This is a genomic window from Parabacteroides sp. AM08-6, assembly GCF_003473295.1.
Classification (GTDB): Bacteria; Bacteroidota; Bacteroidia; order Bacteroidales; family Tannerellaceae; genus Parabacteroides.
This window is the reverse complement of sequence record NZ_QRMP01000012.1, coordinates 1-57,671: the sequence shown is the minus strand read 5'-3', so window position 1 is coordinate 57,671 and position 57,671 is coordinate 1. Positions and strand designations below refer to the sequence as shown.

At 43.6% G+C, this 57,671-nt stretch carries 41 protein-coding genes (1 of these 41 running past the window's edge); 28 read left to right on the top strand and 13 right to left on the bottom strand.

All coding sequences use genetic code 11. From position 1 onward, the window contains the following. From DW103_RS09860 to DW103_RS09845, 4 genes are all read left to right on the top strand, one after another. Nucleotides 1-328, top strand: the final stretch of a protein-coding gene (locus DW103_RS09860) for a RagB/SusD family nutrient uptake outer membrane protein (RefSeq protein WP_122275628.1). The gene continues 1,628 nt to the left of window position 1, outside the view; 328 of the gene's 1,956 nt are visible here — the last part of the coding sequence; the start codon falls outside the window, past its left edge; the stop codon is at nt 326-328. A gap of 27 nt (nt 329-355) precedes the next feature. Further along, on the top strand, nt 356-1,621 hold the full coding sequence (locus tag DW103_RS09855; RefSeq protein ID WP_122275627.1) for a DUF5000 domain-containing lipoprotein: 1,266 nt from the start codon (nt 356-358) through the stop codon (nt 1,619-1,621). A 28-nt stretch (nt 1,622-1,649) separates the two neighbouring features. Next, the gene (locus DW103_RS09850) at nt 1,650-2,780 is read left to right on the top strand and encodes a DUF4998 domain-containing protein (protein WP_158576684.1); all 1,131 of its coding nucleotides are present in this window, start codon (nt 1,650-1,652) and stop codon (nt 2,778-2,780) included. Between the two features lie 120 nt (nt 2,781-2,900). Beyond that, a complete protein-coding gene (locus DW103_RS09845; protein ID WP_122275623.1) occupies nt 2,901-5,120 on the top strand; it encodes a family 78 glycoside hydrolase catalytic domain in 2,220 nt (739 codons plus the stop codon). Between the two features lie 119 nt (nt 5,121-5,239). Here DW103_RS09845 and DW103_RS09840 read toward each other — a convergent pair whose 3' ends face one another. Beyond that, nucleotides 5,240-6,829, bottom strand: a complete 1,590-nt coding sequence (locus DW103_RS09840) for a beta-N-acetylhexosaminidase (protein WP_122275621.1) — start codon at nt 6,827-6,829, stop codon at nt 5,240-5,242. Nucleotides 6,830-7,030: 201 nt separating this feature from the next. Here DW103_RS09840 and frr point away from each other — a divergent pair, with 201 nt between their 5' ends. Continuing rightward, nucleotides 7,031-7,594, top strand: coding sequence for a ribosome recycling factor (frr, locus tag DW103_RS09835; RefSeq protein ID WP_122275619.1), 564 nt, complete (start codon nt 7,031-7,033; stop codon nt 7,592-7,594). Nucleotides 7,595-7,695: 101 nt separating this feature from the next. Further along, nucleotides 7,696-8,628, top strand: a complete 933-nt coding sequence (gene rsgA, locus DW103_RS09830) for a ribosome small subunit-dependent GTPase A (protein ID WP_122275617.1) — start codon at nt 7,696-7,698, stop codon at nt 8,626-8,628. Here rsgA and dgt read toward each other — a convergent pair whose 3' ends face one another. The 5 genes from dgt to DW103_RS09805 all read right to left on the bottom strand — a co-directional run bounded on the left by dgt (nt 8,629) and on the right by DW103_RS09805 (nt 15,030). Continuing rightward, nucleotides 8,629-9,954 carry a dGTP triphosphohydrolase gene (gene dgt / locus DW103_RS09825; protein ID WP_122275615.1) on the bottom strand — a complete coding sequence of 442 codons (1,326 nt, stop codon included), beginning with the start codon at nt 9,952-9,954 and terminating at the stop codon, nt 8,629-8,631. Nucleotides 9,955-9,978: 24 nt separating this feature from the next. Next, a complete protein-coding gene (locus tag DW103_RS09820) occupies nt 9,979-10,587 on the bottom strand; it encodes an L-threonylcarbamoyladenylate synthase (RefSeq protein WP_122275613.1) in 609 nt (202 codons plus the stop codon). Nucleotides 10,588-10,655: 68 nt separating this feature from the next. Beyond that, on the bottom strand, nt 10,656-11,513 hold the full coding sequence (locus tag DW103_RS09815) for an enoyl-ACP reductase (RefSeq protein ID WP_122275612.1): 858 nt from the start codon (nt 11,511-11,513) through the stop codon (nt 10,656-10,658). Nucleotides 11,514-11,568: 55 nt separating this feature from the next. Then, the gene (locus DW103_RS09810) at nt 11,569-14,034 is read right to left on the bottom strand and encodes a bifunctional UDP-N-acetylmuramoyl-tripeptide:D-alanyl-D-alanine ligase/alanine racemase (protein WP_122275610.1); all 2,466 of its coding nucleotides are present in this window, start codon (nt 14,032-14,034) and stop codon (nt 11,569-11,571) included. Nucleotides 14,035-14,046: 12 nt separating this feature from the next. Then, nucleotides 14,047-15,030, bottom strand: a complete 984-nt coding sequence (locus DW103_RS09805; RefSeq protein WP_122275608.1) for a GSCFA domain-containing protein — start codon at nt 15,028-15,030, stop codon at nt 14,047-14,049. 475 nt (nt 15,031-15,505) lie between these two features. Here DW103_RS09805 and DW103_RS09800 point away from each other — a divergent pair, with 475 nt between their 5' ends. The 18 genes from DW103_RS09800 (at nt 15,506) to DW103_RS09715 (ending at nt 44,424) form a co-directional block, all read left to right on the top strand. Continuing rightward, a complete protein-coding gene (locus DW103_RS09800) occupies nt 15,506-16,459 on the top strand; it encodes an Rpn family recombination-promoting nuclease/putative transposase (RefSeq protein ID WP_122275606.1) in 954 nt (317 codons plus the stop codon). A 184-nt stretch (nt 16,460-16,643) separates the two neighbouring features. Further along, nucleotides 16,644-16,829 (top strand): hypothetical protein, encoded by a 186-nt coding sequence (locus DW103_RS09795; protein ID WP_122275604.1) that lies wholly within the window; start codon nt 16,644-16,646, stop codon nt 16,827-16,829. Between the two features lie 344 nt (nt 16,830-17,173). After that, nucleotides 17,174-20,377 carry a DUF6383 domain-containing protein gene (locus DW103_RS09790; protein ID WP_122275602.1) on the top strand — a complete coding sequence of 1,068 codons (3,204 nt, stop codon included), beginning with the start codon at nt 17,174-17,176 and terminating at the stop codon, nt 20,375-20,377. 379 nt (nt 20,378-20,756) lie between these two features. Beyond that, the gene (gene rsmH / locus DW103_RS09785; RefSeq protein ID WP_122275600.1) at nt 20,757-21,689 is read left to right on the top strand and encodes a 16S rRNA (cytosine(1402)-N(4))-methyltransferase RsmH; all 933 of its coding nucleotides are present in this window, start codon (nt 20,757-20,759) and stop codon (nt 21,687-21,689) included. Nucleotides 21,690-21,713: 24 nt separating this feature from the next. Next, nucleotides 21,714-22,055: an FtsL-like putative cell division protein gene (locus DW103_RS09780; protein WP_122275598.1), complete on the top strand. Its 342-nt coding sequence runs from the start codon at nt 21,714-21,716 to the stop codon at nt 22,053-22,055. A 2-nt stretch (nt 22,056-22,057) separates the two neighbouring features. Continuing rightward, nucleotides 22,058-24,235, top strand: coding sequence for a penicillin-binding protein (locus DW103_RS09775; RefSeq protein ID WP_122275596.1), 2,178 nt, complete (start codon nt 22,058-22,060; stop codon nt 24,233-24,235). A 20-nt stretch (nt 24,236-24,255) separates the two neighbouring features. Then, nucleotides 24,256-25,737 carry a UDP-N-acetylmuramoyl-L-alanyl-D-glutamate--2,6-diaminopimelate ligase gene (locus tag DW103_RS09770; protein ID WP_122275594.1) on the top strand — a complete coding sequence of 494 codons (1,482 nt, stop codon included), beginning with the start codon at nt 24,256-24,258 and terminating at the stop codon, nt 25,735-25,737. A 6-nt stretch (nt 25,738-25,743) separates the two neighbouring features. Next, nucleotides 25,744-27,003, top strand: coding sequence for a phospho-N-acetylmuramoyl-pentapeptide-transferase (mraY, locus tag DW103_RS09765; RefSeq protein ID WP_122275592.1), 1,260 nt, complete (start codon nt 25,744-25,746; stop codon nt 27,001-27,003). 1 nt (nt 27,004) lies between these two features. Next, nucleotides 27,005-28,339, top strand: a complete 1,335-nt coding sequence (murD, locus tag DW103_RS09760) for a UDP-N-acetylmuramoyl-L-alanine--D-glutamate ligase (RefSeq protein WP_122275589.1) — start codon at nt 27,005-27,007, stop codon at nt 28,337-28,339. A 13-nt stretch (nt 28,340-28,352) separates the two neighbouring features. Further along, a complete protein-coding gene (locus tag DW103_RS09755) occupies nt 28,353-29,663 on the top strand; it encodes an FtsW/RodA/SpoVE family cell cycle protein (RefSeq protein WP_122275587.1) in 1,311 nt (436 codons plus the stop codon). A 41-nt stretch (nt 29,664-29,704) separates the two neighbouring features. Further along, nucleotides 29,705-30,817, top strand: a complete 1,113-nt coding sequence (gene murG / locus DW103_RS09750; protein WP_122275585.1) for an undecaprenyldiphospho-muramoylpentapeptide beta-N-acetylglucosaminyltransferase — start codon at nt 29,705-29,707, stop codon at nt 30,815-30,817. A gap of 152 nt (nt 30,818-30,969) precedes the next feature. Further along, nucleotides 30,970-32,355 (top strand): UDP-N-acetylmuramate--L-alanine ligase, encoded by a 1,386-nt coding sequence (gene murC / locus DW103_RS09745; protein ID WP_122275583.1) that lies wholly within the window; start codon nt 30,970-30,972, stop codon nt 32,353-32,355. Then, nucleotides 32,355-33,083 carry a cell division protein FtsQ/DivIB gene (locus DW103_RS09740; RefSeq protein ID WP_122275581.1) on the top strand — a complete coding sequence of 243 codons (729 nt, stop codon included), beginning with the start codon at nt 32,355-32,357 and terminating at the stop codon, nt 33,081-33,083. Before murC ends, DW103_RS09740 begins: the two co-directional genes overlap by 1 nt. A gap of 5 nt (nt 33,084-33,088) precedes the next feature. Beyond that, entirely contained in the window at nt 33,089-34,438 is a 1,350-nt protein-coding gene (ftsA, locus tag DW103_RS09735) for a cell division protein FtsA (protein WP_122275579.1), read from the top strand. Between the two features lie 27 nt (nt 34,439-34,465). Beyond that, nucleotides 34,466-35,833, top strand: a complete 1,368-nt coding sequence (gene ftsZ, locus DW103_RS09730; protein ID WP_122275577.1) for a cell division protein FtsZ — start codon at nt 34,466-34,468, stop codon at nt 35,831-35,833. 21 nt (nt 35,834-35,854) lie between these two features. Further along, the gene (locus DW103_RS09725; RefSeq protein WP_122275575.1) at nt 35,855-36,307 is read left to right on the top strand and encodes a GatB/YqeY domain-containing protein; all 453 of its coding nucleotides are present in this window, start codon (nt 35,855-35,857) and stop codon (nt 36,305-36,307) included. Next, nucleotides 36,308-37,726 (top strand): carbon starvation protein A, encoded by a 1,419-nt coding sequence (locus DW103_RS09720; RefSeq protein WP_122275573.1) that lies wholly within the window; start codon nt 36,308-36,310, stop codon nt 37,724-37,726. It begins immediately after the preceding gene. Between the two features lie 971 nt (nt 37,727-38,697). Further along, on the top strand, nt 38,698-44,424 hold the full coding sequence (locus tag DW103_RS09715; protein WP_147381198.1) for a YDG domain-containing protein: 5,727 nt from the start codon (nt 38,698-38,700) through the stop codon (nt 44,422-44,424). Between the two features lie 238 nt (nt 44,425-44,662). Here the strand turns inward: DW103_RS09715 and DW103_RS09710 are convergent, their stop codons facing one another. Next, nucleotides 44,663-45,394, bottom strand: coding sequence for a response regulator transcription factor (locus tag DW103_RS09710; RefSeq protein WP_122275569.1), 732 nt, complete (start codon nt 45,392-45,394; stop codon nt 44,663-44,665). A 2-nt stretch (nt 45,395-45,396) separates the two neighbouring features. After that, the gene (locus DW103_RS09705) at nt 45,397-46,947 is read right to left on the bottom strand and encodes a sensor histidine kinase KdpD (protein ID WP_122275567.1); all 1,551 of its coding nucleotides are present in this window, start codon (nt 46,945-46,947) and stop codon (nt 45,397-45,399) included. Nucleotides 46,948-47,260: 313 nt separating this feature from the next. Here DW103_RS09705 and DW103_RS09700 point away from each other — a divergent pair, with 313 nt between their 5' ends. Next, nucleotides 47,261-48,088 carry a 1-acyl-sn-glycerol-3-phosphate acyltransferase gene (locus DW103_RS09700; RefSeq protein WP_122275565.1) on the top strand — a complete coding sequence of 276 codons (828 nt, stop codon included), beginning with the start codon at nt 47,261-47,263 and terminating at the stop codon, nt 48,086-48,088. A 9-nt stretch (nt 48,089-48,097) separates the two neighbouring features. Then, complete coding sequence (locus DW103_RS09695) at nt 48,098-49,066, top strand: GNAT family N-acetyltransferase (RefSeq protein ID WP_122275563.1); 969 nt, start codon at nt 48,098-48,100, stop codon at nt 49,064-49,066. On the opposite strand, the gene DW103_RS09690 is transcribed toward DW103_RS09695, so the two are convergent. Together DW103_RS09690 and gpmI are read right to left on the bottom strand one after the other, a co-directional pair. Continuing rightward, nucleotides 49,063-49,656, bottom strand: coding sequence for a DUF3109 family protein (locus tag DW103_RS09690; protein ID WP_122275561.1), 594 nt, complete (start codon nt 49,654-49,656; stop codon nt 49,063-49,065). The genes DW103_RS09695 and DW103_RS09690 overlap by 4 nt on opposite strands. Nucleotides 49,657-49,721: 65 nt before the next feature. After that, nucleotides 49,722-51,245 carry a 2,3-bisphosphoglycerate-independent phosphoglycerate mutase gene (gpmI, locus tag DW103_RS09685; protein WP_122275559.1) on the bottom strand — a complete coding sequence of 508 codons (1,524 nt, stop codon included), beginning with the start codon at nt 51,243-51,245 and terminating at the stop codon, nt 49,722-49,724. Between the two features lie 100 nt (nt 51,246-51,345). On the opposite strand from gpmI, the gene DW103_RS09680 reads away from it, so the two are divergent. Next, on the top strand, nt 51,346-52,044 hold the full coding sequence (locus DW103_RS09680; RefSeq protein WP_122275557.1) for a M48 family metallopeptidase: 699 nt from the start codon (nt 51,346-51,348) through the stop codon (nt 52,042-52,044). A 35-nt stretch (nt 52,045-52,079) separates the two neighbouring features. Here DW103_RS09680 and DW103_RS09675 read toward each other — a convergent pair whose 3' ends face one another. The 3 genes from DW103_RS09675 to dxs form a co-directional block, all read right to left on the bottom strand. Further along, a complete protein-coding gene (locus DW103_RS09675; protein WP_122275555.1) occupies nt 52,080-53,534 on the bottom strand; it encodes a TrkH family potassium uptake protein in 1,455 nt (484 codons plus the stop codon). Between the two features lie 4 nt (nt 53,535-53,538). Next, a complete protein-coding gene (gene trkA, locus DW103_RS09670; protein ID WP_122275553.1) occupies nt 53,539-54,876 on the bottom strand; it encodes a Trk system potassium transporter TrkA in 1,338 nt (445 codons plus the stop codon). Nucleotides 54,877-54,948: 72 nt separating this feature from the next. Then, entirely contained in the window at nt 54,949-56,913 is a 1,965-nt protein-coding gene (gene dxs, locus DW103_RS09665) for a 1-deoxy-D-xylulose-5-phosphate synthase (protein ID WP_122275551.1), read from the bottom strand. 153 nt (nt 56,914-57,066) lie between these two features. Between dxs and DW103_RS09660 the strand changes: the two genes are divergently transcribed. Then, nucleotides 57,067-57,282 carry a hypothetical protein gene (locus tag DW103_RS09660; RefSeq protein ID WP_122275549.1) on the top strand — a complete coding sequence of 72 codons (216 nt, stop codon included), beginning with the start codon at nt 57,067-57,069 and terminating at the stop codon, nt 57,280-57,282. Nucleotides 57,283-57,671: the final 389 nt, after the last annotated feature.

The following is a 57,671-nucleotide window of genomic DNA, read 5'->3' as shown; positions in this document are numbered from 1 at the left end:
TGATATAAAAACCGCTTGGGATAAATATAGTAATACACCGGGTAAATATGAAACGCAGCTCGGTATGCGGGAAATCATTCATCGCGAACGTTTAATTGAATTGTCATTTGAAGGACAACGTTTTTGGGATTTGCGTCGCTGGAAAGAAGCTCCTTCTGAATATAGTAAAGGTATCTATGGATATAAGGTAACGGCAAGTAAGCCGGCTGATTATTATCAGTTGATTAAGCTTGCTGACCAGACTTTTGGATTGAAAGATTATTTTTGGCCTATTCAGACTAGCCTAATAGAGCAGAATCCGAATTTGGTGCAAAATTTAGGCTGGTAATGTATAATCTTATAAATGTGATAAATTATGAAAAAGATAATATTGTTTTTAATGGTTGCCGTCTCCACATTTATCTATTTTGGATGTAGCGAGCTTGGCCGAATAGACCAGATAGACGAATCGGCTCCTGCTCCTGCCGCATTGAAGGTTGTCGGTATTACAAATACTCCGGGAGGGGCGGTTATAAAAGTCAAGGTTCCTAATGATAAAAATCTAATGGGAGCAATGGCTGTATATACTCGTAACGGTGAAGAATGTAAAACTAAGATTTCTAAATATGTGGACACTTTGGCGGTGGAAGGATTTGGAAATACGGAACCCCGGGATATTAAAGTATATAGCCTCGGTGTGAATGAAAAGCTTTCTGAACCGGTAGTTGTAACGGTTAATCCTTTAACACCTCCTGTCCAGGCTGTAAAATTCGATATTGCAGAAACTTTCGGCGGAGTAGTCGTAAAACTGGAAGATAATCATTCCGGTGCTGATTTGGCAGTAGGAGTTTTGGTTGATACAATCCTTTCCGATATCAATTTAAAACCTTCGGAGATTAAATGGGCTGATGTCACTACTTTCCATACTTCTGCAAAGTCGATTAGCTTAACAAGACGTAATCTGGCTGCAGAAACCCGTATTTACGGAGCTTTTCTAAGAGACCGTTGGGATAATCATTCCGATACAATATTTAAAGAGTTGACTCCTATTGAGGAGATTGAACTATCAAAAGATACTTATACGAATGGTAATCTTCCAACCGACTATTTTACAGTTGCGGAAGGTAATGAAAGTGGATATGGTATTCATCGTCTGTGGGATGGAGACTTGAGAGGTGGTTTTTATGCGACCTCACATTCCGGTCCGATGCCTCAATGGTTTACGATTAGTTTGGGCTATAAAGCTTCAATTAGCCGTATCCAAAAATGGCCGCGAAATGATTATGAATTATATTCGGGAACAGCTCCGCGTACAATCGAAGTATATGGCAGTACGAATCCTAACCCGGATGGCAGTTTTGATGAAAGCTGGCATTTGATTGGGAAATTTGAACAATTTAAGCCTTCCGGTTATGGTGAAGGCCGGGAAGTCGGGACTATTACGGACGAAGACAAGGATTATTGGTATAATAAAACGGAATTTGAGTTAGCTCCTTCGGAAGAAACTCCAGACCCACATCAGCCGGTATCTTACCTCCGTTTCAAGGTGACGTCGACGTTTGCTACTTATGGAACTGATGCATCGATAGGGCAAATCATTATCGGAGAGTTTACTTTCTGGGGTCAAAAGGTAGAAAATTAGTCAAATGGATAATTAAATATTTATGAAAATGAAGAAATCTATATACATCCTATTGGCGATATTTATTGTAGTCAATATGTTTTCTTGTAAAGATCAAGATTCGATATATAAAGAGTTTGTGCAATTGAATGGACATAAGTATCCTCAAAAAGCCGATTCTCTGAAGGTCTTTTCCGGATATAACCGCTTGAAGCTTACTTGGCTAAAAGCGATGGATCCGAGTGTTGTCCGTGCAAAGGTTTATTGGAATAATTATACAGATTCCCTGTCGGTTGATTTGACGGAAGCACCCGATATCGTGGAGATTAGCATTCCCGATTTGGTTGAAGGAACCTATACTTTCAATGTACAAACATTTGATGAAGATGGAAATGCTTCTATTGTCAGTGAGGCTACAGGTACATCGTATGGTGATAATTATTTCATAACATTGACGGAACGTGCCGTTGAAGAAGCCACACGTGATGGAAATTATACGGGAACCATTAATTGGGGGGCTCTCTCGACAGATTTAGTTTATACGGAAGTTCGTTATAAGAATAATTCGGGTAGCTATAGCATTGTGAAAGTTCCGTCTACGGAGAAAACTTTGAAATGTCCGGATGCAAAACCGGGTGAACTGTTTGAATATCGTTCACATTTTTTGCCGGTTAACGGCATAGATACCGTTTCGCTCGATTGGACAACCTATGGTAAACCGTTCTTGTACCAGTTCCCAAGAGATACATGGACGGCCAGTGCACGTAATGGCAATCATGATTGGGGTGACGGTGGTGGCGGATTCCCATATCTGGTATTCGACGGGAATACTTTAACCGGTTGGCATTCAAGAGTCGGTGCTGGGTTTCCTCAAGTATTTGTCGTTGATATGAAGGAATCTCAGGCTCCTACTGCGTTAAAAATTATTCCTTCATCAAATACCGGTTGGCGTTATATTGTAGATGTTGAAGTTTATGTGAGTGACAAAGAATTGCCGGCTGATGCTCCGGATGCGTCGTGGGGAACTCCTGCAGTTACTACGACTTATGATGGTAGTGATGAGTTTATGATTGAATTGCCGGCAGTAACGAAAGGACGTTATATTGCTCTTGTATTCCCCAATTCAAAAGCAGGTTCTCCGTATATTAGTTTTATGGAATTCTATGCTTATGGCTATTAAGTAGGAATATGGCCTGATAAATAGTTTAATAGTTACCAATGGCTATCTTTGTAGTTGTTGGTAACTATTTTCTTCTTAATCATTAAAGTTCCAGATTTTGTGTAATTAAATTTTACGATTATGAATTTAAAGACATTTGTAATAACCATATTATCACTATTGATAACAGTGAGTGTAAAAGGTAATGATTTCCTTTTTAATGAAGTGAGTTCGTTTGTAAAAGCAAAACCAATATGGCCGGAAGGGAATGAAAAGAAGCAGAATATGACCGTTTCGTTTCGTAGAGTCTTCCATGTGAAAAGTATTGAAAGTGCAAATTTAAAGATTGCGGCTTCTACTGATTATCGTGCGTATGTCAATGGGAAATTTCTTGCGCATGGTCCTTGTGTCGCTGCTCATGATTATTATCGTATAGATTCGTATGAAATAACAAACTTATTGAAGCCGGGAGATAATATTGTTTCCATAGAAGTGAGCGGATATAATACACCCAGTTATTATTTGTTGGACCAACCTTCTTTTTTGCAGGCAGAAGTAGTAGCCGGAAATAAAGTGATTACTGCATCAGGAACATCGGATGACTTCTCGGCGTATATACTGAATCAGAGAAAACCGGATGTCCCTCGCTTTAGTTTTCAGCGTCCTTTTACAGAGTATTATATTTTGTCATCTGATTATAATCAGTGGATGACGGATGCCTCATGGAATAAAGGCCAGCCGGTTTCTTGCGCGATACAGCCGGAGAAGAAACTTTTACCGAGAGGGGTTCCATATCCGGATTATTCAATTCTTCGTTCCTCGCAAATATCGGATAGTCTTTATGTGTTTACCTCCAATAGTACCGGTTTTATCGGCCTTTCGGTAAAGGTGAAAAAGCCATCTAAGATTACTCTCTTTTTTGATGAATTGTTGTCAAATAATGACGTGAATTATAAACGCTTAGGTACAGAAAGCTATATTGTCTATGATTTACAGCCCGGAGATTACACTCTCGAAACATTCGAGCCTTATACATTGAAGTATTTAAAAACGAAGATAGAAGGGGAAGGAGATATCCTTATGACTTATATGCGTAGTTATGTAAATAGCGATGTGCATCGTGCCGAGTTTGAATCGAATGATGTTGGTTTAAACTTCCTTTTCGAAACAGCTCGTGAAACATTTCGGCAGAACGCCCTTGATATATTTATGGATTGCCCTTCGCGAGAACGGGCAGGGTGGCTTTGCGATAGTTATTTTAGTGCTCGGGTTGCTTTTGATTTATCCGGTTATACATGGATAGAACATAACTTTTTACAAAATTTCTTATTACCTGATACATTCAAGGATATTCCGCATGGAATGTTGCCAATGTGCTATCCGAGCGATCATCCGAATAATAATTTTATTCCAAATTGGGCGATGTGGTTTGTTCTTGAATTGGAAGAATATGCAAAACGGAGTACAGATAAGGTGATGATTGAAGCTCTTAAGCCGAAAGTCTATGATTTGATTGAATATTTCAAACCGTTTAAAAATAAAGATGGATTGTTGGAGAAACTAGATAAGTGGGTTTTTGTGGAATGGTCTGCTGCCAATAGTTTTGTTCAGGATGTAAATTATCCCTCCAATATGCTTTATGCCGGTATGTTGGATGCAGCCGGTAATATATATAATGATTCATCATTGAAGAAAGAGGCTGAAAAAGTGCGTAAGGTAATACGTAAGCAATCGTTCGATGGTCAATTTTTCTCCGATAATGCTGTTCGGAAGAATGGCAAACTAGAGGTTCAGAGAAATAATCAAACAGAAGTTTGTCAATACTATGCCTTCTATTTTAATGTGGCGACTCCTGAATTGTATCCTGAGTTATGGCAACGTCTATTAAATGAATTCGGTCCAAAACGTAAAATAAATAATCCGTATCCCTCAATTCATTTTGCGAACGCATTTATAGGAAACTATTTACGTCTGGAGATACTGTCGAGATATGGTCATATTCGTCAGCTGATGAATGAATCGCTCGATGAATATCTGATTATGGCGAAGACAACCGGTACATTGTGGGAAAACATGACTACTGTGGCAAGCTGTAATCATGGCTTTGCTTCTCATATTGCACATGTTTTTTATCGCGATATATTAGGGGTAAAAAATATTTTACCTAATATCAAAAAGATTGAAATTAAATTTACGGATACAGATTTGAAGTCTTGTAAAGGCAAGATACCTGTAGGTCCTGAATATGTAACGCTTGAGTGGGTCAAGAAAGATAATGTAATCTCTTATTCTTTGAATATTCCTGAAGGATATGAGGTTACAATAGAAAATGCATCTAATTGTAGTTTGCATAAGCAATAAAAGCAGGACCATTTATTGACAAATAAACGAAAGTCTTTTCTCCCGAATGCTCTCACATTCTAAAGAGAAAAGACTTTACTTATAAATGAAATGTTATGAATGAGCGTACGGACATTTGTTTATTTATATAACGGCTGTGTATTTATATAGCCTTTCTTATCCCATATCTGTTGTATTTTTTGCATTCTCTTGCAAAAGTCTTTATAATCTTTCTTGGAATTTTCAGTCCATCCACACTCTGCATAGGCAGCTATGCGAGGGAATGTCTGGAAATAAATCCGTTCCGGCGTAGGTGTGAACTCTCCCCACATCTGGCATCCTGTACCTAATATTTTATTGGAAACATTAGCCGGTAAATTCTCCGGTATCGGATTGAAAGAGTAAGCCTTGTCCAAAGGTATAGCATCATATGGGTAGTCCAGATAAGTAAAGAGACGGTTTGAATTAACAACGTCATATCCTTTTTGTATTGCTTTGTTAACCAAACTAACCTCTCCATCCCAAAATTGAACAATCGTTCCTGCTGCCAATTTTTCGGATTTACTGGCTTCAACATGCTGTTCATTACGAATGTTATCGCCTGTAATTTCATTCCATCCAATCATTTTACATCCTTTGGAAGCAAGGAACGCCGAAGCCCTGTTGATAGCCCACAATTGTAAATCGGAACAGGTAGGTAGATTATTGGCTTTCATAAAGGCTGTTATGTCTTTGTCATTCTGCCAGTGTACGAATCCGGCCTCATCGCCCCCAATATGTACGATTTTGGAGGGAAAGAGTGCTACGACTTCACTGAGTACATCCTGTAGAAATTGTTCAACCTTAGGGTCTGTGACCTGGTATAAATCTCCCCATACCGGTTTATCTTCTTTACGGCTGGATGTTCCAAGCCAAGGATAAGCAGCAATGGAGGCGGACGCATGCCCCGGAACTTCTATTTCCGGAATAATCCGGATACCTCTGATAGCGGCGTATTGTATGATTTCCCGTATTTCATCTTGTGTGTAATAGGTGCGTTCCGAATGAATACTATCCCATCCGGCTGGTGTTATCTCCCGGTGGGAGAAGTCTCTTTTGGAACCGATTTTTGTCAAAAGCGGATATTTTTTGATTTCGATACGCCAGCCTGGGTCATCTACCAAATGCCAATGAAAAGTGTTCATCTTCAACCGTGCCATTTCATCCAACAGATTTTTTACGATAGCCATACCATGGAAATGGCGGCTTTCATCCAACATAAATGCCCGCCACGAAAAGGCTGGAATGTCTTTTATTTTACATCCGGGGAAACAGACTGCTCCATTTTGTTCATATACCAATTGGCGTAATGTTTGCATGGCGTAGCGTAAACCGGCTTCTGTTTCGGCTTGGATATGAATCGGATTTTTTTCTTTAGGGCCAATGTTCAGGAGATACTCTTCCGGATTACCTGTTACTCCCGGTTTCATTTCCAATACAAGCTGCGCTTTTTTATTTTTGGAAACATAGACGGGCGACAATCTCATCTCTTGCAATAAATCTGAAATATAGGCCTTTTCCAATTGTGCTTCAGGTGTGATATAAACCTTAATCTCTTTTCCGTTTTTTAAAATGACCGGAGCGGATGTACTGGTTATTTCCGAAGGTTGGGGAACAACTGCAATGGATTGGGCTTGCATACAGCAACAAGCAAGCCATAGAACCAAAATTGATAGAATTTCTTTTTTCATATAGTAAACTTAAGATATGTTTATGATTATACAAATAAAGTGATTGCTGTGCTTTCTGCAAGTATAAAAATGATAGAATGACTTATATTTTTGACATTAATGTAATAATTTCTTTTCTTCTTCGACATACAGTTTGTTAAATACGAAAACTTTACTACTTTTGTTTAGTAAAAAACAGAAAACAAAAATATTCAATTAGTTATGGCAGATACTAAGCAATATGTAAAAGCGGCAGAAGAGAAAATGGCATTCGCTATTGATTATCTTGACGAACAATTGGCCCACATCCGTGCCGGTAAAGCCAATCCGAAAATCCTTGACGGCGTTAAGGTGATGTATTACGGAGGTCTTGTCCCTCTTTCGAATGTTGCATCAATAAACACACCGGATGCTAAGACCATTATTATAACTCCTTGGGAAAAGCCATTAATCAAAGAAATAGAAAAGGCTATCCTTAATTCGGAAGTGGGTATTACGCCGGAGAACAATGGTGAAGTGATTCGTCTCGGCATTCCTCCTTTAACCGAAGAACGTCGTAAACAGCTGGCAAAACAGTCCAAGCAGGAAGCTGAAACAGCTAAAGTGAGTATCCGGAATGCCCGTCGCGATGCTATCGAAGCATTGAAAAAAAGTATTAAGACTGATAATGTCCCTGAAGATGTGGAAAAAGATGCCGAAGCGGAAGTTCAGAAGATACACGATAAGTTTATTAAGAAAATAGACGAACTGTATGCAGCAAAAGAAAAAGAAATAATGACAGTTTAAAATGATTGAAAGTTGAAAACTAAGAATTGGAATGAACAATCCTTTCTTCTCAGGCGTTCTTCTTTCAATTCTTAGTTTTCAATTTTTAGTTTATAATTTATATGAAGGGATTGGTTATTAAAAATACCGGAAGTTGGTACACGGTCCGCACGGATGACGGACGTGATATAGAGAGTAAGATAAAAGGTAATTTCCGGTTGAAAGATATTCGTACAACCAATCCAGTTGCGGTCGGAGACCAGGTTGAAATTGATATTAACGCAGAAGGTACCGCATTCATAACCAAAATAGAAGAAAGGAAAAACTACATCATCCGTCGTGCCTCCAATCTGTCCAAACAATCCCATATTATCGCAGCCAATCTAGACCAGGCAATGCTGATTGTTACGGTTAATTATCCGATAACTACCACTATTTTTATCGACCGTTTTCTGGCAACAGCCGAAGCTTACCGGGTACCTGTGAAGCTTGTTTTTAATAAGATAGACCGGTATCGTGGCGAAGACCAGGCGATGTTGGACGCGCTTATCCATCTGTATACGACTATCGGTTATCCTTGTTCCAAACTTTGTGCCCGCGAAGAGGTCGGTTTGGATGAATTGAAAGCGGAACTGAAAGATAAAATAACCTTGTTGTCCGGACATTCCGGGGTCGGTAAATCGACGATTATCAACAAACTGATTCCCGGCGTTAATTTACGGACCGGAGATATATCCGAATATCATAATAAGGGAATGCATACCACTACCTTCTCTGAAATGATTCCACTTCCGGAAGGAGGGTATCTGATTGATACTCCGGGTATAAAAGGTTTCGGGACGATAGAAATGGAAGGTGCGGAAATCGCTCATTATTTCCCGGAAATCTTCCATTTTTCCCATGATTGCAAGTTTAATAACTGCTCCCATCGACATGAACCCGGCTGTGCAGTTTTGAAAGCACTAGAAGAACAATTTATCAGCGAATCGCGCTATAAAAGTTATCTAAGCATTCTGGAAGACAAGCAGGAAAGCAAGTACCGGGAAGAATATTAATCATACTGCAGGCAGGCTCATTCCGGTTATCTTCCTGTATAAATCGAGGGCATATACGTCCGTCATGCCTGAAATATAATCCAGTACACATTGTACTTTCCCGTAAATAGTAGGCTCGTTCGTATCGTATTGTTCAGGAATACGTTGCAGTAATAGTTTGCTGTAGGCATGTCCTTGGTTCATAACGGCTTCCGTCAATGTATCTATCAGATTGCTGAAGATATGGTAACCGGCCAGTTCTATATCCAATACTTCTTTAGCCCTGTATATTTTTTTGTAAGCTGTCTGGGAGCAGGTAGCATACGCATCTTTTGCTTGTCCGCAAATATTTTCTATCAACGGGGTATTATAGGTACCGTTAAGGATACCCTCTTCATTTTCCAAGAAAATACGGGAACATTCGTCCACCAACAGGCCGATAATGCAGGAACGGAGATAGGCAATCTGTTCGTTTGTATCGTCTACCATTTTCATGACGCGGGTGATATGGTCGAGACGTTCTTTTTCAAAAAAGTTAAGGAGAAGATGAATCGCTTCTTCCGTTGTCAGGATATGTAGTTTACAGGCATCTTCAATATCCATAATCTGATAGCAGATATCATCGGCCGCTTCCACTAAGTAAACCAGCGGATAGCGGACAAATTTATTCTCGTCTTCCGGATTACGGCGGATACCCAATTCATGCGCAATGCGCAAATACGTCTCCTCTTCGGACTGGAAGAAGCCGAATTTCCCTTTTTTGCCGGCATAAACAGATGAATACGGATATTTGACAATAGACGCAAGTGTACTGTAGGTCATGGCAAAACCACCTTTACGGCGACCGATGAACTGATGGGTAAGCAGGCGTATCGCATTTGCATTTCCTTCAAAATGCAAGAAATCGTCATAACGTCCTCCTTCTTCCAGAATACGTTCTTTCAGTTCTTTCCCGTTTCCTTCCGAGAAATAAGCGGAGATGGCCCGTTCGCCGGAATGCCCGAAAGGAGGATTCCCCATATCGTGTGCCAGACAGGCCGCAGAAACAATCGAGCCGATTTCAGGAAAGTTGATGCTGCCTTCCGGATACTTTTTGATGAGTTCTTTTGCCACATTATTACCGAGCGAACGACCTACGCAAGAAACTTCCAGACTATGTGTCAGACGGTTGTGTACGAAGATGCTTCCCGGTAGAGGGAATACCTGTGTTTTATTCTGCAAGCGGCGAAAAGGAGAAGAGAATATCAACCGGTCGTAATCCCGCTGAAAGTCCGTACGTTCGTGTTTACGTTCGTGGTATTCTTCCATACCGAAACGTTTGCCTGAAAGAAGCTGGCTCCAATTCATCGTATTTGTTTTTATAAATCCGGATTAATAAAGAAGTTCGCCTTTTCCCTGGCGGACAATTTCAAATTCGTCGGTTGTACAATCCACTACGGTAGACGCTTCGGTGCCTCCGTAACCACCGTCAATGACAATGTCGACCAGGTTTTCATATTTTTCCTCAATCAGTTCGGGGTCGGTCGAATATTCTATCACATCGTCGTCATCGTGTATAGACATCGTTAGGATTGGATTACCCAATTCTTTTACCAGTGTCCGGATGATATTGTTGTCCGGGACACGGATACCGACCTCTTTTTTATTTTTGTATAGCTTGGGTAGTTCACTACTGGTTGGCAGGATGAAAGTAAACGGGCCGGGCAGGTTCTTTTTCATCAGCTTAAAGGCTGTATTGCTAACTTTGGCGTATTCACTCAGATTGGAGAGGTCGTAACAGATGATAGACAAATTACTTTTCTGGGGATTAATCCCCTTTATCTGGCATATTTTCTCCACAGCACGGACGTTCAGGGCGTCACACCCGATGGCATAGACTGTGTCTGTCGGGTAAATAACAAGACCGCCGTCGCGCAAAATGTCGATTACTTTGTCTACTTCTTTGGGATTGGGGTTCTCCGGATAAATTTTTGTTAACATGTTGCCTGTCCTGATTTCTATTATATGAATAAGGGCAGGTAGCTCCTGCCCTTATAAGGGGTTACCGATTACCCGTATATAATATGTCCGTTTTCGTCGGTAAATTCTTCTAAACCTTTGCTATACTGGTTCATGGCACGAAGGCTCATGCCCATACTCGAGAAGCCGCCGTCGTGGTAGAGGTTCTGCATTGTCACTTTGCGGGTGAAGTCGGAGAACATCATCACGCAATAATCTGCACATTCGTCGGCTGAGGCATTTCCCAGCGGACTCATCTTTTCTGAAAAATCCATCAGGTGGTCCATTCCTTTCACACCGCTACCGGCTGTTGTCAATGTTGGTGACTGGGAGATTGTGTTAATACGCACCCCTTTTTCGCGTCCATAGATATATCCGAAGCTACGGGCGATGGATTCCAATAAACTTTTGGCATCTGCCATATCGTTATATCCGAAAAATGTACGTTGTGCAGCTACATACGAAAGAGCTACGACCGAACCATTATCGGCAATTGCATCTTGTTTTTTGGCAACTTGCAGCATCTTATGGAAAGACAATGCAGATATGTCCAATGTTTTATTCAACATATCGTAATCCAAGTCATCGTATGTCCGCTTCTTACGTACGTTCGGACTCATGCCGATGGAATGTAAAACGAAATCTATTTTACCACCTAATATTTCGACTGATTTAGAGAAAACTGCCTCAAGGTCTTCCACGCTGGTTGCGTCAGCGGGAATAACTGTTGCGTTCAATTTTTCAGCTAAGGCATCTACTTGTCCCATCCGGACGGCAATAGGCGTATTGCTCAATGTGATAACCGCGCCTTCTTCAACGGCTTTCTCTGCCACTTTCCAGGCGATGGACATGTCGTTCAGTGCACCGAATATAATGCCTCGCTTGCCTTTCAATAAATTATGACTCATACCTTTTATTTTTACTAAACGGCACAAATATACGGAAAATGTGCACGATATGCAATTATTCCCTGTAATATACCCTTTTGACCCTCGGAGAAATAGAGGTTAAGATTTCATACGGAATCGTATTTAGCTTGTCCGAAAGTTCGTTGACGGGCAATTCCTCTCCGAAAATGATAACCGAATCTCCTTCGTGCGCATCAATATCCGTAACATCAATCATGCATGCATCCATGCAGATATTCCCGATAATCGGGCAACGGTGTCCGTTGATAGAGACTTCGCCTCCTCCGTTGCTGAAATGGCGATCCAAGCCGTCGGCATATCCAATGGGGATAATAGCTATGCGTGAGTCGCGTTTCACATAACTCATACGGCTGTATCCGATGGAATCGCCTGCCGGTACGTTTTGTATTTGCAGGATTGTCGTTTTCAGGGTACTGACATTACGCAAACCTTTTTGTCCGGAAGCGCTGATACCATACAGGCCAATTCCTAAGCGAACCATATCCATCTGATAATCAGTAAAGCGTTCAATACCCGCCGAATTCAGGATATGCTTGATGACTTTATATTCCAGTCCGATTTCCAGTTCGGTAGCCGCTTGTGCGAAGGTGTCCAATTGCTTTTTAGTAAAGTCGTCGAATTGTGAAGAGTCGCTCCCCACTAAATGGGAGAAGATAGAACGGACTATGACACCGCTTTGCCCTTTGAGTCTTTCACAAATAGCTGGTATGTCGGAAGGTTGGAATCCCAGCCTGTGCATTCCCGTGTCGATTTTGATATGGATAGGATAAGAGGTGATACCTCTCCGTTCTGTTTCCTTAATCATGGCATCGAGCAGGCGGAAACTGTAAACTTCCGGTTCCAGTTGATTTTCAAACAAGACGTTGAAACAGCTGAATTCCGGATTCATGACGATAAGTGGGATGGAAATACCTTCTTTGCGCAGTTCAGCCCCTTCGTCGGCAACGGCAACGGCCAGATAATCGCAGCGGTGTTCCTGCAATGTCTTGGCCAGTTCATAAGAACCTGCACCGTATCCGAATGCTTTCACCATACAAACCATTTTCGTTTCCGGTTTCAGTTTCGAACGGTAATAGTTGAAGTTGTGAACAACTGCGTCCAGATTGACTTCCAGAATTGTCTCGTGTACTTTCTTTTCCAACAGTTCCGAAATCCGTTCAAAATGGAAGTGACGGGAGCCTTTAATCAATATCAGTTCGTTCTTGAATTTCTTGAATGACGGCGATTTGATAAAATCTTCGGTTGTCAGGTAAAACTCTTTTTTCATCTCGAATACGTTACCGTATTCTTTCAAATCGCGACCGATACCGATAACGCGGTCAATCTTTTTCCGTCGTGCCAAATCTGCAACCCTCTTGTAAAGCGACTTGGGTAAAGTTCCGGATTGCAGGATATCGGATAGTATTAATGTACATTTCAAATCTTTTCCAACTTGGCGACTTTGTTGGAAGTCGAGTGCGATATCTAATGAATTTATATCCGAATTATATGTATCGTTAATCAACAGGCAGTTATTGATGCCCTGTTTCACATCCAGACGCATGGCCACAGGTTCCAGCCGTTTGAATTTTCCCGCATCGTTAACACTTGTAGGTTTCAGGTACAGCATAAGAGCCATGCAGTGGATGACATTTTCAATAGAGGCATCATCTGTGAACGGGATAGTATAAGTCTGTTCAAGTCCCAACAGGGTACAATGTATGACTGTGTAGGATTCTTTCTTTTCAATCGATGCGATATAGAGTGGAGCTTCCGAGTCCGTCCGGCTCCAAGTAATAGCTTTGTGGGACAGGCAGGCTGATTCGATGCAATTGGAAATAAAAGCATCGTCACCGTCGTATATGATAGCTTCGCAGTCGTTGAATAATGTCAGTTTCTCAAGGCATTTCTGTGTGGATGAAACGAAATTTTCCTGATGAGCCTCACCGATATTCGTGATAATACCGATGGTCGGTGCAATAATCGGTTGCAAACGTTCCATCTCGTCCGGAAGGGAAATACCTGCTTCGAAAATGCCTAATGTGTTCTTCTCGCTCATCTGCCATACAGATAACGGCACACCGATTTGCGAGTTGTAACTGCGTGGTGAACGAACAATATTGAATTCGTTGTGCAGCAGCTGGTAAAGAAATTCTTTTACAATCGTTTTCCCATTGCTGCCGGTGATGCCGATAACCGGGATGTTGAAGCGTTTACGATGTGCAGCCGCTAATTTCTGTAAAGCTTTCAGTGTGTCTTTCACGACCAGGAAGTTTGCATCCGGCATGGACGAAAATTCCGGTAATACTTTGTTTACCACGAAATTCCGTACGCGGAGTTTATATAATTCCTGTATATAATTGTGCCCGTCGTTCATTTTAGTCTGAAGAGCAAAGAATAGACTTTGCTCCGGGAAAGAAAGACGACGGCTATCGGTAAGCAGAATGCTTATCTTGGCGTCATGCAACTTACTCGCGTTAGCCCCGATAATTCCGGCGATAGATTTAATTGCGTATTCCATTCTTTATTTTGTTTAGAACTTCTTTTTCAGTATTTCTGTTTCGTTTGTATTATCAAAGTAAGGGAATTTCTCGTTAAGTCGCTCTATCTTTAACAAAGTTTGCGAGATGAATTGCTTATAAGCCTCACTTTCCGGTTGAAATGGTTTATGATTAAGAGCCTTTTGTATCTCTCCCCATTCTTTAAGAATTCCTTTTGATTCGTCCGATAACATGCTTTCCGTAAAGCGTTGCCAGATATATTCCACTGCCAAAGCGGAAGGATGTAGCATGTCGTCCGCGTAAAAACGGTAGTCTCTGAGTTCGTCCATCATAATCTCATAAGCGGGGAAATAGAATATTTGTTTTGGGAATTCCTTTTGCAGCTCTTCGATGGCGAGCAGCAAGGTCGCTTTACTCAGCTGGTTTCCGTGTGCACCATCTTTCCAATGGCGGATGGGGCTTACGGTGAACAGTAGTTTGAGCTCCGGATTTTGTTCCCATAACGAGCGTAATACCTGTTTCCAGTCTTCTGTTATATCCTGAACGGAGAGCATTTCCCTCTCGAACATTTTTTCCGGAAGTTTATGGCAGTTCGCTACAATTTGTCCATTACTTTTCAGTTTATACACCCAAGCTGTCCCGAATGTCACAATCATTCTTCCGGCTTCCCTGACGGTTGATGCCGAATAGAATAACCGGTTGTTGATATTGTTCAAACATTCGGTTTCCGAAAGAGACGAAAAACGGCTGTGATGCGAAAAGCTATGATACATCTCCTTATGACGGAACAAATCTTCTCCGGTAAATCCTTTCGGAGACAACAGTACCCGGATTGCTTGGGCTATGGATGCCGGGTTGTAGAGTGTCCCGAAAGGATTGATATCTATCTTGAATTTATTTTCCTCCAGTTTTTTCCCGATATTTTCCGCAAAGCAGGAACCTAAGAGCAATGTCTGTTCCCGGTAAGAAAAGGGAAACGGTACTTTTGGAATGGAGATATGTGTATGTAGTTCCATATTGTTTGTTTCCGGATAAAATTTGTTTCACTGTCCGAAATGCAATATTATGCAAATCCTTCAAATAATACAAATGAAACATTCCTTTAGTGATAATATCGGTCAATGAAGCGTATTGAGTATCTGACAGGATGCTCTCCATTTGGGTATTTCACTGTCGTATTGATATGTTAAAAAGGGTTACATGCGCGGGTAATTTATTTTACCCGCCATACTAATCCCATTTAGTTGCCTTACTAATGACATTTTGATAATCGTGCGAATTTGACTGCCGGAGCTTTTTGTTTACGTCTTTACAGAGTTTAGATAATATCAGGAAGAACAAAGAGAATAAATGCTTGAATTTTAATTAAAACAGGCACAAAAGAACGCATACTGAAAATAAAAAGTAAAAAGAGCTTGAAATACAAAATAGATGTTTACTTTTGGGGCATCATCCGCTGTTGGATGAACAACCAACTAAAACCATAAAACTATGGCAACATTTATCAATCCCTTTGTGGACCGTGGCTTTAAAATCATCTTCGGTCGTGAAGACAGTAAAGAACTCCTAATCGATTTGCTGAATGACCTGTTCGAAGGTGAACATATCATCACAGAGTTATCGTATCTGAATGTCGAGATGCCCGGCGAATGTCCGGATAGCCGTATGGCCGTCTTCGATTTGAGATGTAAAGACCAGGACGGCAGTTATTTTATCGTAGAAGTTCAAAATGCCTCCCAATCTCATTTTTATGAACGTGGTTTATATTATCTTTGTCGTATGATTTGTGACCAGGATAAAAAAGGCGAGGAATGGAAGTTCCGTTTTTGTCCTGTGTACGGTATATTTTTCCTGAATTTCAAATCAGGCAAAACGGATAAGGTCCGAACCGACATCGTCTTTTCGGACCGTGAAACGGGGTGTCAGGTTAGTAACCTGATGCGTCAAATCTATATAGAGATGCCCTACTTTGAAAAGGAGGAGTCAGCATGTGTTAATGGATTGGATTATTGGCTTTATACATTAAAGTATATGGAAAATTTGGAAACATTGCCCTTTAAAGGGCAGAAAGCCTTGTTCGAGAGGTTGGAGAAGCTCGCTAAGATAGTCAATCTCAACAAGAAAGAGCGTCAGGAATACGAGGAATGCTTGAAGGTTTATCGTGATAATAAGAACACTTGGGATTATGCCATCGAGAAAGGTTATAAGGATGGAGTTGCCGAGGGGAAAGCCGAAGGATTGGCCGAAGGGAAAGCTGAAGGATTGGCCGAAGGTAAAGCTGAAGGATTGGCCGAAGGTAAAGCTGAAGGATTAGCCGAAGGTAAAACGGAAGCGATACGTGAGATAGTTCGTAATATGACGAAGAATGGACTGGATATCGCCACCATTATGAATTGTACGAAACTGGATGCGGATACAATTGCGGCTATACAAAAGGATTTATGAATTGTCAGGGTTTAAGTGACGATGTAATCACAGTTTTGTAGATTCCTTTTTATAATATATCGAATAGCAGTGGTAGTTTTATGACCGCTGCTATTTTGTTTATATATTTTTGTAAAGAGTGGTTTTCCGTTTCACGTTCGCTGAACGCAAAAAATTCGAACGCTGAACGCAAAAAATACGTTCGATGAACGTAAAAACAACGAACGTGAAACGAATAGGAGATAACGACTTTTTTTTGGGAACTGAAGGAGTAAAGGTAGCTATGAGAGCGGACGGCTTCATTTATGCAAGAACCTTCTTCGGAGTCGATAAGAAGGAGTATTTATTAGGATGTATATTAATGTACGCGTACATTAAAAATTGTCTTTAAGGGGAAACGATGTAGACTTCTTAAGGGATGTTTGTTGAAATAAAAATATGGGATAACCGATTATCCGAAAGGATGAGCTGCCGGTTTTGTTGATTTTTGTTTTATCGTTCCGGATAGTTCGTCTATGAAAAGGGGTTTTTCGTACATGACAAGCTATTCAATTGATAAGAAAGCATATAGAAGAATGAAAAAATTAAGAAAAAAGGATTGCGGGTTTAAAACTAATGCTTACTTTTGTTGACGAGAAAAAACGTACGTATAATTTTGTGATTTTATGTAGAGAAACGTACGGATATTAGAATAGAACTTATTACACTTTAGTATTAATATTAAATTTTTAGATTATGAACAAAAAGTTTTCTACGCTTTTGGCTAGCGCCCTGCTGGCCGTTAGTTCATTCTCAGCTAATGCTGCTAATGTTACTGCGGATGCAGTACCTTCATTGAGTCTGACAGAAGACAATGGTCTTGTGCAGATAGCTGTTGGTGATCCTACATCTGACATTACTGACTATTTGGCTATTGAGAATGACAGTTTGAAATTAGTTCCGGCTGCAAATGCACAAGGAGATTTGTTTTTGAACACTTTGTGGTGTGTTACAGTTGAGAAATACAACCAGGGACAGGCTGTAAAGTATAAATTTACAAACAAAGCTACTTCTCAGGAATTGAACATTTCTTCTGATTATTTGAAAGATGTAGTTGCCGGCGGAAAAACTGACAATCTGGAAGTCGCTGTTGATGGTGATATTACAGGTTGGGCGTTCTCAAATAACTTGGGTACACTTGCAACTGAAAAACCTATGTATTATTATTTTGATACTGATTCTGTGGTTGCTTTTGTTAAAGGTGATCAGGCTTTGGATGGTGTAAATTATGCTGTTAAATTGCAAAAGTATGAATCTACTTATGATAATGATTATTCGGGCGCATTAGCATTTTCTTTGGTTTATGCCAACGAAATGACATTATCTGCAAAACAGATTAATTCAATGTTGGGAATGTTGGAAGATGATACAGACGGCGTTAAGTTGGCATTCACTCCTAATAAGAATAAGATATCACAGACGAACTACTTTACGGATGATTATTTCTTGGCTGATACGGTAGCGCAGACTGGTGATGAAAAGTTTGTTCGTATCTTGACAAAAGATAGCTCTTATGTATATGTAGATACAGCTTATCTTAATACAAATGGAGAAAAGTTCCTGCGATTTAATACAATCAAAGCTACTGCTGATAAGATGGGTGGTAAGAGTATCGCTGACTCTTTGAAAGCTGCTTTGAATGATCAATCTAAGTTCCTGTTCAGATACTGGCCGTCAAAAGACAGTTTGGTTATCCAAGTAAAACAGAGTACTATGGGTAATGCTGATGGTGTATTTAATACGAATACTCCTGCTCCGGTTGTAATTGATAATACGGGTAAAGTCGGTAGCGAATATAAAAACTACGTAACAGTTCAGGATTTGTATGCTGCTGATGACATTCGTGTTGTAACAATCTACGATAAGAAAGAAGTTGAAATCAACTTCGGTATCGGTTCTTGTACAGCTCTTCCTCCTTCACACAAAACAGCAATTGCTGAAGGTTTGTATTTAATCCGTAATACTGAAGGCCAGTATTTGGCTGTTCCTATCCATGGTGATTCTACAATGGTTTGGGTTTCTCGTGAAGATAACGTTGAACCTTGGGATATGCCTGCATTCCAGTGGGTAGTTGAAAAGAACGGTACTGCTAATAAAATTACTAACCGTGAATTTGCAAAAGAAACATTGAATATTCAGTTCTTAGATAATGCTGATGCTACTATTTTAGGTGCTACTGTAAAAGTAGAAGTTGGTGCAGGTAAAGCATTTGAAGCTGCTTCTGCTGCAATTATGAAAGACAAATATCTGGGCTATAGATTATTGGATAAGGATTCAATGAGAGTTCAGACTTATAAGCTGAAATATTGGACTTCTTTTGCTGATAAAGACCTGTATATGGGTGCTTCAAAGACAAATGACTCGATTATTTACATTGGCGCTAAAGATAATTATGTAATCGCTGCTGTTGGAGATATTGCTGAATATGGTTATACCGGTAATGTTTCCGGTTTGACAAAACTTTATCGTCAGGCTTATACAATGAAATCTAAAGCCGCTAATAAATATGTGGTTGAAGCTGCTGAAAACAGATATGCTATTTCTGAAAATGTTGAGGATATGGCTAAGTTCTTCTATAAAGCTAATAATAATGTAGAAGGCGTTAAATACTATGCTTTGATTGATACAGCTTATGCTGTTGAACCGGATTTGTTGCGTAAGGTTGGTGTAGATGAAAACAATAAGTATCTGAAAGCTCAGGTTATGACTGAAAGCCGTACTTCTGCATTTACAGTGGAAATTGATGATGCTCCTTTGTATCGTCGTTTCAATAACCCGGCTTTGGAAGAAAATGTATCCGACGGACCTGATAGCTTACGTTTCTATGAATCAAGACGTGGTGAGTATCTGATGGACGAAAACAACCAGAAATGGCAGAATGATGGCGTTGATTACTTAGGTATCTGGTCGGAAAACAAAGCTACAGGCTTGGCATTCCGTATTGATACTGCTTGGGTAAAACGTGGTCTGGGTTACATTAAACCGCAATATTTGATTTCTGTTGACCGTCATGAAGTGGCTGCTGTTGATACAATTCCTTGTGATGCTAAAAATGAAAATCACAAGCACATGACACCGGATGGCAAAGAGACAACTGATGCCAAAGAATGTATCCACGCTACCCCGGGTAAAGCTGGATATACAGTAGCTAAATATTTGGTAAGCTTTGCAGACTCAGTAACTAAGTATGCTGGTAAGGACGAAGTTCTTCCGTATGTGGATGTTGCTAATGGTTATACTCGCGTAGGTTTTGTTAAAGCTATCCGTCAGAATGATGACATGATATTCTTGACAAATGGTTATGAAAAGATGGATGTTGAAAAACTGAATGTCGACGAAATCATTAAAGCTTACAAAGATGCAGGTATCGATGGTACATACATTAAGAGCTTGAAGGGTGATGACCACAAGAATTATACTTGGTCATTCCGTTACACGGATCCGGACGCTGCTGCAACTGTAGCAAAAGAAGGTGAAGCTAATCAGTTCCTGATTGAGTCTAATACTTATGATGGTGGTAAGGATATTCAACCGGAACACGCTGCTTGGATTAAGATGCAGAATGGTTGCATTGTATTGACAAATAAAAATTCTGAATTCAACAATGCTAAGACTGGTGGTGACGGTGCTCTTATCTTCAACGTAGAAAATAAACTTGACGATGAATTGGCTACAGATAACGAAGAAATTGCAACTTCTGAAGTTTCTGTTCTTGCCGGTGAAGGTCAGGTAACAATTGCAAACGCGGCAGGTAAGAAAGTTGTTGTAAGCGATATGTTAGGCCGTGTTGTTGTTAACACAGTTATCTCTTCCGACAATGCTACAATTGCTGTACCTGTAACAGGTGTTGTTGCTGTAGCTGTTGAAGGCGAAGCTGCTGTAAAAGCTATGGTTAAATAAATAGACATTGATAATTAAATAATCAACTGCACTTCCTTTCGCGAGAAAGGAAGGCGGTAAACAAATAGGCCTTTCCGGTAATCTATTTTACCGGGAGGGCTTTTTGTGTTTATAAAGGAGCACCTAATTATCTCCTGAAGAATACGATATTTGAAACAGAAGTCGGGATTTGCCCGAATATGCGAATAATATGAGGCGGATAGGACTAAAATAAAGCTAAAATCCGGACCTGTTGAAAACTTTTTGTTACTTTTCTCTTATATTTCTTGGCGGTTAAATTAGGAAATGTGTACTTTTACCATCGGATAGGGCGATGTGTGTGCTAATCAGTCAACTACAATGCCTTATTTTAAGGAAAAGTTTAACATAATAGCGAGGAATGGAAGAGAAAGAAATCTGCTATCATGTGCCGGTAATGCTTCGTGAAAGTTTGGAAGGTATGAACATTCAGCCCTCAGGTGTGTATGTCGACGTTACCTTCGGCGGTGGAGGGCATTCCCGGGAAATACTGAGCCGGTTGGATAGCGAGGGAGAGCTTTATGGATTTGATCAGGACGCCGATGCAGAGAATAATATCCCGGCTGACCCCCGTTTTGTCTTTGTCCGTAGTAATTTCCGTTATCTTTATAATTTCATGCGTTATCATGGAGTTGCCGGTGAGGTCGATGGCCTGTTGGCGGACTTAGGCGTATCTTCCCATCATTTTGATGATAAGGAGCGCGGCTTTTCATTTCGTTTTGACGGTGCGCTGGATATGCGTATGAATACCCGGGCGGGACAGACGGCTGCGGATGTTCTTAACACATACACGGAAGAGCAGTTGGCCGATTTGTTCTATCTTTATGGCGAACTGAAGGTTTCGCGAAAGCTTGCTTCCATGTTGGTACGTAGCCGGGAGGCGAAAAGGATAGAAACGATTGGCGACTTTTTGGAAATATTGAAACCCTTTACGGGTAAAGATAAGGAGAAGAAATTTCTGGCCCAGGTATTCCAGGCCCTTCGTATCGAGGTGAATGACGAGATGCGTGCCCTGAAGGAAATGCTGCAACAGACTTTGCAGGTGCTTAAGCCCGGTGGACGTCTGGTTGTGATTACGTATCATTCACTGGAGGACCGTTTGGTGAAGAACTTTCTGAAGACCGGAAACTTCGAGGGTAAAATGGAGCAGGATTTTTATGGAAATGTGAAATCACCGTTCCGCTTGGTCAATAATAAGGTCATTACACCCTCGGAAGATGAAATCGAACGTAACCCGCGTTCGCGGAGTGCAAAGTTGCGTATTGCGGAGAAACTGACAATGGAAAACGAATAATTTGTATAGGCGGAGGTTTTGAATATGGAACAACGAAAGAAAAAGAAAAAGGAGAGACGTCTTTCTCTTTTGTACATTCTTGGAGGTGGTATCCTGAAAGAGGATTTCATCGTCCGGCATACCAAGATGATTGTACTCGTCGTGGTGTTGGTGTTTTTCTTTATCGGGAACCGTTATACCTGTATGCAAAAACTGCGTGAAATCGATCGTTTACAACAAAGATTGCGTGATGTTCGTTTCGAAGCGTTGTCCATATCGTCGGAACTGACGGGAAACAGCCGCCAGTCGCAAATCGAGTTATTGATTGAGGAACAAGGTATCGAACTTGAAGCGGCCAAAAATCCGCCGTATGAATTATATAAATAAATATGGCTGAAGAAATCGAACAGAATGAGCTTACCCCCAAAAGTAACAGAGTACTTCTCTGCTACTTTCTTGTTGTCCTGTTGCTGGGATTGGTGGCAATAGGCATCGTGCTGCGGGCTTTCGATACGGCTTTTGTGGAAAAGGACAAATGGGAAAAGGTCGCCGAAAGTCAGAAGCGTCCCAATCATTTGGTTTTGCCCGGGCGGGGGAATATCTATTCGTCCGACGGGAAATTGATGGCTACCAGCGTGCCACGCTATTATACTTATATCGATTTTCAGGCACAGGGGTTAAATCGTGACTCTTTCCTCTATTCCAAACAGAATGGGGTGGATTCCTTGGCCTTTTACCTGTCTCGTAAATTTAGGAACCGGACAACGGCAGGCTATAAAGCTTATTTGCTGCGCGGTCTGAACATGAAAAAGAGCAACCGCCAGTATCCTTTGTATGAGGGTCGCATCTCCTATTCGGACCTGAAAGAAATAAGAAAGTATCCTTTTCTGCGCTTGAACCGCAATAAGAGCGGATTCTACACACGTGAAATGGTACAGCGCCAGAAACCCTTCGGTTCGCTGGCTTCCCGTACAATCGGTGATATTTATGGTGAAATAGACCTGACAACCGGTCTGACCAAAGGGAAGAACGGACTGGAGTTGCAATACGATAGCTTACTGCGTGGCGAGGCCGGTCTTAGTTCCGTTCGCCGGGTAGGTGGCGGCTGGACGAATGTGGTGGAAGTTGAGCCGGTGGACGGTATGGACGTCCGTACTACAATCGACATCAATATGCAGGATATTACGGAGAAGTCTTTGGTCGATATGCTGAAGAAGATTGATGCCAATTCCGGAACAGCTGTAGTAATGGAGGTCGCAACCGGTGAAGTGAAAGCGATAACCAATATGGCACGTATCCGTGAAGGTGTATATGCCGAAACCAAAAACCATGCAGTTGCCGATGAGACGGAACCGGGTTCGACCTTTAAGGTCGCTTCCATCATGGTTGCCCTCGAGGATGGCCTTTGCCAGCCCGGCGATACCGTAGATGTTGGGAATGGTATTTACATGTATAAAGGAGCCCGTATGACGGACCACAACAATAACAAAGGCGGCTACGGACGCATTTCCGTGGAACAGGCTATCTGGTATTCTTCCAATATCGGAGTGGCCAAGACTATCCTGAAAGGATACGAAAAGAACCCGACTAAATTTGTCGAAGGCTTGTACCGTATCGGAATGAATGCCGATTTGCGTTTGGAAATACCCGGAGCCGGTCGTGCTAAGATACGTATGCCGAATGATACGGTTCATTATTGGTCGAAGACGGCCTTGCCTTGGATGTCTTTCGGCTATGAAACGCAGATACCGCCTATCTATACGCTTGCATTCTTCAATGCGATAGCCAACAACGGAAAGATGGTTCGCCCTATGTTCACCAAGGAGATTATGCGCAATGGGAAGACGGTGCAGAGCTTTTCGACGGAAGTGATAAAGCCTTCTATCTGTTCGGAGAAAACATTGGCCATCATTAAAGATATGTTACTCGGCGTTGTGGAGAAGGGGACGGGCAAAGCAGTCCATTCCGATATTATTTCTATCGCCGGAAAGACCGGTACGGCACAGATTGCTACGGGCGGTGTGTATCGCACCAGCGGTCACCAGGTCGCTTTCTGCGGTTATTTTCCTGCCGACGAACCGAAATACTCCTGTATTGTGGTTATCCGCCAGCCCCGTATCGGTTATCCTTCGGGGGGTACGATGTCCGGTGGCGTGGTAAAGGCCATAGCGGAAAAAATATATGCCAGTCATATGATATTCGATATTCGCAAGATGGAGCCTGACTCTTTGGCGGTGAAGTTCCCGCAGCCCAAATCGGGAGATTGGGAAGCACTCGAAAATGTACTGGACAAACTGGATATAAATGTAGTTACTGATAGCATCAGTACGAAATGGGTATCCGCAAAGCGAGAAGAAGAAAGTGACGAAATTAAACTGAAAGATATTACGATTCGCGAAGGGCTGGTTCCGAACGTTGTGGGCATGGGAGCAAAAGATGCCGTCTTCCTGCTGGAAAGTGCCGGATTGCGTGCCTCGTTGAATGGTATGGGGCGCGTGTCTTCGCAGTCTGTTTCGGCCGGTACACGCGTCTCGAAGGGACAAACCGTAGCGTTGACATTAAAATGATAAAGAAAGGTTGAGTAGATATGGAACTAAAGGAACTGATACGTTCGTTGGATGTGCTGGAGGTTGTGGGCGACACAACCATTGAGGTTGCGGCCATCCAATCCGACTCCCGCAAAGTGGAAGCGGGATGTTTGTTTGTCGCTGTCAGGGGAACAGTGGTAGACGGTCATGCTTATATCCCGGGAGCCATCGACAAAGGTGCTGTTGCTATTCTTTGCGAGGAACTTCCGTTCCCTTCGGATGGAACAGCCGTTTCTTCCGAAAGGAACATCTGTTTCATCCGGGTGAAAGACTCGGCGGAAGCATTAGGGAAAGTACTCTCAACCTGGTATGAAAATCCTTCCGATAATCTTATCCTTGTGGGGGTAACCGGTACGAACGGGAAGACAACTGTTGCCACCTTGCTTTACGATATGTTCCGTAAGATGGGCCATAAGGCAGGCTTGCTCTCCACTGTCTGCAATTATATAGACGGCGAAGCAATCCCGACCGACCATACCACTCCCGACCCGATTACACTCCATAGCCTGATGGCCCGTATGGTAGAAGCCGGATGCGAATATGCTTTTATGGAAGTAAGTTCCCATGCTATCGACCAGAAACGTATCAGCGGTCTCTCTTTTGCCGGTGGTATTTTTACGAATCTGACCCGCGACCATCTGGACTATCATAAAACAGTAGAGAACTATTTGAAGGCGAAGAAGAAATTCTTCGACGACCTGTCCGCATCCGCTTTTGCCTTGACGAATGCAGATGATAAATCAGGCTTGGTGATGTTGCAGAATACGGCGGCTAAAAAGTTGACCTATTCATTGCGCACATTAGCCGACTTCAAAGGAAAGATATTAGAATCCCATTTCGAGGGAACCGATATGATGATTAACGGACGGGAGGTCATGACACGCTTCGTCGGCCGTTTCAATGCCTACAATCTGCTTGCCGTCTACGGTGCAGCCGTTTCGTTGGGAAAGGAACCGGAAGAGGTTCTGGTGGCATTGAGCGACCTGCACTCTGTCTCCGGTCGTTTCCAAACCGTACAATCTCCCTTGGGCTATACGGCTATCGTGGATTATGCCCATACACCGGATGCCCTGATAAATGTGTTGAACAGTATCCATGAAGTGCTGGACGGCAATGGACGTGTCATTACAGTGGTGGGCTGTGGCGGAAACCGTGATAAAGGCAAACGTCCCATCATGGCGAAAGAGGCTTCCAAACTGAGCGACCAGTTGATATTGACCTCCGATAACCCCCGTTTTGAGGAACCGGACGAAATTATCAAAGATATGGTAGCCGGCCTGAACGCTTCCGATATGGAGCATACGCTTTGCATCACCGACCGTACACAGGCGATTAAGACTGCCACGATGCTGGCTAAGAAAGGCGATGTGATTTTGGTAGCCGGTAAAGGACACGAGGATTATCAGGACGTGAAAGGGGTGAAACATCATTTCGACGACCGGGAGAAGTTACAGGAAATATTTGCAACACAACAACCATAAAACGACATGCTGTATTATTTGTTTAATTATTTGGATCAGTTCGACTTTCCGGGTGCCGGTATGTTTAAGTACGTATCGTTCCGTTCCGCTCTTGCGCTGATTCTGTCTTTATTTATTTCCACCGCCATCGGCCGCCGCATCATCGATAAGCTGCAACTCCTGCAAATCGGTGAAACCGTGCGCAACCTGGGGCTGGAAGGACAAATGAGTAAGAAAGGAACTCCTACGATGGGAGGAATTATCATTATTATCGCTATATTGGTTCCGACCTTGCTTTGTGCCCGGCTGAACAACATTTATGTGATACTGATGATTATAACGACAGTTTGGCTAGGCGCTCTCGGATTTGCCGACGATTATATTAAAGTGTTCCGGAAGAATAAAGAGGGTATGCATGGCCGTTTCAAGATTGTCGGACAGCTTGGGCTTGGCTTGATTGTCGGTCTGGTACTGTTTATGAGTCCGGATGTTGTGATTAAAGAGAATATGGAAGTACGCCATGATAATGTGATAGAAGAAGTCCGTTTCCATACGGTCGAAAAGAAATCGACCAAGACGACTATCCCGTTTGTCAAGAACAACAACTTCGATTATGCGCAGTTGGTAAGTTGGGCCGGGAAGTACAAGGAAGAAGCTGCCTGGCTGGTCTTTGTACTGATGACTATCTTTGTCGTTACAGCCGTTTCCAACGGAGCAAACCTGACGGACGGACTGGACGGGCTGGCTGCGGGAAGTTCGGCTATTATCGGAGTCGCGTTGGGTATTCTGGCTTATATGTCGGCCCACTTCGAGTTTGCCTCGTTCCTGAACATCATGTTTATTCCGGGGGCGGAAGAGTTGGTGGTTTTTGCCGCCGCCTTTATCGGGGCAACGGTCGGTTTCCTTTGGTACAACTCTTATCCGGCACAAGTGTTTATGGGTGATACCGGAAGCCTGATGTTGGGAGGGGTGATAGCCGTTTTCGCCATTATTATCCGGAAGGAATTGTTAATCCCAATCCTTTGCGGTATCTTTTTGGTGGAAAATCTTTCCGTCATCATGCAGACTTTCTATTTTAAATATACGAAGAAGAAATATGGCGAAGGACGGCGTATCTTTAAGATGGCGCCACTTCATCACCATTTCCAGAAACAGGGCAATGCGGGAATACAGGCTTTGATACAGAAACCTTTCAACGTAGTTCCGGAGTCGAAGATTGTAGTCCGTTTCTGGTTGATAGGCATTATCCTGGCAGTAATAACGATTGTAACATTGAAGATGAGATAAAATGAAAAGAATTGTTGTATTAGGGGCAGGCGAGAGCGGGGCAGGTGCTGCCGTTCTGGCAAAGGCGAAAGGGTTCGACGTATTCGTCTCCGACTTTTCGTCTGTCAAACCTAAGTATAAGGCGATGCTGGATGCCCATGGTATTCCTTGGGAGGAGAACCGGCATACCGAAGCCGACATTCTGAATGCCGACGAAATCATCAAAAGCCCGGGTATCCCCGACAAGGCTCCGATTATAAAGAAACTGAAAGAGAAAGGGACGCATATCATCTCCGAAATTGAGTTTGCCGGACGTTATACCGACTCTAAAATGATATGTATCACCGGAAGCAACGGTAAAACGACCACTACGATGCTGACCTACCATATCCTCCGTCAAGCGGGTGTGGATGTAGGTTTGGCAGGGAATGTGGGGAACAGTCTGGCCCTTCAGGTGGCTGAAGACCCGCATGCTGTCTATGTCATCGAACTGAGTAGTTTTCAGCTCGACAATATGTATGATTTCAAAGCGGACATCGCGGTTTTATTGAATATAACGCCCGACCATCTGGACCGTTATAATTATGAAATGCAAAACTATGTGGATGCTAAATTCCGCATCATCCAAAATCAGACACCGGAAGATGCGTTCATCTTCTGGAATGATGACCCGATAATTGCCCGCGAGATAGCTAAACGCCATCCTGCGGCAACTCTTTATCCTTTCGCCGAAGCGTATGCTGAAGGTGTTAGAGGTTATACGAAAGATAAGATGATTATAATTGAAACTTCAAACGGAACGTTTACAATGGAACAAGATTTATTGGCTTTGACGGGAACTCATAATCTGTATAATTCCCTTGCTTCCGGTATCGCATCGAAAGTTGTCGATATCCAGGACGAGAAGATACGGGAATCGTTGAGCGACTTTACCGGCGTGGAACACCGGCTGGAAAAGGTTGCCCGGGTTAGAGGTGTGGATTATATCAACGATTCGAAGGCGACGAACGTAAACTCCTGCTGGTATGCCTTGCAGAGCATGACTACCAAATTGGTGTTGATTTTAGGCGGAACAGACAAAGGAAACGATTATTCCGAAATAGAAGAACTGGTGAAGAATAAAGTACGCGCCCTGATTTTCCTGGGAGTGGACAATGATAAGTTGCACGCATTTTTCGATGGGAAAGTGCCGGTAATAGAAGATGCCCGTTCCATGGAAGAATGTGTATCGAAAGCCTATAAACTGGCTCAAAAGGGAGATACCGTATTGTTGTCGCCCTGTTGTGCCAGCTTCGACTTGTTCAAGAGCTACGAGGACCGTGGCGACCAGTTCAAGGCTTGTGTTCGTAACTTGTAACAAAGAATAAAGGATGGATTTAGCGAGTAAACTCTTTAAAGGCGACCGGGTAATCTGGATTATATTTATGTTCCTGTGCCTGATTTCGGTGGTGGAGGTCTTTAGTGCAACCAGTACGATTGCTTATAAGAATGCCAACCACTGGGCTCCTATCGTCCGCCATGCCACCTTCCTGCTCGGAGGCTTCGTGCTGGTGTTGTTATTGCATAATATCCCGTGCCGGTTTTTCCCTGTATTCATACTTCTGCTCCCCGTTTCGGTGCTGATGTTGTTGGCGACCCCCTTCGTGGGAGTCAATGCCAATGATGCACATCGCTGGCTGGAGATATTCGGAATACAGTTTCAGCCCTCGGAGTTTGCGAAGCTTGCCTCGATTGTCTTTATCGCTTTTCTGCTCAGTAAGCGGGGAAAGTTCACGGAGAACCAGATTTTCAAATACATACTGATAGGAGTGGGTACGACCTGCGTGTTGATTTTGCCGGAGAATTTCTCCACAGCTTTCATGCTGTTCGGCGTCTGCTTCCTGATGATGTTTATCGGACAATTGCCGATAAAGAAGCTGGCCCGTCTGGCCGGAGTGCTGGTACTGGCAATGATACTCTTTCTTGCCTTGCTGAAGTTCATGCCGGCCGGTGTGACCCAGTATCTGCCGGACCGTTTCTCTACTTGGCAGGCCCGTCTGGAACGCTTTTCGGAATCGCATGAAGACGACTTGGACGAGAATGGCGTCTATAAGATAACAGACGATAATTACCAGGTATCTCATGCCAAGATAGCCATTGCCCGCGGTGGTATTTTCGGACGATTACCCGGTCACGGGCAACAACGCGACTTCTTGCCGCAAGCCTATTCCGACTTTATTTATGCAATTATTATCGAGGAACTGGGTATTGTAGGAGGTATATTTGTTCTCTTGCTTTATATTATGCTCCTTGTACGAGTCGGGATGATAGCCCGGAGGTGCGAAAAACCCTTCCCCAAGTTCCTCGTGTTGGGATGCGGCTTGTTGGTCGTAGTGCAGGCATTGGCGAATATGGCGGTTGCTGTCAACCTGATACCGGTCACCGGACAACCGATGCCTTTAGTCAGCCGTGGCGGTACATCGACCGTTATTTCCTGTATCTATTTCGGCATTATCTTGAGCGTAAGCCGTTTTGGTGCCGGAATGGGCAATGAGGAAGAGGAAGAAGAACAATCCACGGAAGATGAAGCCGTATCTTCCGGAGAAGCAACGGCCGCGAGTCCGGTCGAGATGGATAGCCGGACGGAAACTAATCCGTTGGAAGCTGTCGTGTCATTGGAAAAAGAAGAAACAACAACATAACATAGAGGCAAGGTTTATCCTTGTCTGCTAATAGAAAGATTATGAAACAGTATCGTATCATCATAAGCGGCGGAGGAACCGGAGGGCATATTTTCCCGGCTATCTCCATCGCCAACACATTCAGGAGCCGTTTCCCGGATGCGGAAATTCTGTTTGTCGGAGCGGAAGACCGCATGGAGATGGAAAAAGTGCCGGCAGCCGGTTACCGGATTGTGGGTTTGCCGGTGAGTGGTTTCGACCGTGCTCATTTGCTGAATAATATCCGCGTGCTTCGTCGTTTGATAAAAAGCCTGGGGCTTGCCAAAAAGACAATCCGCGAGTTCCGGCCGGATATAGCAGTCGGGGTAGGTGGTTATGCCAGCGGTCCCACTTTGTGGATGGCTGCTTCTTTGGGTATCCCCACGTTGATACAGGAGCAAAACTCCTATGCCGGTGTGACGAATAAACTCTTGGCAAAGAAAGCCTGTAAAATATGCGTAGCTTATGATGGAATGGAGAAATTCTTCCCTGCCGACCGCATCGTCGTAACCGGAAATCCGGTTCGGAAAGACTTGGAAGAAGCACAAGGCAAGCGTGAAGAGGCTTTGAAGTTTTTCGGCCTTTCACCTGAAAAGAAAACAATTCTCGTTGTAGGTGGAAGTTTGGGAGCACGAACCATCAACCGGAGTATTCAGGGCAGTTTGGATAAGCTGTTCGCATCGGATGTACAAGTTATCTGGCAGACTGGACGCTATTATCAGGAAGAAGCTTTGAAGCACCTGAAAGCTTACCGGGGCATCTCCGTCTGGTGTTCGGATTTTATCACCCGCATGGATTATGCTTATTCTGCAGCCGACCTGATTATTTCTCGTGCCGGTGCAAGCTCCATCTCGGAACTTTGTTTGCTGAAGAAACCGGTTATCCTGGTCCCTTCTCCCAATGTGGCTGAAGACCACCAGACCAAGAATGCCTTGGCTTTGGCGAATAAGGATGCTGCCATCATGGTAGCCGACAAAGAGGCCGAGCAGCAACTTGTCCCCGAAGCGTTGGAAGTGATACACGACGACGAACGCCTCCGCACGTTGAGTCGCAACATCGAAAAACTGGCTCAGCACCAAAGTGCCGAACGCATCGTCGACGAGATAGTAAAGATTATAAACAAGGAAACGCTGTAGGCGATGTTTTTTACCCAATAGGGTACGCGCATCCGCCTTATAGGGTAGTTGAATTTACTTTATAGGGTATAATTTTTACCCTATAGGGTACGGAAAGAGACACAATGCTATTATCTTTGTGGGAAATAGCGAAGAAAGAAAGAGAATAAGATATGGATATAAACAAAATAACGGCTGTATATTTCGTAGGCGCCGGCGGTATCGGGATGAGTGCCCTGATACGTTATTTCCTTTCAAAAGGGAAAAAAGTGGCCGGATACGATAAGACCCCGACCGGTTTGACCGAACAGTTGAACTATGAAGGAGCCGACATCCATTATGAAGATAATGTCGATTTAATCCCCGAAGATTTTACCGACCCGGCCAAGACATTGGTGGTATACACCCCGGCTGTCCCGGAGTCGCATTCGGAACTATCCTATTTCCGTGGAAACGGTTTCGAGGTGATGAAGCGTGCCCGTGTATTGGGAGAGATTACCAACTGTACACGCGGGCTTTGTGTGGCCGGAACACATGGCAAGACCACCACTTCCTCCATGATTGCCCATTTGCTGAAACAATCGCATGTGGATTGCAATGCCTTTCTGGGAGGTATCCTCAAGAATTACGACAGCAACCTGATGCTATCCGATACCAGTGATTTAACGGTGATAGAGGCCGACGAGTTCGACCGCTCCTTCCACTGGCTGACTCCGTATATGGCTGTGATTACAGCCGCCGACCCGGACCATCTGGATATTTACGGGACTCCGGAAGCCTACCGGGAGAGTTTCGAGCATTTCACCTCACTGATACGTCCGGACGGTTGCCTGATTATGAAAAAGGGTATCCGGGTTACGCCTCGTTTACAGCAGGGTGTGAAATTCTATACCTATTCGGCTGCCGACGGGGGAGATTTTCATGCGGAACATATTCGTGTAGGGAATGGAGAAATATACTTCGACTTCGTAGGACCGGGTATCCGTATCCCTGACATCCGGTTGGGAGTTCCTGTAAAAGTGAATATAGAGAATGGAGTGGCCGCTATCGCCCTTGCCTGGCTGAATGGGCTGACTCCGGAGGAAATCAAGCGGGGAATGGCTACTTTTGCCGGTCCGAAACGCCGTTTCGATTTCCATCTCAAGAAAGAGAATATCGTGTTGATAGACGATTATGCCCATCATCCGGCTGAAGTGAAGGCGAGCATTCTTTCCGTGAAAGAGTTGTATGCCGGACGTAAGGTGACGGGTATCTTCCAACCTCATCTTTACACGCGTACCCGTGACTTCGCCGCCGATTTTGCCGCCAGCCTCTCTTTGCTTGACGAGTTAATCCTGCTGGATATCTATCCTGCGCGGGAGGAACCTATTCCCGGTATCACCTCCGAAATCATCTTTAATGCCGCTACTCTTCCCGCAAAGAAGTTGATACGCAAAGAGGAATTGCTCGACCTGGTAGCTTCCGAAGCGGATAAACTGGAAGTCGTGCTGATGCTGGGGGCGGGAAATATCGAACTCTTGGTGGAACCTGTAAAACAAATATTAGAAAATAAGAAATAGTGCTTCGTATCGTATCCATAATAGTCGCAACACTGTTGTTTTGTTACATCGTGTTTGTCTCCTTTTTCTTCCGCGAAATGAGGGGAAGCGAACCTTGCCGTGACCTTCAGGTGGTGGTGGTAGACAGTCTGGATAAACATTTTGTCAGTGAATACGATTTAGTGTATATGCTCAAGAATGCCGGCCTCGACCCGCTTAAGAAGCCGATGGACGAGATAAACACAGACAAGATAGAGGCGGAACTGATAAAGAATGAGATGATTGCCCGGGTGGAAGCCTATAAAACTCCTTCCGGCATGATTAAGCTTGAAGTGGAACAAAAAATACCTATCTTGCGTATCATTAGTCCGAATGGCAATTATTATGTGGATAATCTCGGCAGTACGATGCCGGTCAGCCGGCGTTACGCAGCCTATGTCCCTGTCGTCAGCGGATATGTGGAAAAAGAGCTGGCGGTAACCGACTTATACAAATTTGCATTATTTTTGCAGGAGAATGATTTCTGGAACAACCAGATAGAACAAATATATGTTCATCCGGATAGCGAAGTGGAGCTTATCCCCCGGGTTGGAAATCATCGGATTGTGCTCGGTACTTTTGCCGATTTCGAGGAGAAACTGGATAATTTGCGGCTCTTCTACGAAAAGGCTATACCCAAAGTCGGATGGGAAAAGTACAGTATAATTAGTTTAAAATATAAGAATCAGATAGTTTGTACTAAAAGATAGAGAATATGGCATACACAGACTTTATAGCAGCCATCGACCTTGGCTCTTCTCACATGGTCGGCATGGTAGGGACGAAAGGGCCTTCGGGCGCTCTTTCCATTATCGCCTACGAAGTTGAGAACTCTGAAACTTGTATACGAAGAGGTTGTGTATATAACGTGGAAGGGACGGCTTTTAAGATTAAACGTCTGATACAAAAGCTGGAGACGAAGTTGCATGGGGCTAAAATAGGAAAAGTGTATGTCGGTATCGGTGGCCAGTCTCTTCGTACTATCGACCATACGGTGCCGAAGATATTGGGTGCCGAAGGGGTTGTGACGGAGGATATTATCCAGTCTCTCTATAAGGAATGTACCGAATACCATCCGGATATGCTGGATGTGCTGGGGGCTGTTTCTCCCGTTTATTTCCTGGACGATAAACCTGAACCGTCACCGGTCGGGATTCCTTGCAGCCGCATAGAGGCGCGTTATAAGCTGTTGGTGGGGCGGCCTTCCTTGAGACGGTATGTGACGAACAGCATTGCCGACCGCGCGAAGATTGAAATTGCCGATATTATCGTTTCACCGCTGGCGCTTGCCGATGTGGTGCTGACAGAGAATGAAAAGGACTTGGGATGTGCCCTGATAGGCTTCGGCGGTGGGGTTACGACCCTGACTGTTTATAAGGGGGGCAATCTGGTGAACCTTTCCGTCATTCCTTTCGGCGGCAATCTGATTACCCGCGATATTACCGATTTGCATCTGGTGGAAGCCGAGGCGGAACGGGTGAAGTTGACTTATGGCAGTGCCATGATGGACCGTGACAATGAAATGACTATCCAGGTCAGTTCCGCCGATGGTCTGGGGTTGCGTGAGATAAAGCTGGCCGACCTCAACAACGTAGTCGAAGCCCGTATCAAAGAAATCCTTGAAAACGTATATTCCCGCTTGGAAGCAACCGGACTGATGAATGCCTTAGGCGCCGGCATTGTGATAACAGGCGGTGGAGCTGCCCTGAAGAACTTGCCCGACGTGATACGCGACAGGTTGAAGATGGATGTGCGCTATTCTACTGTCCGGAAAGGAATTGTAGAGAATGGCGAGATGGTAGCGAATAATCCGCAGTATGCCGTGGCTGTAGGTCTTCTGATGAAGGGAACGGAAAACTGCGCATATATTCCTCCGAAATCACCCGAACCGAAGTTTGAGCAGAAGGTGGAGGAAGCTCCGAAGGAAGAACCTAAAAAGGCTCCCGAACCTCCGAAGAAGAAACCGGAAAAGAAAAAGGGACCGGGATTGTTTGACCGCCTGAGCAAAGGCATCGATAATTTCGGCAAGACGCTTTTCGACGATGAGGATAATACAGGTAAGTAAATCAGCGAATGTAAAAAACGGAACACTATGGACGATACAATATTAAGTTTCAATTATCCGACAGATACGCCGAAGATTATAAAAGTAATCGGTGTAGGAGGCGGTGGCGGTAACGCGGTTACCCACATGTATAAGGAAGGTATTCACGATGTTACATTCGTACTGTGTAATACAGATAATCAGGCATTGAACCGTTCCGATGTTCCTGTCAAGGTTCCGCTGGGACGAAACATAACCCAGGGGTTAGGCGCCGGAAACAAGCCTGAACGTGCGATGATGGCAGCCGAGGAAAGTGTGGAAGATATTCGCAAGATGCTGAGTGACGGCACCAAAATGGTGTTTATTACCGCCGGAATGGGGGGAGGAACCGGTACGGGAGCGGCTCCTGTTATTGCCCGTATCGCGAAGGATATGGGTATCCTGACCGTCGGCATCGTGACCATCCCGTTTGTATTCGAAGGTGAACGCAAGATTATCCAAGCCCTGAACGGTGTGGAAGAGATTAGTAAGGATGTGGATGCCTTACTTGTCATCAACAACGAACGCCTGCGTGAAATCTATTCCGACTTGACCATGACCAATGCTTTCGGTAAAGCGGATGATACGTTGACGATTGCTGCCAAGAGTATTGCCGAGATTATTACCTTGCCGGGTATTATCAACCTGGACTTTGCCGATGTGAATACCACGATGAAGGATGGGGGTGTTGCCTTGATGAGCAACGGCTTCGGTGAAGGCGAAGGGCGTGTCCGCCAATCGATAGAAGATGCCTTGAACTCTCCGTTGCTGAACAACAACGACGTGTTTAATGCCAAGAAGATATTATTCAATGTTTCCTTCAGCGAGGAAGCCGAACTCCGTATGGAGGAAATGAACGATGTGCACGACTTTATGTCCCGCTTCGGTCGCGACATCGAAGTAATCTGGGGTACGGCCATCGACAACTCTCTCGGGCCAAAGGTGAAGATGACCATCCTGGCTACCGGTTTCGGCATGGAAGACATTCCGCAGATAGCCGACAAGCGTCACGCCGAGTCTGCCCGTATGACGGAGGAAGAACTTCGCATCGAAGAAGAACGGCTGAAAAAGGAACGGGGAGAGAAAGAACTGATAGACAAATATTACGGTGCTTCCGGACAACGTATGCGCCGTGTGTCCGCTCGTGCAAAAGCAGTGGTGCTCACACAGGACGAACTGGATGATGATGCGTTGATTGCCCTCATAGAGGATAATCCGACTTACAACCGCGACCCGAAGATAATTGTCCGTGCCCGTTCGAAAATGGCTACGGAAGAGACGCCGGTAGCCAGTGGCCCGGCTACTTTCGCTTCCGCTCCGAAACCAGACGAGAAGAAGCCGGATACGGGTGGCAAGCCGGTCATAAGTTTCCGATAATTATTTAAAAGATATATCGATATGGATTTGTTTGAAAGAGTCAGCGAAGACATTAAAAACGCGATGAAGGCAAAAGATAAAGTTGCCCTCGAAACATTGAGAAACGTAAAGAAGTTTTTCCTCGAAGCAAAGACCGCTCCGGGGGCTAACGATACATTGACGGATGCCGATGCGTTGAAGATTATGCAAAAACTCGTAAAGCAGGGCAAAGACTCTGCCGGCATCTATATCCAGCAAGGACGTCAGGATTTGGCAGATGCCGAATTGGCCCAGGTTGCCGTAATCGAAACTTATCTGCCAAAACAAATGACAGCCGAAGAATTGGAAGTCGAACTGAAAGCTATTATCGCCCAGGTGGGTGCGGCAGGTCCCAAGGATATGGGAAAAGTAATGGGGGCTGCTTCCAAGGCGTTGGCCGGCAAAGCCGAAGGTCGTATGATTTCAGATATGGTAAAGAAGTTATTGAATCAATAAATGATTACATTTATTTGTTGCCTGATAGCACTTGTAGCCGGCTATTTTGTTTACGGCAAATTCATTGAACGGATGTTCGGTATCGACCCGGCCCGGCAGACTCCTGCTTTTGCGAACCAGGATGGAGTGGATTATATCCCGATGCCCACCTGGAAAGTCTTTATGATACAGTTCCTCAATATTGCAGGGTTAGGACCGATATTCGGGGCTATCATGGGGGCGAAGTTCGGTACGGCTTCTTTCCTCTGGATTGTTTTGGGAAGTATTTTTGCTGGGGCGGTACACGATTACTTGTCCGGTATGCTGTCCTTGAGGCATCGTGGGGAGAGCTTGCCGGAGATAATCGGCCGTTATCTCGGTTCGAACTTCAAACAGTTTATGCGTGCCTTTACCGTTCTTTTGATGATATTGGTCGGTGCGGTTTTTGTAGCTGGGCCTGCCGGTTTGCTGGCAAAACTGACACCTGAACATCTGGATGCCACATTCTGGATTATTGTCGTATTCCTTTATTATATCCTGGCAACCTTGTTGCCTGTCGATAAGATTATCGGGAAAGTTTATCCGCTGTTTGCCGCCGCTTTGCTGTTTATGGCTATCGGCATTTTGGTTATGTTGTTTATCAACCACCCTCCGCTACCGGAGATAACCGACGGTATGCCGAACACATATCCGGGTAAACTGCCTATCTTTCCGATTATGTTTGTCAGTATCGCCTGTGGTGCTATTTCCGGTTTCCATGCCACGCAAAGCCCCTTGATGGCGCGTTGTCTTGTCAATGAGAAATACGGGCGTCCTGTCTTTTTCGGTTCCATGATTACAGAAGGAATTGTTGCTCTTATATGGGCGGCTGCCGCTACTTATTTTTATCATAACAACGGAATGGGAGAGAACAATGCCGCTGTGGTAGTGGATAGTATTACCAAAGAATGGTTGGGGACTGTCGGAGGTATTTTAGCTATCTTGGGTGTTATTGCTGCCCCGATTACTTCCGGTGATACCGCTTTTCGTTCTGCCCGTCTGATTGTGGCTGATTTCCTTCATCTGGAGCAACGTAGTATTTCCAAACGGCTGATGATTAGTATCCCTCTCTTCTTGATTGCCATCGGCCTGCTGCTGTACAGCCAGAAGGACAAGGACGGGTTCGATATGATTTGGCGTTATTTTGCCTGGAGCAACCAGACTTTGGCTGTCTTTACCCTTTGGGCGTTGACCGTTTATCTGGTGCAAGCGAAGAAATTATATCTTGTCACCTTGCTGCCTGCTTTGTTTATGACGGCTGTCTGTTCTACCTATTTGTTTGTCGCGCCGGAAGGTTTGGGAATGGCTACCGGTATTTCGCAACTTATAGGTTGTGGCATCACGGTTGTAGTCTTTTTCCTTTTTCTCATCTGGAAACGGAAGGTGGAAAAGATGGGATGAAAGTGTCAAAAGTGCCAATAATGCCATAAGTATTTTAAAATGAAGAAGATGCTTTTGTGGTTGTAAATATATTGATAATAAGGGGTTTATAGGGGCGGTATCCTATAAACCTCTTTTCGTTTTCATGAATTTTCAATAAGTGCTCACGAATTTTCAGGGAGCTATTGCATCTTTTTTCTTCCCCCTGACTAATAGAAAAATATCAGTTTTCTTAACATTCGGATGCTATTTCCTTCCTCTTTTTCTCCGAATACCCGTAAAAGGGCTTTTTTTCCCTTCAAAAAGAGTCCTGAAAGAACTATTCAAAAAGGTCTGAAAGTGCCGAGGGAGTTTAGGAATATTCTCTTCCTATTAATATTATTTGTGTGGTAAGTATCATATTATCAGTGATTAATCTATATAATGCATTATTGAAAATACTATATGGCATTATTGGCATTATTGGCACTTTTGGCACTTTTGACACTTTCAGGGTTGCTGTTGAAAATCAATTTGTGAAAATACATTTGGAAAGAAATCTAAGTCTTTTAGCAAAAAAACGTAAGTGTTTTTGCTAAAAAGTATAAGTATTTTTATAACTAAGGCTTATGGGTTCTTCTTTTGTTAGCAAAAAAAATGACTAAAATAAACGAACGTTTTATTTAGTCATTTTCAGATAAAATAAGGCTTTGGAGCGATTTTTTTATATAATCGGGCTTAGTAGCTGATAATTAATTAGTTTTTTATTGCAAAAAAATTTGGGTATATGAAAATTAATGTTGATTTTTGTGGCGAGCAAATGACTAAAAAAAACGTTCGTTTATTTTAGTCATTATACGAAAAGACACACCAGTTAACTTTTGTTGATGAATTATTGATTATGAATTGTAAGAGCTACCGGGCGTGAATATGCGAAATTTTAAGTATGGGGTATAATTGATTTTAAGTATGGGGTATAATTGACTTACTATTAATATTTTAATTATTTGATTATGAAGAAAAGATTACTTATGTTGTTATCTGTCTTTATGACGGTAACGAGTGTGGGGTGGCTACGTGCAGACAACACAAATCCTAAAATGACTCATGAAACGACAGGAACTGGTAATGACCAGCGTGAAGTTGTTTATGCAAATGGAAATCCGGTAACAGTTAAAGCTAATGGGGCTGAGGGAGTCACTATTGAATGTGAAGGTGAAGATCCTCTTTCTTTCGAGGATGGTTCTATAGTCATTCTTTATGGCGGTAAAAAAAATCTTCCTGTCACACAATCGACTATCACGATGACCGGAGGAGTTCTTCGAAATCTTTATGGCGGGGGTAATGGAGAATTAGTAGCGGCAGGTGCGACAAAGGACGAGTCGACGTATGCTAATGTGACAGGACCAACTAAGATTACGATTACAGGCGGCAGTATCACCAATTTATTGGTTGCCGGCGGTTTGTATTATGCTCAATCTGAAGATGTTGTTATTGAAGTAAGTGGCGATGTTTCTATTGCTTATCCTTTCATGGGAGGATTTGAAGCCGGAGCTACTAAAAAGAATACGATTGATACGGAATATGCTAACTCTGTAAACCGCGTGAAATCGACTAAGTTTACGATGACGAGTGGTGAAATCACCGGATATATCGGTTGTGGAGGTGGACAGGGTTATTCTTATTCCAAGTCAACAACTGTAGAACTTAATGATGTTAAGATTGCTACTTTGTATGGAATTGCTTCTAACGGCCGTTCGGATAAAGTCGATGTTCAGGTAAATAATTGTTCGATTAGTGAGGAAATAGCAACATTAAATCGTGGCCGGGTAGGAGATGTTAACCTAACTTTCAATAGTTGTACTTTTGATACAGGTATAAAAGCTTTTGTTGGTGCTGTAGAAGGTTGGGCTGATAGTGATACGGATGGGAGAGTCATTCCGAATGTTACCGGAACAGTTTCTTATACCTTTAATGGAAATGCTCCTCTTGTTCGGATTGGACAAGGACTTGATGCTGCAAATGTAAACTTGACGGGAGCAAAAGCTTCAGTGGAACCTTTTAAGAAGAAAACTGCTGATGCAGAAGGTGTCAAGGCATTTACAATCGGAGAGAAAAAAATCTGGAACTTCTATAATGGTTTGCTGTCTACTGATGGTGCGACATTGACTCCGCAAGGAACAGGTACAAACAAAGCCCAGTTATGGAATATGTACTTCGCAGACGGGAAGCCTATTTCGCTTGAAGCTCGTAGCGGTAGCGAAAAGGGTGTTAAGATTGGTTCTGAAGATTATGATGAGACACTGACTGTTTATGGCGGTAGCTATAAGAAAGATATATCTGGTTCAACCTCTATTACCATGAATGGTGGTACGGTTAAAAACATTTACGGAGGTGGCTTCGGTTCGAAAAAGACTGAAAACTATACAGCCAATGTAGCAGGAGATGTTGCTATTACGATTAATAAAGGTACAGTTACGAATATTCTGGCTGCCGGCGGTATGTATAAATCCAAAATCGGCGGAGAAGCTAAGATTACGGCAAAAGATGCAAATGCTTCCAACGCTTGGATTATGGGCGGTGGCTACGATTCAGGAGAAACAGGCAATACGTTGGATACCGAATTTGATGCTTCTGTGAACAGTATTCCGAAAACTACAATCTCGCTGACAGGTGGTACGTATGGAACTATCGCTTTAGGGGGCGGACAGGGATATTCTTATTCCAAGAATGTAGAAGCAACTATCGACGAAGCAATTATCGGTGGCCTTTATGGTACCGGAAGTAACGGCCGTTCGGATGTGGTTACGGCTACTCTTAAGGGCTGTACTTTTAAGGATAAAGCAGAAATCGCATCTATCAACCGGGGTACGGTGAAAGATATTACGATGACATTCGATGATAAATGTACTTTTGGTAACAACTGTATCACTTACCTGGGAGCTGTTAAGAATTGGGAGAATTCCAAAGATCATAAATCTTACAAAGCTTACGTATCCGGTAAAGCTACTTATACTTTTAACGCTAATAATGAAAATGTATATATCAGTTCCGGTTTGGAAAATGCTAACCTACAGGTTACGGGGGCAAATGTAAAAATTGCTGCTTTCCAAAACTGGGAGGGGAATGTAGTTAAGAACTTTGTGGTAGCTACTGGTAAAACCTGGATTTTCAATGACGGTCATACCTTAGAAGGGGATGCTTCGCTGGAAGGAGATGTAAAATCCACCGTATTGCTTGCCGCTATCACCAACTTACCGGATAGTGTAGTATTTGGTACGGCACCGATAGCATTGGCGTTCAACCAGGAAGGTGTAAAGGCTACGATTGCAGAGGGTAGTGACAAAGCGGAAATCTCTGATAATGTACTGAAAATTAAGAAACCGGGAACTGTTAAAATCAGTTTGACTGTTGCGAACAGTAAAGAAAAGTCTAACACTCAATCTCTGAAGATTAACAAACGTACGGTTACTTTGGTGGAAGGTTTAACAGCAGAAGCCAGAGAATATAATGGTACAACAAATGTGACATTGACTAAAGGCACATTGAAGTTTGCCGGTAAGTTAGGTCCGGATGCTACAAATCTTGATTTAGCTAACGGTTTCAGTGGTGTATTAGCCGATGCCAATGCCGGAGGTAAAAAACCTGTAAAAGTAACAGCCACTTTGTCCGGTGACTCAGCTGATTACTATACCTTGGCTCCGATTACATTCGTAACGGATAGTGTATGGCCGAAGGCAATAACTATCACCGCCAACACAATTGCTAGTAGTAATTACGGTGAGGAACGTACATTTACAGTAGCGGATTATTCCTCAGATTTAAAAGGTGACAAACTGAATGGAACCTTGAAGTTCGATTGTGCAGCAACAAGCACTTCTCCGGAAGGTGAGTATGCGATTACTCCTTACGGTCTGAGTAATCCGAATTATGCGATTACTTATAAACAAGGAAAACTGACTGTAAAGGCAATTGCTCCTACTATCGAGCTGGTAAGTGCGGAAGTCGTAACAAATGGCGATACACGTGATATCAAACTGACCGCTAAATTGACTGATTTAGGGGGAACTGATACCGCTAAATTGGCTGAAGCAAAGAAACTGAAGGTTACTTTCCTGTACAATAATGATTCGAATGCTTCTGAGGATGGTGTTTTGGCTGACGGTTTATACACCGCAACAATTGCCGGTATCATCCCCTCTACTACTGATGCTACTTATAAAATTAAAGCAAAAGCAACGATTAACGACTTGACAGGTGAAAGCGCAGCTCTTGATGTCGTTATCAACAGTCTGAAACCGCAGAATATCTCTTTTGCTGAAAGCGTATTGCCTACAGTTGTTTATGGAAGTTCTATTACTTTAGGTGCTTCCAGCTCTGAAACGGCTGCGACAGGTGAGTATGCTTATGAGTTGGAAGATTCCGATATTGCAGAAATCCAAGATGGTAAACTGATTGCAAACGGTGTCGGTAAGGTTGTCTTGACCGTATCCCGCGCAAAAGATGGAACTTACGCGGCTGCTACAGCTAAGAAAACGATTGAAATCACTCGGAAACCGATTACTGTCAATCCGATAACAGCCGGAGATATAAAAAGGGAGTATAATGGTACGACTAACGGAATTGATAAGTTAGCTTCCAAACTGACATTAAATGGAGTGGAAACCGGTGATGATGTTAAAGTGAAGGATTTCGCATTTAGCTTCAGTGGAAAGAATGCCGGTACACAGGATATCATCCTTCCTGTTCTTTCGCTGGAAGGTGATGCTGCTGACAACTATACCTTAATCCAGCCGACAGGCCTGAAAGGTGTGATTGAGAAGGCTCCGCTTACCATAAAAGTAGAAGATGCCACACGCAATTGGAATGACCTTTATACGAAATATGAATTTGGATTTACACCTGAGGAGGCTTTGTCAAAGAATGGTGAAACTTTGTCCATGGCTTATTCCGGTTCATTAGATGTTACGGAAACAGCCGAAGGCAAACTGCATCTGACTGTCAATCCGGCTTTATGCCCGAACTACGACTTGCAGGTAGGTAAGGATGCAACACTTACAATCAATAAAGGAACCCCGGTTGCTATCGTTGTTAAGTTCTCGGGTATGCCTACAGCTTTGTTGGTTGATTCTGCCGGTTGGACGGATTTGACAGTCTCTGGAGTAGATGGAACAGGACGTGCGACAGTTACGAGCACATCAGGAGAAACATGGAGCAGTTTGAATCAAGTGGATGTGAAGCCTCTAAATCAGGTTACTTCTCTTGCTATGACAAAAGCTGTTGATAACAACTTCTGGAGTACTACAGCAAAAGATGTCAAGACTATCCCGTATACAAAGGGGCGTACTTTTGATTTATCTGTTGCTGATTATATTTCTACCACTCCGGGTATTATAAGTATTTCCGGTGCAACAGCAACAATTGTCGGAACCGGTAAAGTTGCTATCGTAAAAAAAGATGGTACTCAAGTAGCTCTTATGAATATCACTCCGGCCGACCTCTATGCCGTTGCTGATATGAGTAAGACTTATGATGGCAAGACACAGACTACAGGCTCCATCAAATTGATGACAGCTGCTACAGGTGGTACTGAACTTAGCGGTGTCGATGTGGCATTGAATCAGGAAGACGTTACATTCAACTTCAATGAAGCCGGTGTAAAAGCAAATGCAATCAATCCTTCACAGGCATTAATCCTGACCGGTAGCGAAGCAAACAATTATAAGCTGAACACAACATTGGCTGGTTCTATTGCTAAGAAAGTGTTGAAGATTACTACGATTAATAAGTATTACGATGGTAGCGCAGTGTCCTCCAATGTAACGGATTATACGGCCGAAGGTTTGATTTCCGGCGATATCGTACCGGTAAAGGTGGCATTCAAGACTGCTAACGTCGGTGCTACTCTGGTGGAAAGTAATCCTGTTCAATTGATGGGCGAAGGCAATTACGAATTATCAACGGATAAGCCGACGTCTGCTGCCATCCTGAAGTCTACCTTTGTAGCTACTCTGCCGGCAAGTGCGACAACGAAGGAAAATGTAGTGAGTGGAACTAAATTTGTGATTAGCCAAACAGGTGCGGATGTAAAGGTGAATAATGCGACACTTGCTTATAACCCTGATGTTGCTCAATCCGGAACTTCTCCTGTTGTCTTTTATGTGACGGGTGGCGATACAGACAATTATTCTGTTGTCTACACTTCCAATCAGGTAAATAAGAGCAGCAGCGTTCCTCCTGTTGTTAATCCGCCAGTTGAGGCAACAGGCGTTACTTTGGATGTAACGGCTAAGACATTGGCTGTCGGCGAATCATTCACGCTCGTGGCTACCGTTACTCCGGCAAATGCCGACGACACGAGTGTAAGTTGGAGCAGCAGCGACCCGACAATCGCAAGCGTGGATGCCGATGGTAAGGTGACTGCCCTGAAAGCAGGCAAAGCTACAATCACAGCCACTTCAAACGACAATCCGAACTTCACAGCTACTTGTAAAGTGAGTGTGGAAGCTCCTACAGGCATTGAAGAAGCATTGGCTGATTCACGGGTGTATGCGAAAGAAGGATACATCTATATCGAACCGATGGCTGAAATGCAGGTTGTAATTGTCAGCATGGAAGGTAAAACAATTTACAATAACCGCATAAGCGGTCAGAAACAAATACCGGCAACTCCGGGTGTTTATGTAGTGAAACTGATAAGCGCCGGTAAGGTTGTTACCAGCAAAGTCGGTGTATTCTAATCCTGTTTACGCAACTTTTCAGGATTAAAGTTTAGGAAAGGAAGAGGGCGTGCCAAATTTTTGGTACGCCCTTCTTTTATATGCAAGCAAGGATGAATTACGGAAAAAGGATATTGGACGAAAGGAACCTGCCGGTGAAATGACCGGTCTCTCTCTATTTGTTTATAAACAACAAAAACCCTCTTGCCGCAAAGGACAAGAGGGCTTTTGGGTTTAAAGATACCCCGGAAGTATTTTTTTATAATACCTGGATACCTTCTTCGCGGGCAGCTTCTTCTCCGGAAGGAGTAATCAGTTTGTAGCCCTTGCCATGAATATTGATGATTTCAATACCCGGATCGTCTTTCAACAATTTACGAAGTTTGGTGATATACACGTCCATACTACGGGCATTGAAGTAGTTGTCGTCTACCCAAATTGTTTTCAGTGCATAATTACGTTCCAGAATTTCATTTGCATGAGCACAAAGAAGACTCAGCAATTCGCATTCTTTTGTAGTCAGTTTTGTAACCTTGTCACCGATAGACAATGTCTGTTTCTGTGTATCGAACAAGAAATTTCCTAACTTATAGAAAGGAATATCTTTCATTTTCTTGCCTTTCACACGGCGAAGGATGGCTTCGATACGGAGCAGCAATTCTTCCATGCTGAAAGGTTTTGTCAAATAATCATCGGCACCAATCTTGAAACCTTCCAGGATATCTTCCTTCATTGTCTTTGCAGTAAGGAAAATAACAGGAATGTCAGGATTGATAGAGCGAATTTCCTGTGCCAGTGTAAAGCCGTCTTTTTTCGGCATCATCACGTCTAATACACAAAGGTCGTATTTGCCTTTGGTGAAACCTTTGTAACCGGCTTCTCCATCAGAGAAGAGGTCTGTTACATAACCTTTAGCCTGTAAGTATTCTCTTAATAGCATACCCAGGTTTTCATCGTCTTCGCAAAAGAAGATTTTTAGTTTTTCTTCCATAACTAACTTTTTATAAGAGGTAAAGTAATAATAAATTTCGTTCCTACATTATCAGCACCACCTTCAGCCCGGATAGAGCCTTTGTGGTCTTCCACTATCTTACGAACGTAAGCAAGTCCGAGACCGAACCCTTTCACGTCGTGTACGTTGCCCGTCGGTACGCGGAAGAAGCGGTCGAATACCTTTTTGAGGTATTCCTTCTTGATTCCGATACCGTTATCTTCAATCGATATCAATAATTTGCCATTCTCGTTCCAAGTGCGGCACATCAGCGTGAGAGGTACGTCCGGCCTGCGATATTTTACGGCATTGTCCAAGAGGTTGAACAGTACGTTTGTAATATGCATTTCGTCCACATAGATGTCCGTGTTTTCAGCTTGCAAATCGATGTCTATCGTTCCATCATATTTTTCTACTTTCAGTGCGAAAGTATTGGCTACGTTGGCCAACAGGTCGTTTGCGTCGACTTCCTTCAGCTTCAGAGTTGCTTTCTGTCGTTCGAACAGTGACATTTGCAGAACTTTTTCCACCAGGAAGCCCAGCCGTTTTGTTTCATCGTTTATCACGCCGGAGATATGTTTGAACACATCCGGGCTTTTTGTGATATCCGAGTCTTTCAACATCTGGGCTGCCAATGAGATGGTCGATACCGGTGTTTTAAGTTCGTGTGTCATATTATTGATAAAGTCATTTTTCATTTCCGATAATTTCTTCTGGCGGAATACGATATAAATGGTAAAAATAAATGTTACCAATAGTATCAGCGAGAAGAGTATCGACGGTACAATAAATGTTACAGAATTTGAAATATAATCTCCTTTCGTCGGGAAATATACCCGGAGGTAATTCAGCTTGGAAGGAGGATCTCCGGGAAACAAAACCTGCATAATCACATCTGATACAGGTGGTATGTCTCCGCTCTGGTACACTACGTTTCCGTCTTTGTTAATAACAGAAAAGATGAACGGCAGGTTCAATCCACTGTTAATAAATTCTGCTTTTAAGTAATTATTTAGCTTTTTAAAATCTATCCGCTCCTCGATGGGCTTAAGATTGGCGGTATATAAAATGCTGAGGGTAAGTTCGTCAATCAACCCTTTCTGGTATTGGAAACGCTGTTTCAATGCTTTCTGTAAATCTTTTGAAGTGCTGACAATACTGTTGGCAGCGGCTTTTTTACTTAATGAAGTAAGCGGTCCTATTTTATGCGTCGTGATGCTCTCCTGCATTTCTATTTTATGAACTGCACCGTTCGAGTCTGTATAATATTGGTAGTTGTATTGTTCTTCCGTTGTCAGACTTTGGCTACTCTGCTCATTCTGGTATAAATAGTTGTTCGCTTCATCACGGTTGAGCTCTTCTTCCAGATATTTACGTGTCTCTTCAAGCTCCAAGGTTTTAGAAACCTGGTGCAATCCTCGTCTTACCGTTTCGTTAAACTGTTCGCTACTTTTCTTGAGTATGATACTTACATATTTTACTTGTAAAAAGAGTAAACCGGCGAAGGCAAAAGCCATCACCACCGCAAGCAACCAAATCGTAGACTTCCTCATATCAATAATCTCTCTTTTTAACAGAACAAATAACGTGTCTTTTAATTTAATATTTACACAAAAAAGGTAAAAATACAAGGGTTGATATATTAAAAATAGTTTATCCGGGTGTCTGTCATAACTACCTATCTATTTTTAAATTAATGTATTAAGCCTGTGCCTGATACAATTACCTGTCGTTAGCTGTCTGATATCGATATATATAAACAGTGTTGTCGGGTAATTTGTTGTGTCGGGGGGGTAAAATATTTTCTTGAAAGTGCCGAGATTTAATTATTAGCTATATCTTTGTTCTCGCATAAGAGCGATAGAAATGATGCAAGAAAGTATAACACAGATAGACATCCGGCAAGTATTGCAACAAAAGGCACCTTCGGCTGCCAAAAAGATACCCGGGTTTGTAGTAGACTATCTGATACGTACTGTTCATCAGGATGAACTGAATGATATATTACGGCGTTACCATGATAAGGACGGTGTTGCATTTATGCAGGAACTTATCGGTTATTTTGACCTGACGCTCGAATTGGTCGATGAGGAAAACATTCCTCAGGAGGGGCGTTATATCTTTGCTTCCAATCATCCGCTGGGAGGTTTGGACGGAATTTGTCTTTCCGCTGTCATTGGAGGACGTTTCGGAGGACGTATCCGTTATCTGGTGAACGACCTGCTTTTATATCTTTCGAATCTCAAATCCATTTTCGTACCTATTAATAAACATGGCGCACAAGGGAAGAAGAACGCACAACTGATAGAAGAGGCGTATGCTTCGGATAATCAGATTGTCACTTTCCCCGCGGGACTTTGCTCGCGTAAGGTGCACGGGGTTATACAGGATACCGAATGGAAAAAGTCGTTTATACAGAAAGCCGTGGAATATAAGCGGGACATTGTGCCGGTCTATTTCGATGGTTGCAATTCGAATTTCTTTTATCGTCTGGCCAATTTGCGGAAAGCTTTGGGCATCAAGATGAATTATGAAATGATTTACTTGCCGGACGAAATGTTCCGATGTAAACATAAAACGTTCCGTATCTATTTCGGAAAAACTATCCCCTGGCAAACGTTCGACAACAGTAAAAAGCCGGGAGAATGGGCCGAATGGGTAAAAGGCATCGTTTATAATCTCAGGAAACAATAACTATTTTATATGCAAGACATTATTAAACCGATTGACCGGGCTCTCCTGAAGGCCGAACTGACAAAGGATAAAAAGCTCCGGAGGACGAACAAGTCAAATAATGAAATATATATCGTTACTGCTCACGACGCTCCGAACGTGATGCAAGAGATAGGACGTCTCCGTGAAATAGCCTTTCGTTATTATGGCGGGGGTACGGGATTTCCTGTCGATATAGATGAGTACGATACGATGGATGATGCTTACCGGCAATTGATTGTATGGAGTCCCGAAGATGAGCAGATATTGGGCGGTTATCGTTTCCTTTGCGGGTCGGACGTGAAATTCGATAAGAATGGCAAACCTATTCTCGCAACCTCTCATCTGTTTAATTTCTCTGAAAAGTTCAATAAGGAATATCTGCCTTATACGGTCGAGCTGGGCCGTTCGTTTGTGACGCTCGAATACCAATCTACCCGTAGCGGTTCCAAAGGGCTGTTTGTCTTGGATAATTTATGGGACGGCCTGGGAGCTCTTTCTGTCGTAGACCCAAGCTTACAATATTATTTCGGGAAGGTGACGATGTACAATACTTACAATCCTGAAGCCCGTAATCTGATATTGTATTTCCTTAGCAAGCATTTTCCTGACCCTGAAAAGCTGATTACTCCTGTTTACCCGCTGGAGACGAATACGGATCAGGAAAAGATGAAAGCTTTGTTCAAATATGATAACTTCAAGGATAATTATAAGGTGTTGAACCAGGAAGTCCGTAAATTCGGTATCAATGTTCCTCCTTTAGTCAATGCCTATATGAGTCTTTCTCCCAAAATGCGCGTATTCGGTACAGCCATCAACCATGAGTTTGGGGAAGTGGAGGAAACCGGCATCCTGATTGCCATCAACGAGATTTTGGAAGACAAGAAGAAACGTCATATTGAAACTTATTTGAATGAGGAAGGTCAATCTCCGGATTTAATCCGGAAGACAGATAGCTAATCCGGATTATCTTCATTCTTTTGTTTTTCCCATTCCCGGGCTACCTCTTCGAGTGATTGGTACCATTTATTGCCGAAACGGCGGATAAGCGGTTCTTTCAGGAACTTGTAGAGGGGCACTTGTTCTTTCTTCCCAAGTATTTCGGCGGCTTTGCATATTTTCCAGCGATTGTAGTTTACGGCGCTGAAAGTGTCGTATTCGGTAACCCGTATCGGATATAGATGGCAGGATACAGGCTTGTAGAAAGAGAGTTTTCCTGCGCGATACGCCTTTTCGATAGCGCATTTGCAAGTACCGTCGGCATCGTAACAGGTGAATACGCAGTCTTTCCCGTCGACGATGGAGGTGACGATGTCTCCTTCCTGGTCTATATAGGCGACACCTTGTTTATTGATGATTTCTTGTGCTTTGGGCGAAAGGTCGTCCCAGATGACGGGCAGCGCTTTTTGCAGTTCGGCTATTTCCTTTTTCAGAAGCGGAGCTCCGGAGTCGCCTTCCACGCAACAGGCTCCTTTACAATGTGCAAGGTCGCAAATGAAGTAGCGTTCGAGTACATCGAGGCTGACCAATGTTTTGTCTATTTGAAACATATAAGGGGATACAAAAGAGGTTGTGCCGGTGTTTGAAGGCACAACCTCTTTATTTATAACTAAGATTATTTAATCAGCGAATGTCCTGTCATTTCCTTCGGTTGCTTCAAGCCTATGATATGGAGGATGGAAGGAGCAACGTCTGCCAGGATACCGTTTTCTACTTTGGCATCCTTGTTTTCCGTCACGTAAACGAAGGGTACAGGGTTCAGCGAGTGGGCCGTGTTGGGCGTACCGTCTTCGTTCAATGCGTGGTCGGCATTCCCATGGTCGGCGATGATGATGACTTCGTAGTCGTTGGCTTTTGCAGCTTCTACGGTATCATGCAGACAAGCGTCGATAGTTATGACGGCCTTTTCGATTGCTTTGTACACACCGGTATGGCCTACCATATCGCCGTTTGCGTAATTGCAAACGATGAAATCATATTTCTTAGAGCCGATTGCCTCGACTAGTTTGTCTTTCACTTCGAATGCGCTCATTTCCGGTTTCAGGTCGTAAGTCGCTACTTTCGGAGACGGAACCAGGATACGGTCTTCTGCTTCGTAAGGGGTTTCACGTCCGCCATTGAAAAAGAAAGTTACGTGTGCATACTTTTCTGTTTCGGCGATATGCAGCTGTGTTTTACCGACGGCAGCCAGGAATTCTCCTAATGTGTTTTCAACGTTTTCTTTGTCGAACAGGATATGAACACCTTTGAAACTTGCGTCGTACGGAGTCATGCAGAAATATTGCAAGCCCGGTATTGTGTGCATGCCTGCTTCCGGCATGTCCTGTTGCGTCAGGACTACTGTGAGTTCTTTGGCACGGTCGTTACGATAGTTGAAGAAGATAACGACATCGCCTTCCTGGATGGTGGCAACCGGTTTGCCGTTTTCAACGTGGACAATCGGTTTGATAAATTCGTCCGTTACGCCTTCGGCATACGATTCTTCCATTGCTTTTACCATACATTCGGCAGCTTTGCCCTTGCCGTCAACCAACAGGTCGTAAGCCTCTTTCACGCGTTCCCAGCGTTTGTCGCGGTCCATGGCGTAATAGCGTCCTATGACGGATGCGATTTTTCCCCCTGTGGTTTTCAGGTGATTTTCCAGTTGTTCGATAAAGCCTTTACCGCTTTTCGGGTCTGTATCGCGGCCGTCCATGAAACAGTGAACGTATGCCTTGCTGATACCGTATTCCTTAGCGATGTCGGTCAGTTTCATCAAATGCTCAAGTGAGCTGTGGACACCACCGTCGGAAACAAGTCCCATGAAGTGGATTTGCTTGTCGTTTTCTTTTGCGTAGCTGTAAGCACGTTTGATTTCGGGATTTTCCATAATCGTATTCTGACGGCAGGCAATGTTGATTTTTACCAAGTCTTGGTAAACAATACGGCCGGCCCCTATATTCAGGTGGCCAACTTCCGAGTTACCCATCTGTCCGTCGGGCAAACCTACGTTCTCACCGGATGCCTGGAGTTGTGAGTTGGGATACGTTTTCAACAGTTCGTCCCAGTAAGGAGTAGGAGTGTTGTAGATTACATCATCTTTACCGCGGTCGCCGATTCCCCAGCCGTCGCAGATAAGTAAAAGTGCTTTCTTGCTCATGATTTTATTTGTTTAATATATTAAATTCCCTAATCGCCCGCAAAGATAAGCATTTCCGCTGTATATTGTTTTCTCATAAAGTATTACTTTTGTGTACGATATGGAAAAGACGATACACGACAGAGAGTTGGGGGTAATCCTCCTTCGTACCAGTCCGCGTGCTACCCGTTATACACTTAAGATTTCGAAAGGCAGCATAACGGCTATCATGCCTATAGGAGGGGATGAGCTACGTATGCTCGCCTTTATACGTGAAAACAAGGCGAAATTGCAGGCTGCTTTGGCCAAACATCCGGCCCGTCCTCTTTTGACGGAAGAGACAGTGATGGAAACTGCCACCTTTCGTCTCCATATTTTTTGTACCGACCGGGCGAGTTTCTATATGAAGTTGGAGGAGGGGCTTCTGCATATCGCCTGTCCTACCCGGACCGATTTCTCCGACGAGCGTGTACAGAAGTTATTGAAAGAATTTATCGAGAAGGCGCTTCGCCATGAAGCGGCCCGTCTCTTGCCTGAACGTTTGATGGGATTGGCTTCCCGTTATGATTTTACATGTACGGGGGTGAAGATATTTAACAGCAGGAGCCATTGGGGAAGTTGTACGCCTCGGAAAAGCATCAATTTATCTCTTTCGCTGATGCTTTTGCCTTGGTATCTGATTGATTATGTGCTTTTGCATGAACTTTGTCATACGGTGGAGATGAATCATAGTGACCGTTTCTGGAAACTAATGGATAGAGTGACTGACGGAAAGGCGGGAATGTTGCGTAAGGAATTGAAGAAATATCACATGTTGTAAGTCTATTTTTATGTATGTGCGAGGACATACTTGTTTTATTGTTTCCAGAAACCCGGTAACAAAATAGTAATGACCGTAAATATTTCCAGACGTCCCGTCATCATCAAAAAGGATAAAAGCCATTTGGAGAAATCCGGTAATTCGGAGAAGTTTCCGGCAGGTCCCACACTGCCTAATCCCGGTCCCGTATTGCTGACGGCTGATACGGCAGAACCTACCGCTTCCTCAAAACCCAGTCCGTCCGCCATCAGCAATAAACAACCTATAACAATCAGGCTGATATAAATAAAAGCAAACGAAAGTACTCTGAAAACTATATCGGACGACAAAACATGGTCGTTCACCCGTACAGGTAGAACTGCATGGGGATGTGTCCTTTTCTTAAACTCATTCAGTAAGTTTTTCGTCAGTATCATGAAGCGTCCCATTTTCAGCCCTCCGCAGGTAGAACCGGCACAACCGCAAACAATCATCAGGATAATGGCTATCAGCCAGAAGAAAGGTCCCCAGGGAATGAAATTGGTGGTTGCGAACCCGCAAGTCGAGACAAGAGTTGCCACCTGAAACGAAGCCAGCCGGAAAGCGTGTGAAAAGTCCGGAGCCAGTCCCTTCAACATGAGGTATCCGGTGACAATGAACATGAAGATGATAACGAATATGTAGAACCAATGTGTCTCTTCGTCTTTCAGTAACTTACCGAACTTGCCGTTGAAGAAAAGATAGATGAGAGTCATGTTGGTGGCTCCGATACACATGAATACGGTTATGACATAGTCGATATAAGCTGAGTCCCAGTAAGCGATACTGGCATTTTTGGTAGAGTAACCGCCTGTCGACATGGTGGTTAAAGCATGGTTGACGGCATCAAATAAGTTCATAGGCCCGGCCCATAATAGTCCGATAACCACAATAGTCAGGAAAACATAAATACCCCATAGCCGTTTGGCAACCTGTGCGATGCGAGGCCGGAAACGTTCATGCGTGATACCGGGTGTCTCCGCGTCGAACATTTGTGCCGCACCTCCTCCCAGGATAGGCATCAGGGCTACCGTGAACACTATCATCCCGATACCTCCCTGCCATTGGGTCAAGCTTCGCCAGAATAGTACGCCATGCGGAAGAGTTTCTATATCACTCAAGATAGTGGAGCCGGTTGTTGTAAATCCCGACATCGTTTCAAAAAAAGCATCTGTGATATTGTTTATATATCCCCCCAGATAGAACGGGAGCATACCGAGTAGCGAACAGAATACCCAGGTGAGCGTAACCGCCATCATCCCTTCCCGCCGTCCGGCTGTATATTCATTCGCGCGGAAGCCGATGGCATAAAACAGAAGTCCTGTGCCGAACATAATTCCGCTCGATTGCAACAACGGAATCAAGTCGTCCCCTTTATAAAGGAAAGCAACGACTGTCGCTGCCAGCATGAACAATGTCTCGAGGATAAACATTATCCCTAACATCTTGATTATAAAACGAATGTTCAGCATACTGTTAATTAAAGTAATCTTCCAGTTTTCTCATTGCCGTATCCAGGCAGAACACGACTACATGGTCGTAAGCTTGGATGTGGGTATCTCCTTTAATCATCATCGGTTCACCATCGCGTATCAATCCGCCTAAGGTCATATCTTTCGGCAGATGCAGGTCTTTTACTTGTTTGCGGGTAATCTTGGAATCGGGACGTGCTACCAATTCGGCTACGTCGGCATTGGCAAATGTCAGACATTTCACGTTGGATACATCCGCATCCAGCAAGAACTGGTAGATATGGCTGGCGGCAATCAACTTCTTATTGATGACCGAACCGATATCCATATTCTCCGCAAGTGGTATATAATCGATGTTTTCTATCTTGGCAATTGTTTTGAATACTCCCGAACGCTTGGCTGCCAGACAGGCCAGAATGTTGGTGCTGGAGTTTTCCGTCAGGGCGATAAAAGCTTGCGCGTCTTTGATGCCTTCCTGCATCAATAGTTCCGTGTCACGTCCGTCTCCGTTAATAATCAGTACATTGCTCGGTACGACTTCTGCGATGCGATGACTCTTTTCTTTGTTCGTTTCCAAAACTTTCACCCGGATATTGTTCGGCAAATACTGGCAGGCGCGTATGGCTATACGGCTACCTCCCATGATGAACACTTTTTTCACTTCCGGGTCTTTTTTCCCGGCGTGCAAGCGGACATCTTCAATATGATTTTTTGTCGTGGTGAAGAATACTATATCGCCGGACTCAATCCGGTCTGTCCCACGTGGAATAATCGTTTCGTTCTGCCGTTTGATGGCAACAATATGATAGAGTTTCTGTTCGTTCAACAATTCCGACAATAGTTTGTTGACCAAGCGGGAATTGTCGCGTACCTTAACTCCAATCAGGATTAGGGCACCTCCGAACAGTTCCCAGTATTGACGTGTCCACGGACGGCGTACAGCCGTTACAATCTCCTTGGCGGCAAGCATTTCCGGGTAAATCATGGAGTTAATACCCATCTTTTCGAACAAGTCCCTGTTCTTGGGCAGTAAATATTCGTAATTGTTGATACGGGCAAGTGTTTTGCGCGCACCCAGCTTGGAAGCCAGGATACTGGCTGCTACATTGGTCGTTTCTTCAGGTGTGACACTGACAAACAGGTCCGCTTTTCGTATACCGGCTTCTTCCAGGTCGCGGATGGAGGTCGGATTTCCAACCATTGGCAGGACCTCCATGCTCGAATTTGTAAAATTCAAGCGTTCCTCATTGGAATCCATCAGGATAATATCCTGTTTCTCCTGCGATAACATTTTCGCTAAATGAGTTCCCACTTCGCCTGCTCCGGCAATAATAATTTTCATACCTTGTGATATGATTAATATATTGTTTGTTTTTTATTCTTCTATAATAAATCAAGTCTGAAAGGAATACTTTTACTGTAAGATAACATATTCCTTAGAGCCTTCCGAAGAGGGTAGAATACTTTTTTTGTTAAGCTTTCTGTACTCTATTCTCAATTGGTTTGCGATACTTTTTGCATCCATACCGCATATTTTATACTGTTCGGATATCGGGCCGTGCTCGATGAAAGTATCGGGTACACCAATCCTTGTTATGTGCGAAGTATATTCATTGTCCGCCATAAATTCCAGGACAGCACTACCCAGTCCTCCTCTTATCACCCCGTTTTCTACGGTGACAATGCGTGAGAATTTCTTGCCGGCTTCGTGCAATATCTCTTGGTCTATCGGTTTGAGGTAAATCATATCATAATGAGCAACCGATATTCCTTCAACTTCTACTTCCTGAATGGCTTTTATCACTTCATTCCCTATCGGGCCAAGCGATAAAACAGCGATATCGTTTCCTTCATGTATTTTCTTCCCTTTGCCGATAGGCAGTTCCTGCATTGCGTTTCGCCAGTCCTTCATTTCCCCTTTTCCACGCGGGTAACGAATAATGAAGGGGCCGTTATCTTTTTTATATCCGGTGTACATCAGGTTACGCAAATCCAACTCATTCAGCGGCGATGAGATAATCAGGTTCGGTATCGGACGCAGATAAGCCAAGTCGAATACCCCATGGTGCGTAGCACCGTCCTCGCCTACCAAACCGGCACGGTCCAGACAAATCACCATGTGTAGTTTCTGCATCGCCACATCATGTATAACCATATCGTAAGCCCGTTGCATGAAGGATGAATAGACATTGCAGAACGGTATCATTCCCTCTTTTGCCAAACCTGCGGAGAATGTAACGGAATGACCTTCAGCTATTCCTACATCAAAGGCCCGGTTGGGGAATGCTTTCATCATATAGGTCATGGAGCAGCCGGTGGGCATAGCCGGGGTGATACCCACGATACGCTCGTCCTGTTCTGCCAATTCCACAAGAGTATGGCCGAATACATCCTGATAAAGTTGAGGTTCGTCCAGTTTATGAACAATGATACGCTGTCCTGTCTCCTTATTGAATAGTCCGGGTGCATGCCATTCCGTAGCCGACTCTTCCGCCGGTTTAAAGCCCTTTCCTTTCTTTGTTTTGATATGCAACAGCTTGGGACCTTGCAGGTCTTTTATATCGTTCAGCACCTTTATCATGTAGTTGACATCGTGTCCGTCTATCGGTCCGAAGTAACGGATGCTGAAGCCTTCGAATAAATTATGTTGCTGGGTAAGCAATGCTTTCAGGCTATTGTTGAAGCGTAGGATGTTTTCCCGGCGGTCATTGTTGATAAGTTTCATTTTACGCAGACCGCGATATACATCATAACGCATCTTATTGTATGCTTGGCTTGTCGTGACATCTACCAGATATTGGCTTAGTCCGCCTACAGGCTGGTCGATAGCCATGTCATTGTCGTTGAGTATGATAAGCAGGTTGTTCGGGTTGGCCGAAGCATTATTCAACCCTTCGAATGCCAGTCCTCCGGTCATGGCACCGTCGCCGATAACGGCAATTACGTGACGGTCTTTTTCCCCTTTTAGTTCGGAAGCAACCGACATACCCATGGCAGCCGAGATGGAGTTAGACGCATGTCCGGCAATAAAAGCGTCATACGGGCTTTCCGCCGGATTTGGAAAACCGCTGATTCCTTTAAATTTGCGCAGGGTATGAAAAGCCTCTCTCCGTCCGGTCAGTATCTTATGCCCGTAAGCCTGATGGCCTACGTCCCATACGATACGGTCGTGTGGAGTGTTGAAAACATAATGCAGTGCAACGGTCAGTTCCACTGTGCCCAAGCTTGCCCCTAAGTGTCCGGGGGTTTCGGAAAGAATATCTATTATATATTGACGCAACTCTGCACATACCTCCCCCAATTTATCAGGGCTCAATTTTCGTAAGTCCTCAGGATAATCAATGGTGTTTAATATGTGTTCATCCTTGCATTCTGTCATAACCGCTAAAATTTGTGGCAAATGTAAAGAATTAACGGGAGATAAAATAGTTTTAGTATGTCAATTCTTTGGCATAATGATAAAAAGGGGGAACGCTATTAAATAATAAGTTTCAAAATCTGCTGTTTTCGGTTGCAATCGGATTTACTCGGTATGAACGGGATAGATGGTGTGAAGTGTCTTGATTATCAGTGTTATACTGATAAATATATCAGACGTATGCGGGAAATAAGGACACGGACGGCCACTACGGACACGGCCACTTTTCAGGATATGCCATCCTATTCCGGTACGACTGCTACACGGTTTAACCGGTTGTTTATAGATGCCGAGTGGATACTACCCAATTCTTTTATCTTTTCGAATTAGCCGATTTGCAAAGGTTTTATGTCGAAGCCACCGTGCCGGACATCGGTGAATGTTCTGCCCGTCGTTTTATCAATTGTCTTATTCCGAAATGTGTCATTAAGATAGCCCCGATAATTATCAGGAATACTTGCCTGCTGCTATCTGAAACTAAGTTATATTTTACTTGAAAGAGGCTTTATTTTCTTTCCCTGTTCTCTTTCCTATCCTAAAAAGTGGCCGTGTCCGTAGTGTCCGTCCGTGTCCTTATTTCTACCCTATAAGGTAACAACAGCTACCTTATAGGGTAAATATTTTACCTTATAGGGTAGCTGTAACTACCTTTAAATCAAATTTATATGTGTAAACTTCTCGATTTCTTCCGAACCGGAAATCAGAGTTTCTCTATCTCT

Excerpts from the sequence above, each read along its gene's own strand:
- DW103_RS09855 (WP_122275627.1), top strand. The coding sequence starts at position 356 with ATGAAAAAGATAATATTGTTTTTAATGGTTGCCGTCTCCACATTTATC.
- DW103_RS09850 (WP_158576684.1), top strand. The coding sequence starts at position 1,650 with ATGAAGAAATCTATATACATCCTATTGGCGATATTTATTGTAGTCAAT.
- DW103_RS09845 (WP_122275623.1), top strand. The coding sequence starts at position 2,901 with ATGAATTTAAAGACATTTGTAATAACCATATTATCACTATTGATAACA.
- DW103_RS09840 (WP_122275621.1), bottom strand. The coding sequence starts at position 6,829 with ATGAAAAAAGAAATTCTATCAATTTTGGTTCTATGGCTTGCTTGTTGC.
- frr (WP_122275619.1), top strand. The coding sequence starts at position 7,031 with ATGGCAGATACTAAGCAATATGTAAAAGCGGCAGAAGAGAAAATGGCA.
- rsgA (WP_122275617.1), top strand. The coding sequence starts at position 7,696 with ATGAAGGGATTGGTTATTAAAAATACCGGAAGTTGGTACACGGTCCGC.
- dgt (WP_122275615.1), bottom strand. The coding sequence starts at position 9,954 with ATGAATTGGAGCCAGCTTCTTTCAGGCAAACGTTTCGGTATGGAAGAA.
- DW103_RS09820 (WP_122275613.1), bottom strand. The coding sequence starts at position 10,587 with ATGTTAACAAAAATTTATCCGGAGAACCCCAATCCCAAAGAAGTAGAC.
- DW103_RS09815 (WP_122275612.1), bottom strand. The coding sequence starts at position 11,513 with ATGAGTCATAATTTATTGAAAGGCAAGCGAGGCATTATATTCGGTGCA.
- DW103_RS09810 (WP_122275610.1), bottom strand. The coding sequence starts at position 14,034 with ATGGAATACGCAATTAAATCTATCGCCGGAATTATCGGGGCTAACGCG.
- DW103_RS09805 (WP_122275608.1), bottom strand. The coding sequence starts at position 15,030 with ATGGAACTACATACACATATCTCCATTCCAAAAGTACCGTTTCCCTTT.
- DW103_RS09800 (WP_122275606.1), top strand. The coding sequence starts at position 15,506 with ATGGCAACATTTATCAATCCCTTTGTGGACCGTGGCTTTAAAATCATC.
- DW103_RS09795 (WP_122275604.1), top strand. The coding sequence starts at position 16,644 with ATGAACGTAAAAACAACGAACGTGAAACGAATAGGAGATAACGACTTT.
- DW103_RS09790 (WP_122275602.1), top strand. The coding sequence starts at position 17,174 with ATGAACAAAAAGTTTTCTACGCTTTTGGCTAGCGCCCTGCTGGCCGTT.
- rsmH (WP_122275600.1), top strand. The coding sequence starts at position 20,757 with ATGGAAGAGAAAGAAATCTGCTATCATGTGCCGGTAATGCTTCGTGAA.
- DW103_RS09780 (WP_122275598.1), top strand. The coding sequence starts at position 21,714 with ATGGAACAACGAAAGAAAAAGAAAAAGGAGAGACGTCTTTCTCTTTTG.
- DW103_RS09775 (WP_122275596.1), top strand. The coding sequence starts at position 22,058 with ATGGCTGAAGAAATCGAACAGAATGAGCTTACCCCCAAAAGTAACAGA.
- DW103_RS09770 (WP_122275594.1), top strand. The coding sequence starts at position 24,256 with ATGGAACTAAAGGAACTGATACGTTCGTTGGATGTGCTGGAGGTTGTG.
- mraY (WP_122275592.1), top strand. The coding sequence starts at position 25,744 with ATGCTGTATTATTTGTTTAATTATTTGGATCAGTTCGACTTTCCGGGT.
- murD (WP_122275589.1), top strand. The coding sequence starts at position 27,005 with ATGAAAAGAATTGTTGTATTAGGGGCAGGCGAGAGCGGGGCAGGTGCT.
- DW103_RS09755 (WP_122275587.1), top strand. The coding sequence starts at position 28,353 with ATGGATTTAGCGAGTAAACTCTTTAAAGGCGACCGGGTAATCTGGATT.
- murG (WP_122275585.1), top strand. The coding sequence starts at position 29,705 with ATGAAACAGTATCGTATCATCATAAGCGGCGGAGGAACCGGAGGGCAT.
- murC (WP_122275583.1), top strand. The coding sequence starts at position 30,970 with ATGGATATAAACAAAATAACGGCTGTATATTTCGTAGGCGCCGGCGGT.
- ftsA (WP_122275579.1), top strand. The coding sequence starts at position 33,089 with ATGGCATACACAGACTTTATAGCAGCCATCGACCTTGGCTCTTCTCAC.
- ftsZ (WP_122275577.1), top strand. The coding sequence starts at position 34,466 with ATGGACGATACAATATTAAGTTTCAATTATCCGACAGATACGCCGAAG.
- DW103_RS09725 (WP_122275575.1), top strand. The coding sequence starts at position 35,855 with ATGGATTTGTTTGAAAGAGTCAGCGAAGACATTAAAAACGCGATGAAG.
- DW103_RS09720 (WP_122275573.1), top strand. The coding sequence starts at position 36,308 with ATGATTACATTTATTTGTTGCCTGATAGCACTTGTAGCCGGCTATTTT.
- DW103_RS09715 (WP_147381198.1), top strand. The coding sequence starts at position 38,698 with ATGAAGAAAAGATTACTTATGTTGTTATCTGTCTTTATGACGGTAACG.
- DW103_RS09710 (WP_122275569.1), bottom strand. The coding sequence starts at position 45,394 with ATGGAAGAAAAACTAAAAATCTTCTTTTGCGAAGACGATGAAAACCTG.
- DW103_RS09705 (WP_122275567.1), bottom strand. The coding sequence starts at position 46,947 with ATGAGGAAGTCTACGATTTGGTTGCTTGCGGTGGTGATGGCTTTTGCC.
- DW103_RS09700 (WP_122275565.1), top strand. The coding sequence starts at position 47,261 with ATGATGCAAGAAAGTATAACACAGATAGACATCCGGCAAGTATTGCAA.
- DW103_RS09695 (WP_122275563.1), top strand. The coding sequence starts at position 48,098 with ATGCAAGACATTATTAAACCGATTGACCGGGCTCTCCTGAAGGCCGAA.
- DW103_RS09690 (WP_122275561.1), bottom strand. The coding sequence starts at position 49,656 with ATGTTTCAAATAGACAAAACATTGGTCAGCCTCGATGTACTCGAACGC.
- gpmI (WP_122275559.1), bottom strand. The coding sequence starts at position 51,245 with ATGAGCAAGAAAGCACTTTTACTTATCTGCGACGGCTGGGGAATCGGC.
- DW103_RS09680 (WP_122275557.1), top strand. The coding sequence starts at position 51,346 with ATGGAAAAGACGATACACGACAGAGAGTTGGGGGTAATCCTCCTTCGT.
- DW103_RS09675 (WP_122275555.1), bottom strand. The coding sequence starts at position 53,534 with ATGCTGAACATTCGTTTTATAATCAAGATGTTAGGGATAATGTTTATC.
- trkA (WP_122275553.1), bottom strand. The coding sequence starts at position 54,876 with ATGAAAATTATTATTGCCGGAGCAGGCGAAGTGGGAACTCATTTAGCG.
- dxs (WP_122275551.1), bottom strand. The coding sequence starts at position 56,913 with ATGACAGAATGCAAGGATGAACACATATTAAACACCATTGATTATCCT.
- DW103_RS09660 (WP_122275549.1), top strand. The coding sequence starts at position 57,067 with ATGAACGGGATAGATGGTGTGAAGTGTCTTGATTATCAGTGTTATACT.